At 68.4% G+C, this 56,480-nt stretch carries 52 protein-coding genes and 2 pseudogenes (1 of these 54 running past the window's edge); 28 read left to right on the top strand and 26 right to left on the bottom strand.

Features of this window, described 5'->3' with window-relative positions; translation table 11 throughout:
* On the top strand, window positions 1-906 hold the 3' portion of the coding sequence (gene sucC / locus ACNJ7E_RS20260) for an ADP-forming succinate--CoA ligase subunit beta (RefSeq protein WP_005238541.1). 264 nt of this gene lie to the left of the window's left edge; the window shows 906 of its 1,170 coding nt (coding positions 265-1,170); its start codon lies off the left edge, out of view; the stop codon is at window positions 904-906.
* Window positions 907-921: 15 nt separating this feature from the next.
* Window positions 922-1,824 (top strand): succinate--CoA ligase subunit alpha, encoded by a 903-nt coding sequence (sucD, locus tag ACNJ7E_RS20255; RefSeq protein ID WP_005238543.1) that lies wholly within the window; start codon window positions 922-924, stop codon window positions 1,822-1,824.
* Window positions 1,825-1,884: 60 nt separating this feature from the next.
* Here the strand turns inward: sucD and ACNJ7E_RS20250 are convergent, their stop codons facing one another.
* On the bottom strand, window positions 1,885-2,511 hold the full coding sequence (locus ACNJ7E_RS20250; protein WP_280784117.1) for an IMPACT family protein: 627 nt from the start codon (window positions 2,509-2,511) through the stop codon (window positions 1,885-1,887).
* Window positions 2,512-2,637: 126 nt separating this feature from the next.
* Here ACNJ7E_RS20250 and ACNJ7E_RS20245 point away from each other — a divergent pair, with 126 nt between their 5' ends.
* From ACNJ7E_RS20245 to purH, 4 genes are all read left to right on the top strand, one after another.
* On the top strand, window positions 2,638-3,711 hold the full coding sequence (locus tag ACNJ7E_RS20245) for a DUF5336 domain-containing protein (RefSeq protein ID WP_418340828.1): 1,074 nt from the start codon (window positions 2,638-2,640) through the stop codon (window positions 3,709-3,711).
* A gap of 112 nt (window positions 3,712-3,823) precedes the next feature.
* Window positions 3,824-5,347 (top strand): cell division protein PerM, encoded by a 1,524-nt coding sequence (locus ACNJ7E_RS20240; protein ID WP_418340861.1) that lies wholly within the window; start codon window positions 3,824-3,826, stop codon window positions 5,345-5,347.
* 68 nt (window positions 5,348-5,415) lie between these two features.
* Complete coding sequence (gene purN / locus ACNJ7E_RS20235; RefSeq protein ID WP_280784114.1) at window positions 5,416-6,081, top strand: phosphoribosylglycinamide formyltransferase; 666 nt, start codon at window positions 5,416-5,418, stop codon at window positions 6,079-6,081.
* Window positions 6,074-7,630 (top strand): bifunctional phosphoribosylaminoimidazolecarboxamide formyltransferase/IMP cyclohydrolase, encoded by a 1,557-nt coding sequence (gene purH / locus ACNJ7E_RS20230; RefSeq protein ID WP_280784113.1) that lies wholly within the window; start codon window positions 6,074-6,076, stop codon window positions 7,628-7,630. The genes purN and purH overlap by 8 nt, the downstream gene beginning before the upstream one ends.
* Window positions 7,631-7,685: 55 nt before the next feature.
* Here the strand turns inward: purH and ACNJ7E_RS20225 are convergent, their stop codons facing one another.
* Window positions 7,686-7,919: a hypothetical protein gene (locus ACNJ7E_RS20225; RefSeq protein ID WP_005238564.1), complete on the bottom strand. Its 234-nt coding sequence runs from the start codon at window positions 7,917-7,919 to the stop codon at window positions 7,686-7,688.
* Between the two features lie 402 nt (window positions 7,920-8,321).
* On the opposite strand from ACNJ7E_RS20225, the gene ACNJ7E_RS20220 reads away from it, so the two are divergent.
* Both ACNJ7E_RS20220 and ACNJ7E_RS20215 read left to right on the top strand, forming a co-directional pair.
* On the top strand, window positions 8,322-9,188 hold the full coding sequence (locus ACNJ7E_RS20220) for a DUF559 domain-containing protein (RefSeq protein WP_418340827.1): 867 nt from the start codon (window positions 8,322-8,324) through the stop codon (window positions 9,186-9,188).
* Between the two features lie 204 nt (window positions 9,189-9,392).
* A complete protein-coding gene (locus ACNJ7E_RS20215; protein WP_418340826.1) occupies window positions 9,393-10,484 on the top strand; it encodes an N-acetylmuramoyl-L-alanine amidase in 1,092 nt (363 codons plus the stop codon).
* Here ACNJ7E_RS20215 and ACNJ7E_RS20210 read toward each other — a convergent pair whose 3' ends face one another.
* Window positions 10,485-11,450: an alpha/beta hydrolase gene (locus tag ACNJ7E_RS20210; RefSeq protein WP_418340825.1), complete on the bottom strand. Its 966-nt coding sequence runs from the start codon at window positions 11,448-11,450 to the stop codon at window positions 10,485-10,487.
* A 17-nt stretch (window positions 11,451-11,467) separates the two neighbouring features.
* Entirely contained in the window at window positions 11,468-12,040 is a 573-nt protein-coding gene (locus ACNJ7E_RS20205) for a DUF4126 domain-containing protein (RefSeq protein ID WP_418340824.1), read from the bottom strand.
* A gap of 164 nt (window positions 12,041-12,204) precedes the next feature.
* On the opposite strand from ACNJ7E_RS20205, the gene ACNJ7E_RS20200 reads away from it, so the two are divergent.
* Window positions 12,205-12,516 carry a hypothetical protein gene (locus tag ACNJ7E_RS20200; protein ID WP_280784108.1) on the top strand — a complete coding sequence of 104 codons (312 nt, stop codon included), beginning with the start codon at window positions 12,205-12,207 and terminating at the stop codon, window positions 12,514-12,516.
* An 8-nt stretch (window positions 12,517-12,524) separates the two neighbouring features.
* Here the strand turns inward: ACNJ7E_RS20200 and ACNJ7E_RS20195 are convergent, their stop codons facing one another.
* Window positions 12,525-13,169, bottom strand: a complete 645-nt coding sequence (locus ACNJ7E_RS20195; RefSeq protein WP_280784107.1) for a winged helix-turn-helix transcriptional regulator — start codon at window positions 13,167-13,169, stop codon at window positions 12,525-12,527.
* Window positions 13,170-13,305: 136 nt separating this feature from the next.
* Here ACNJ7E_RS20195 and ACNJ7E_RS20190 point away from each other — a divergent pair, with 136 nt between their 5' ends.
* From ACNJ7E_RS20190 to ACNJ7E_RS20175, 4 genes are all read left to right on the top strand, one after another.
* Entirely contained in the window at window positions 13,306-13,719 is a 414-nt protein-coding gene (locus ACNJ7E_RS20190) for a VOC family protein (protein ID WP_418340823.1), read from the top strand.
* Window positions 13,716-14,132 (top strand): DoxX family protein, encoded by a 417-nt coding sequence (locus ACNJ7E_RS20185; protein ID WP_280784105.1) that lies wholly within the window; start codon window positions 13,716-13,718, stop codon window positions 14,130-14,132. Before ACNJ7E_RS20190 ends, ACNJ7E_RS20185 begins: the two co-directional genes overlap by 4 nt.
* A 63-nt stretch (window positions 14,133-14,195) precedes the next feature.
* A complete protein-coding gene (locus tag ACNJ7E_RS20180; RefSeq protein WP_005238585.1) occupies window positions 14,196-15,581 on the top strand; it encodes an ATP-binding protein in 1,386 nt (461 codons plus the stop codon).
* Window positions 15,581-17,554 (top strand): vWA domain-containing protein, encoded by a 1,974-nt coding sequence (locus ACNJ7E_RS20175; protein ID WP_418340822.1) that lies wholly within the window; start codon window positions 15,581-15,583, stop codon window positions 17,552-17,554. Before ACNJ7E_RS20180 ends, ACNJ7E_RS20175 begins: the two co-directional genes overlap by 1 nt.
* A gap of 50 nt (window positions 17,555-17,604) precedes the next feature.
* Here the strand turns inward: ACNJ7E_RS20175 and ACNJ7E_RS20170 are convergent, their stop codons facing one another.
* Together ACNJ7E_RS20170 and ACNJ7E_RS20165 are read right to left on the bottom strand one after the other, a co-directional pair.
* Window positions 17,605-18,627: an agmatine deiminase family protein gene (locus tag ACNJ7E_RS20170; RefSeq protein WP_280784101.1), complete on the bottom strand. Its 1,023-nt coding sequence runs from the start codon at window positions 18,625-18,627 to the stop codon at window positions 17,605-17,607.
* The gene (locus ACNJ7E_RS20165) at window positions 18,627-19,607 is read right to left on the bottom strand and encodes a nitrilase-related carbon-nitrogen hydrolase (RefSeq protein ID WP_280784100.1); all 981 of its coding nucleotides are present in this window, start codon (window positions 19,605-19,607) and stop codon (window positions 18,627-18,629) included. The genes ACNJ7E_RS20170 and ACNJ7E_RS20165 overlap by 1 nt, the downstream gene beginning before the upstream one ends.
* Before the next feature lie 162 nt (window positions 19,608-19,769).
* On the opposite strand from ACNJ7E_RS20165, the gene ACNJ7E_RS20160 reads away from it, so the two are divergent.
* Window positions 19,770-20,381, top strand: a complete 612-nt coding sequence (locus ACNJ7E_RS20160; RefSeq protein ID WP_005238594.1) for a TetR/AcrR family transcriptional regulator — start codon at window positions 19,770-19,772, stop codon at window positions 20,379-20,381.
* Here ACNJ7E_RS20160 and ACNJ7E_RS20155 read toward each other — a convergent pair.
* From ACNJ7E_RS20155 to ACNJ7E_RS20120, 8 genes are all read right to left on the bottom strand, one after another.
* The gene (locus ACNJ7E_RS20155) at window positions 20,341-21,921 is read right to left on the bottom strand and encodes an APC family permease (protein WP_280784099.1); all 1,581 of its coding nucleotides are present in this window, start codon (window positions 21,919-21,921) and stop codon (window positions 20,341-20,343) included. The two genes, ACNJ7E_RS20160 and ACNJ7E_RS20155, sit on opposite strands and share 41 nt — an antisense overlap.
* A 55-nt stretch (window positions 21,922-21,976) precedes the next feature.
* Complete coding sequence (locus tag ACNJ7E_RS20150; RefSeq protein WP_280784098.1) at window positions 21,977-22,867, bottom strand: universal stress protein; 891 nt, start codon at window positions 22,865-22,867, stop codon at window positions 21,977-21,979.
* Window positions 22,868-22,901: 34 nt separating this feature from the next.
* Complete coding sequence (locus ACNJ7E_RS20145; protein WP_005249484.1) at window positions 22,902-24,356, bottom strand: NAD-dependent succinate-semialdehyde dehydrogenase; 1,455 nt, start codon at window positions 24,354-24,356, stop codon at window positions 22,902-22,904.
* Window positions 24,349-26,310, bottom strand: coding sequence for a primary-amine oxidase (locus ACNJ7E_RS20140; protein WP_418340821.1), 1,962 nt, complete (start codon window positions 26,308-26,310; stop codon window positions 24,349-24,351). Before ACNJ7E_RS20140 ends, ACNJ7E_RS20145 begins: the two co-directional genes overlap by 8 nt.
* Before the next feature lie 81 nt (window positions 26,311-26,391).
* Window positions 26,392-27,732: a 4-aminobutyrate--2-oxoglutarate transaminase gene (gene gabT, locus ACNJ7E_RS20135; RefSeq protein ID WP_418340820.1), complete on the bottom strand. Its 1,341-nt coding sequence runs from the start codon at window positions 27,730-27,732 to the stop codon at window positions 26,392-26,394.
* 51 nt (window positions 27,733-27,783) lie between these two features.
* Window positions 27,784-29,214, bottom strand: a complete 1,431-nt coding sequence (locus ACNJ7E_RS20130; RefSeq protein WP_011597753.1) for a gamma-aminobutyraldehyde dehydrogenase — start codon at window positions 29,212-29,214, stop codon at window positions 27,784-27,786.
* A 192-nt stretch (window positions 29,215-29,406) separates the two neighbouring features.
* Window positions 29,407-31,080, bottom strand: a complete 1,674-nt coding sequence (locus ACNJ7E_RS20125; RefSeq protein WP_418340819.1) for an amidohydrolase — start codon at window positions 31,078-31,080, stop codon at window positions 29,407-29,409.
* A complete protein-coding gene (locus tag ACNJ7E_RS20120; protein ID WP_418340818.1) occupies window positions 31,080-32,510 on the bottom strand; it encodes an APC family permease in 1,431 nt (476 codons plus the stop codon). The genes ACNJ7E_RS20125 and ACNJ7E_RS20120 overlap by 1 nt, the downstream gene beginning before the upstream one ends.
* 102 nt (window positions 32,511-32,612) lie before the next feature.
* Between ACNJ7E_RS20120 and ACNJ7E_RS20115 the strand changes: the two genes are divergently transcribed.
* A complete protein-coding gene (locus ACNJ7E_RS20115; RefSeq protein ID WP_418340817.1) occupies window positions 32,613-33,236 on the top strand; it encodes a TetR/AcrR family transcriptional regulator in 624 nt (207 codons plus the stop codon).
* 9 nt (window positions 33,237-33,245) lie between these two features.
* On the opposite strand, the gene ACNJ7E_RS20110 is transcribed toward ACNJ7E_RS20115, so the two are convergent.
* Together ACNJ7E_RS20110 and ACNJ7E_RS20105 are read right to left on the bottom strand one after the other, a co-directional pair.
* Window positions 33,246-34,895 (bottom strand): amidohydrolase, encoded by a 1,650-nt coding sequence (locus ACNJ7E_RS20110; RefSeq protein ID WP_418340816.1) that lies wholly within the window; start codon window positions 34,893-34,895, stop codon window positions 33,246-33,248.
* Window positions 34,896-34,912: 17 nt separating this feature from the next.
* A complete protein-coding gene (locus tag ACNJ7E_RS20105) occupies window positions 34,913-36,151 on the bottom strand; it encodes an MFS transporter (RefSeq protein WP_418340815.1) in 1,239 nt (412 codons plus the stop codon).
* Between the two features lie 287 nt (window positions 36,152-36,438).
* On the opposite strand from ACNJ7E_RS20105, the gene ACNJ7E_RS20100 reads away from it, so the two are divergent.
* Window positions 36,439-37,965 carry a PucR family transcriptional regulator gene (locus ACNJ7E_RS20100; RefSeq protein WP_283354735.1) on the top strand — a complete coding sequence of 509 codons (1,527 nt, stop codon included), beginning with the start codon at window positions 36,439-36,441 and terminating at the stop codon, window positions 37,963-37,965.
* 24 nt (window positions 37,966-37,989) lie between these two features.
* Here ACNJ7E_RS20100 and ACNJ7E_RS20095 read toward each other — a convergent pair whose 3' ends face one another.
* The 5 genes from ACNJ7E_RS20095 to ACNJ7E_RS20075 form a co-directional block, all read right to left on the bottom strand.
* Complete coding sequence (locus ACNJ7E_RS20095) at window positions 37,990-39,351, bottom strand: flavin monoamine oxidase family protein (RefSeq protein WP_418340814.1); 1,362 nt, start codon at window positions 39,349-39,351, stop codon at window positions 37,990-37,992.
* Between the two features lie 51 nt (window positions 39,352-39,402).
* Window positions 39,403-42,585: an NAD-glutamate dehydrogenase domain-containing protein gene (locus tag ACNJ7E_RS20090; protein WP_418340813.1), complete on the bottom strand. Its 3,183-nt coding sequence runs from the start codon at window positions 42,583-42,585 to the stop codon at window positions 39,403-39,405.
* A 149-nt stretch (window positions 42,586-42,734) separates the two neighbouring features.
* On the bottom strand, window positions 42,735-43,898 hold the full coding sequence (locus ACNJ7E_RS20085) for an MFS transporter (RefSeq protein ID WP_418340860.1): 1,164 nt from the start codon (window positions 43,896-43,898) through the stop codon (window positions 42,735-42,737).
* A 1-nt stretch (window position 43,899) separates the two neighbouring features.
* Entirely contained in the window at window positions 43,900-44,364 is a 465-nt protein-coding gene (locus tag ACNJ7E_RS20080; protein WP_418340812.1) for a hypothetical protein, read from the bottom strand.
* Between the two features lie 14 nt (window positions 44,365-44,378).
* Window positions 44,379-45,308, bottom strand: coding sequence for an AEC family transporter (locus ACNJ7E_RS20075; protein WP_280784085.1), 930 nt, complete (start codon window positions 45,306-45,308; stop codon window positions 44,379-44,381).
* Window positions 45,309-45,449: 141 nt separating this feature from the next.
* On the opposite strand from ACNJ7E_RS20075, the gene ACNJ7E_RS20070 reads away from it, so the two are divergent.
* From ACNJ7E_RS20070 to ACNJ7E_RS20060, 3 genes are all read left to right on the top strand, one after another.
* Complete coding sequence (locus tag ACNJ7E_RS20070; RefSeq protein WP_418340811.1) at window positions 45,450-46,502, top strand: serine hydrolase domain-containing protein; 1,053 nt, start codon at window positions 45,450-45,452, stop codon at window positions 46,500-46,502.
* A gap of 80 nt (window positions 46,503-46,582) precedes the next feature.
* Entirely contained in the window at window positions 46,583-46,972 is a 390-nt protein-coding gene (locus ACNJ7E_RS20065) for a DUF6153 family protein (protein ID WP_280784083.1), read from the top strand.
* 70 nt (window positions 46,973-47,042) lie between these two features.
* Window positions 47,043-47,639: a DUF305 domain-containing protein gene (locus ACNJ7E_RS20060; protein ID WP_317568178.1), complete on the top strand. Its 597-nt coding sequence runs from the start codon at window positions 47,043-47,045 to the stop codon at window positions 47,637-47,639.
* A gap of 61 nt (window positions 47,640-47,700) precedes the next feature.
* Here the strand turns inward: ACNJ7E_RS20060 and rpsR are convergent, their stop codons facing one another.
* From rpsR to rpmB, 4 genes are read right to left on the bottom strand one after another with little or no spacing between them, the layout of a single operon-like run.
* Window positions 47,701-47,955 carry a 30S ribosomal protein S18 gene (gene rpsR / locus ACNJ7E_RS20055; protein ID WP_005238639.1) on the bottom strand — a complete coding sequence of 85 codons (255 nt, stop codon included), beginning with the start codon at window positions 47,953-47,955 and terminating at the stop codon, window positions 47,701-47,703.
* A 9-nt stretch (window positions 47,956-47,964) separates the two neighbouring features.
* A complete protein-coding gene (rpsN, locus tag ACNJ7E_RS20050) occupies window positions 47,965-48,270 on the bottom strand; it encodes a 30S ribosomal protein S14 (protein ID WP_005259913.1) in 306 nt (101 codons plus the stop codon).
* Window positions 48,271-48,282: 12 nt separating this feature from the next.
* Complete coding sequence (gene rpmG, locus ACNJ7E_RS20045; protein WP_005238642.1) at window positions 48,283-48,450, bottom strand: 50S ribosomal protein L33; 168 nt, start codon at window positions 48,448-48,450, stop codon at window positions 48,283-48,285.
* Window positions 48,450-48,686, bottom strand: a complete 237-nt coding sequence (gene rpmB / locus ACNJ7E_RS20040) for a 50S ribosomal protein L28 (RefSeq protein WP_280784081.1) — start codon at window positions 48,684-48,686, stop codon at window positions 48,450-48,452. Before rpmB ends, rpmG begins: the two co-directional genes overlap by 1 nt.
* A gap of 126 nt (window positions 48,687-48,812) precedes the next feature.
* On the opposite strand from rpmB, the gene mrf reads away from it, so the two are divergent.
* The 9 genes and pseudogenes from mrf to ACNJ7E_RS19995 form a co-directional block, all read left to right on the top strand.
* A complete protein-coding gene (mrf, locus tag ACNJ7E_RS20035; RefSeq protein WP_280784080.1) occupies window positions 48,813-50,051 on the top strand; it encodes a ribosome hibernation factor-recruiting GTPase MRF in 1,239 nt (412 codons plus the stop codon).
* On the top strand, window positions 50,048-50,302 hold the full coding sequence (locus ACNJ7E_RS20030) for a type B 50S ribosomal protein L31 (RefSeq protein ID WP_418340810.1): 255 nt from the start codon (window positions 50,048-50,050) through the stop codon (window positions 50,300-50,302). The genes mrf and ACNJ7E_RS20030 overlap by 4 nt, the downstream gene beginning before the upstream one ends.
* Window positions 50,303-50,341: 39 nt before the next feature.
* Window positions 50,342-50,458: pseudogene (locus ACNJ7E_RS20025) on the top strand (50S ribosomal protein L32); the annotation flags it as partial.
* A 24-nt stretch (window positions 50,459-50,482) separates the two neighbouring features.
* The gene (locus ACNJ7E_RS20020; RefSeq protein ID WP_005238652.1) at window positions 50,483-51,091 is read left to right on the top strand and encodes a trimeric intracellular cation channel family protein; all 609 of its coding nucleotides are present in this window, start codon (window positions 50,483-50,485) and stop codon (window positions 51,089-51,091) included.
* 68 nt (window positions 51,092-51,159) lie between these two features.
* Complete coding sequence (locus tag ACNJ7E_RS20015) at window positions 51,160-51,846, top strand: response regulator transcription factor (RefSeq protein WP_005238656.1); 687 nt, start codon at window positions 51,160-51,162, stop codon at window positions 51,844-51,846.
* Window positions 51,846-53,321, top strand: a complete 1,476-nt coding sequence (locus ACNJ7E_RS20010; protein ID WP_280784078.1) for a HAMP domain-containing sensor histidine kinase — start codon at window positions 51,846-51,848, stop codon at window positions 53,319-53,321. Before ACNJ7E_RS20015 ends, ACNJ7E_RS20010 begins: the two co-directional genes overlap by 1 nt.
* A 124-nt stretch (window positions 53,322-53,445) precedes the next feature.
* Window positions 53,446-54,930 carry a S1C family serine protease gene (locus ACNJ7E_RS20005; protein WP_418340809.1) on the top strand — a complete coding sequence of 495 codons (1,485 nt, stop codon included), beginning with the start codon at window positions 53,446-53,448 and terminating at the stop codon, window positions 54,928-54,930.
* On the top strand, window positions 54,930-55,490 hold the full coding sequence (locus tag ACNJ7E_RS20000; RefSeq protein WP_005567398.1) for a MogA/MoaB family molybdenum cofactor biosynthesis protein: 561 nt from the start codon (window positions 54,930-54,932) through the stop codon (window positions 55,488-55,490). The genes ACNJ7E_RS20005 and ACNJ7E_RS20000 overlap by 1 nt, the downstream gene beginning before the upstream one ends.
* 799 nt (window positions 55,491-56,289) lie before the next feature.
* Window positions 56,290-56,480: pseudogene (locus ACNJ7E_RS19995) on the top strand (MspA family porin); the annotation flags it as partial.

Genomic DNA, 56,480 nt, shown 5'->3' with positions numbered 1-56,480 from the left:
CTGGTCGCAGAGGCGAGTGACATCGCCGAGGAGTACTACATCTCCTTCCTGCTCGACCGCACCAACCGCACCTACCTGGCCATGTGCTCGGTCGAGGGTGGCGTCGAGATCGAGGTCACCGCCGAGGAGAACCCCGACGCTCTCGCGAAGATCCCCGTGGACGCCGTCAAGGGTGTCGACCTCGCGTTCGCGCGCAGCATCGCCGAGGCAGGAAAGCTGCCCGCCGAGGTGCTCGACGCAGCGGCCGTGACGATCCAGAAGCTGTGGGAGGTCTTCATCAACGAAGACGCTCTCCTCGTCGAGGTCAACCCGCTCGTCCGCACGCCGGACGACCAGATCCTCGCGCTCGACGGCAAGGTCACGCTCGACGAGAACGCTGCGTTCCGTCAGCCCGGCCACGAGGCGTTCGAGGACAAGGACGCCACGGACCCGCTCGAGCTCAAGGCCAAGGAAAACGACCTCAACTACGTCAAGCTCGACGGTGAGGTCGGCATCATCGGTAACGGCGCCGGCCTGGTCATGTCGACCCTGGACGTCGTCGCCTACGCCGGTGAGAAGCACGGTGGCGTGAAGCCGGCCAACTTCCTCGACATCGGTGGCGGCGCCTCCGCAGAGGTCATGGCGAACGGCCTGGACGTCATCCTCAACGACGCGCAGGTCAAGAGCGTGTTCGTGAACGTTTTCGGTGGCATCACCGCGTGTGACGCGGTCGCCAACGGCATCGTCGGCGCCCTGAAGACGCTCGGTGACGAGGCCAACAAGCCGCTGGTCGTCCGCCTGGACGGCAACAACGTCGAAGAGGGTCGTCGTATCCTCGCCGAGGCCGCCCACCCGCTGGTCACGGTCGTCGGAACCATGGACGAGGCTGCCGACAAGGCTGCCGAGCTGGCCTTCGCCGCAAAGTAAAGGGACTCAAAAAACATGGCTATCTTCCTGACCAAGGACTCCAAGGTCATCGTCCAGGGCATCACCGGCGGCGAGGGCACCAAGCACACCGCGCTGATGCTCAAGGCCGGCACCCAGGTCGTCGGCGGTGTCAACGCCCGTAAGGCCGGCACCACCGTCACCCACGACGGCGGCGTCGAGCTGCCCGTCTTCGGCACCGTCGCCGAGGCCATCGAGAAGACCGGCGCGGACGTCTCCATTGCGTTCGTCCCCCCGGCATTCGCCAAGGACGCCATCGTCGAGGCCATCGACGCGGAGATCCCGCTGCTTGTGGTCATCACCGAGGGCATCCCGGTGCAGGACTCGGCGTACGCCTGGGCGTACAACGTGTCCAAGGGCAACAAGACCCGCATCATCGGACCGAACTGCCCCGGCATCATCACCCCCGGCGAGTCGCTGGTCGGCATCACCCCGGCCAACATCGCGGGCACCGGCCCGATCGGTCTCGTGTCCAAGTCCGGCACGCTGACCTACCAGATGATGTTCGAGCTGCGTGACTTCGGCTTCTCCACCGCCATCGGCATCGGCGGCGACCCGGTTATCGGCACCACCCACATCGACGCCATCGAGGCGTTCGAGAAGGACCCCGAGACCAAGGTCATCGTGATGATCGGTGAGATCGGTGGCGACGCCGAGGAGCGTGCCGCCGACTACATCAAGGCGAACGTCACGAAGCCGGTCGTCGGCTACGTCGCGGGCTTCACCGCTCCCGAGGGCAAGACCATGGGCCACGCAGGCGCCATCGTCTCCGGTTCCTCGGGCACCGCGCAGGCCAAGAAGGACGCCCTCGAGGCTGCCGGCGTGAAGGTCGGCAAGACGCCGTCCGAGACCGCTGCGCTCGCTCGCGAGATCCTGCAGAGCCTGACCGTCCAGGCCTAGGCGCTCCGCGCCCGTGCGCCTTTTTGGTAGCTCCCGCTACCAAAAAGGCGCACGGGCCGTTCAGGCATCGACCCACATCTCCCCGGCCGGATCGAGTGTCCCCGTCCCCGACGTGACGGCAGCGACCAGATCGGCCAGTTCCGCCGAGTCCCTCGCCGCGAGGGTGAGGACCGCGGATTCCCCGTAAGTCGTGTCCACCACGACGACGCCCCGCCCACGCAACTCCGACTCGACGCGTCCCGCCTCGGCGTGGCCGACGGCGAGGGTGTGCAGGTGGCGCAGTTCCCTTCGCACGAGCGGTGCGGCATCGACTGCCGTGGCCACCGCGCCCGAGTAGGCGCGCACCAGTCCGCCCGCCCCCAGCTTGATTCCCCCGAAATACCGTGTCACGACCACCGTGACGTCGACGAGATCACGGGCCTTGAGTACCTGCAGCATCGGTATGCCCGCGGTGCCACCGGGTTCGCCGTCGTCGCTCGCACGCTCGACCCGGTCGCTGGGCCCGTTTCCGATGATGTACGCCGAACAGTGATGTCGCGCATCGGGATACGCGCGCCGCTGATCCTGGACGAAAGCCTGCGCCGCCTCTGCGTCCTCGACGCGCCGCAGGGCGGCGATGAAACGTGAGTGCTTCACCTCCGTCTCGAGGGTGAGATCGGCGGTGCGAGGGGCGAGGGTGTACGGCACCGGACCATTGTCTCCTGCGCTGTTCCCGCCGCTGCGTGCCGCGAGTGACGGCAGTGACCGACGGGTATACGTAGGCTAGCGTCGGAAGAGCGCACGCAGACGACCACTTGTCGACTAGGAGAAGTCATGACGTTCACGCCCGGAGGACCGAGTTACGGTCCGCCCGCGCAACCGACTGCAGGGGGAGAACCGAAAGGCCTGGGCTTCTTCCTTCTGATCGGTGTCGCAGTTCTCGGTGTCCTCAACCTGCTGCTCGGGTTCGCCCCGTACGCCACCTTGGCGCGAGAGTCCGTGAACTCGTTCGAAGCGAACACGGACGGGCTCGGCCTGCTGTTCCTCGGTGGTCTTCTCGCGGCGGTCTCGCTCCTTCCGAAGCAGTCCTATGCGGGCGCGGCAGCGGCGGCCTCCGTCGCCGGCTGGGTAGTCGCGTTGTTCGTGTACCTCAATGTCGACGCGGATTCCGGTTGGGGCGCAATCCTGATACTCGTTCTCGGCTTCATCCAGTCGGCCGTGGCCGTCGCGGCCACCCTGTTCGACATCGGACTCCTCAAGCAGCCGGCACCCAAGCCGTCCGCAGCCGCGGGCTTCGGTCAGCCCGGTCAGGCGCCGCAGGGTTACGGCCAGGGCGCCCCGCAGGGCTACGGGCAGGGCAGCCCGCAGCAGTCGTACGGACAGCCGCCGCAGGGCTACGGCCAGAGCGCGCCGCAGGGTTACGGGCAGCAGAGCCAGTCGCAGCCCGGCTACGGGCAGCAGAACCAACCCGGTGGTTACGGCCAGCAGGGCTACGGCCAGCAGGGTCAGCCCTCGCAGGGCCAACCCGGCTACGGCCAGGGCTACGGGCAGCCCCAGCAGCCCGGTTACGGCGCCGGTGCGGGTGCCGGGTCTGCGTCGTACGACGCCCCGACCACCGCCTACCAGCAGCCGCAGTACCAGGGGTACTCGCAGCCGTCGAGCCCGTCGCAATCCACCGGAACGCCCAGCTCGCAATACCCGGCCGGGACCAGCTACGGTTCCGCGCAGCACGCGGCGCCTGCGTACGGCTCGCAGTCTGAGTCGTCCCCCGTCGAGCGCACGCTGGAGTACGGCGAGCAGCCGCCCACCGAGGCGAAGCCGGCCGAATCGGCGGACAAGCCCGAATCGGAGGGCTACAGCGCGCCGACCCAGGCGTTCGACACGCGTGCCGACAGGGACGACAAGTAGCGGCCCAACCAGCAAGGTGGCCTCTGACCGAACGTGGTCGGAGGCCACTTCTGTGCGGCGCGCCTGACCGCTGTCGCGGCGTCGGAGTGCCACTCTCGAGGGGATGAGTTCTTTGGTTGATCGTGCGCAGCGCGTCGCACAGGGTGCGCGACGGCGAGCCGTCGGTGACGAGGAGCGGCAAGTCCCGCGACAGCGACCCGTGCCCGACGCAGACGAGATGCGGGCGCTGCTCGCGGTCGCGTTCCGGCCGGCGGGCGTCACCGTCGTCCTGCTGTCCGCACTCATCGTCGTCACGCTGGTGGCGGCGAACAGCGATCTCACGGGAACGTTCGGTGCCATCGCGGCGTCGTGGCTGGCGATCCACCAGGTGCCGTTGACGATCGACGGCACGTCACTCGGAGTCCTCCCGTTGATCCCGACTGCGGGGATGGTGTGGGTGGTCGCCCGTGGATGCGCCGGCGTGGTGCACCCGGCGTCCTCGCGGCGGCATGCTCTGCAGGTGATCGGCGCTGCGGTGGCCGGACCGCTGGTCGTGACGGCCATCAGCCTCGCTGTCATCGCGGACGCGTCGGCGGTCATCCCGTTGTCTTCGCCGAACGCGCTCGCCGCGTTCGGATGGGTGCTGTTCGTGCACCTGCTCGCGTCGGCGATCGGTGTGACGGTCGTGATGTGGCCGACGCTGGGTGCGCAGGTTCCGTCGTGGGTCCGGGACGCGGTACGGCCGGGACTGCGCGCGTTGGCGGCGATTCTCGGTGCCGGCGCGGTCATGGTCACGATCTCGCTGCTGATGGAGTGGTCGACGGTCGGCTCGCTGCTCGAACGCGGCGACGGCGTCGTCGGAATGCTCGGACTGACGATCCTGTCGGTGCTGTACCTGCCGAACGTCGTGGTGGGTGCCGCGGCCGCGGTGATGGGCGGGACTGCGCAGATCGGGGACGTCTCGGTCAGCGTGTTCGGGAACGTCGGTGGTTCACTGCCGCCCTTGCCGCTGCTCGGCGCCGTCCCAGACGGGGTGTCGGGTGGCGCGTGGCCTGCGTTGCTGGTGATTCCCCTGCTGATCGGTGTGATGCTCGGACGCGACTGCGGACGCCGCGTCGCCGGGCAGGAAGCGCTGTTCACCGTGCTGACCGCCGCCGCGGGGGTGGGCGCGGTGACGGCGGTACTCGGCCTCGTGTCCGGCGGCAGGCTCGGCGCATTCGGAACGGTCGAGCTGAACTGGTGGGCGTTCGGGCTGCTCACGTTCGCGTGGCTCGGGCTCGCGGGCGCGGTGACGGCGGTGGTCGTGGCCTGGCATCGGAGCCGGGGCGCCGTGGACGAGGACGACGCCGACACCGAGGACGAGGAGCCGCACCTTCCCGGCGCGGAGGAGGTTCCGGCGATCGCCGCCCCGATCACCGAGGAGCCGGTGGTCGCCGAAGACGTCGCGCCGAGTCGGGTGATCGAAGCCGAACTCGTCGACGACACCGAAGCGCCGGCAGCGCCGGTTGCACCGCAGGACACCGACTCCGACGCCGAGGTCGTGGTGGATGTCGAGGTCGAGGAAGACCCGGCGACGGAGGAACCCGAGGGGTCCGGAGACGCCGGCGAGAGCCCGGAAGCCGACCTGCCCCGAGGGCCCGCAACCCCCAGCGACTAGGCTCTTGGTCGGTCGACGATGCGACCGCCCCCATTTTCGCCCGTCGTTCGATTCACCCGGCCTTTCGATTGTTCAGGAGTAGAGCGCTGACTTCCTCGCGTGACCACCTGAGGCCCACGACCGGTTCGCCGGCGCGGATCGTCGTACTCGCCTCCGGTGCGGGAACCCTCCTGAGGTCGCTGATCGACGCAACACACACGGACGGGTATCCCGCCGAGATCGTCGCCGTCGGCGTCGACCGCGACTGTGACGCGACCACCCACGCGAACGCGGCGGACATTCCCCACTTCCGGGTGAGCCTGCGCGACCACGCAGACCGTGCCGCCTGGGACCTCGCGCTGACCGAGGCCGTCGCGTCGCACCAGCCGTCGCTCGTCGTGTCGGCGGGGTTCATGAAGATCCTCGGCCCCGCCTTCCTGGACCGTTTCGGCGGTCGCATCATCAACACGCATCCCGCGTTGCTGCCCGCATTCCCCGGCGCGCACGCGGTCCCCGATGCGCTGGCCTACGGCGTGAAGGTGTCGGGATCGACCGTCCACCTCGTGGACGCGGGTGTCGACACCGGCCCGATCCTGGCGCAGGAACCCGTGCCGGTGCTCGACGGCGACGACGAGTCGACCCTGCACGAGCGCATCAAGACTGTGGAGCGACGGTTGTTGGCGGACGTCATCGCCGCTGTCGCCACCCGTGGAGTTGTTTCCGATGGACGAAAGGCCGTGATCCCCAGTGAGTGAACGCAAGGCAGTACGCCGAGCGCTCGTCAGCGTCTACGACAAGACCGGTCTGGTCGAACTGGCTACGGGCCTGCACAAGGCAGGCGTCGAGCTGGTGTCGACAGGGTCGACCGCAGCGAAGATCGCCGACGCCGGCATCCCGGTCACCCCCGTCGAGGCGCTGACGGGCTTCCCCGAATGCCTCGAGGGCCGGGTCAAGACGCTGCATCCGCGGGTGCACGCCGGCGTCCTCGCCGACACCCGGAAGCCGGAGCACCTCGCGCAGCTCGAGGAACTCGGCATCGAGGCGTTCCAGCTGGTGGTCGTGAACCTGTATCCGTTCACGCAGACCGTCGCATCGGGGGCGACCCCCGACGAGTGCGTCGAGCAGATCGACATCGGCGGGCCGTCCATGGTGCGTGCCGCCGCGAAGAACCACCCGTCCGTCGCGGTCGTGGTGGATCCCGCCCGCTACGACGACGTGCTCACCGCGGTCGCCGACGGCGGTTTCACGCTGCCCGAGCGCACCGCGCTCGCCGCGCAGGCGTTCCAGCACACCGCGTCGTACGACGTCGCGGTCGCCAGCTGGATGACGTCCACACTGGTTGAACCGGGTGACTCGCAGTTCCCCGAGTGGGCAGGCGCCACCTGGGACCGCTCGGCGGTCCTGCGGTACGGCGAGAACCCGCACCAGGCGGCCGCCCTCTACGTGAACCCCGCCGCCCCGGCCGGTCTGGCCCAGGCGGAGCAGTTGCACGGCAAGGAAATGTCGTACAACAACTACACCGACGGTGACGCCGCCTGGCGTGCGGCGTTCGACTTCAGCGAACCGGCTGTCGCGATCATCAAGCACGCGAACCCGTGTGGCATCGCGGTCGGAGCCGACATCGCCGAGGCGCACCGCAAGGCGCACGCCTGCGACCCGGTCAGCGCGTACGGCGGAGTCATCGCCGCGAACCGCGAGATCACCGTCGAGATGGCCGAGCAGGTCGCCGAGATCTTCACCGAGGTGATCATCGCCCCCTCCTATGCGGACGGTGCGCTCGGAGTCTTGCAGCGCAAGAAGAACATTCGCGTCCTCCTTGCCCAGGCACCCACTGCGACGGGAATCGAACTGCGTCCCGTGTCCGGGGGAGCGCTCCTCCAGGAGCGCGACGTGCTCGACGCCGAGGGTGACGACCCCGCCAACTGGACGCTGGCCGTCGGCGACGCCGCCGACGAACAGACCCTGAAGGATCTCGAGTTCGCATGGCGCGCGTGCCGTTCGGTGAAATCCAACGCGATCCTGCTCGCCTCCGACGGTGCGTCGGTCGGCGTCGGCATGGGCCAGGTCAACCGCGTCGACTCCGCGCACCTCGCGGTGCAGCGGGCCGGTGACCGGGTGGTCGGGTCGGTGGGCGCGTCGGACGCGTTCTTCCCGTTCCCCGACGGACTGCAGGTGCTCGCGAACGCCGGCGTCAAGGCAGTCGTGCAGCCGGGTGGTTCCGTCCGCGACAACGAGGTGATCGATGCGGCCAAGGAGGCCGGCATCACCATGTACCTGACGGGTGCGCGGCACTTCGCGCACTAGCGTTCGGCAACTCTCGAACGGGTCTCGGCATCATGCCGGGGCCCGTTCTGCGTCGTCAGGCGGCTGCGGCCCCGTGTGCTCGGCCCGTGCCCTGGAGTTCGCGAGGCGAACCGGTGATGACCACGCGGGCGGCGCCGCGGCTGCGGACCTCGCTGATCAGCTCACCCAGACCGGCCTCGTGGGCGGCATCGCAGTGCGACAGGTCGAGGGTGACGGCGTAACCGGTGAGGTCGTCCGGCAGATCGAGATACGGGGGAGAAGTGGACAGTTGGTTGATACGAAGTTTCATGGGGTGCTCCTGAAAGTGAAAGGTAAAAGAAAAGGCACCCGAGGGGTTTGCCCTGGGTGCCCGAGAATGACTTGGTTGAGTCTCAACATTCTCGGGGTGCGCCGAACTTGGTGATGTGCTTGTCGGCGAAGCAGCGACGCCATGCGGGTACGGACGCGAAGAGCGCGTGAAGCTGCATCATGGCCGTACCTTTCTGCGTGTCGTTGCTGGTTGGTAGATGACCGTACATCACCGGTTGAGGGTTTGCACTTCCATTATCCAGCGGCTGCGCAGAAATACAGGGTTGTACTCGATGTTTACCCACAGTTCTGCGGAGTGACGCTTCTGTGGATGGCGACGTGCGTTATCCACAGACCCGGAATTCGCGACGTATGTCGAGTGCCGGACTGTCAGGGTTCGACGATGGGGGAATTCCAGCAACCGTTCCGAGGATCCGAAGCGCTGCGGGACGGGCAGCTCACGCGGCACGGTTTACGTACCTACCGGCGCCTGCACCGGGACGTGTACGTGCACAGAAGTGCCGAACTGACAGCGCTCTCACGTGCACGTGCCGCCTGGTTGTGGGCCGACGGCGAAGCGGTACTCGCGGGCTTCTCCGCGGCCGCCGTACACGGAACCCGGTGGATCGGCGTAGGCGAGTCGGCGACGCTCATCCGGCGAGGCAGCCGCCGATCCGTCGACGGCATCGAGGTGCGCGCGGATGCCCTCCTGCCGGACGAAGTGTGTCGCGTGGGCGAGATGCTCGTCACCACTCCGGCGCGGACAGCCTTCGACCTGGGCCGGTGGCTGCCCGTTGATCGCGCCGTCGAGGTCCTCGACTCCCTCTGCCACGACACCGGACTGCGCCCGGCGGAGATTTCCTCGGTGGCCGGACGGCATCGGGGCGAACGTGGACTCGCGTCGCTGCGTGACGTCGTGTCGCTCGTGGATCCCGGTGCCGAATCCCCACCGGCGACCCGCACTCGCCTCGTCCTGATCCGTGGAGGGCTGCCCGCACCGGAGACTCAGATACCGGTCGAGGATCGCCGCGGCCGCGTCTTCGCCCGTGCGGACCTGGGCTGGAGGAGGTGGAAGGTGCTCGTCGAGTACGACGGCGAACATCACTGGTCGGACGAACGTCAGCGCACGTGGGACGTCGAGCGGATGGAACGGCTCGCCGAGCTCGGGTGGGTGGTGGTGCGGGTGAACGCGGAGCAGTTGCGTCGGCGGCCGCAGGTGATCGTCGCGCGAGTGCGGGACCGAGTGCGGCAGGCGGGTGCTCCGGTGTGAGTGCGCAGAACCGCAGGCCTCCTCTCGGCGTTTGCCGGCGGAACTGCGCATTCGGTCCCACACTTTGGTCACAGGTTGCTTTCGATACGGCCTCGAGCTGCCCGCACGCACGGTGCAGCTGATTCACTCGGGGCTGATGTGACTCGAGTGGCACCTGTGGAAGGAGAGTGGCGCCCGGACTGCGACGGTGCGCCCATCCCCGTTATGAACCGATTTGCGATCAAGGCCGGTCTCGGCGCCTGCGTCCTGGGTGCGTCCGTGCTCATCCCTGCCCAGGTTTCGGCGGAACCCGCGGCGACGGCGACCGGCACCGAACTGTCCGGGATGACGGTGTTCCTCGACCCGGGACATCAGGGTTCCAGCGAGGGCCACGACCTCGCGCAGCAGGTGAACGACGGCCGAGGCAATACCAAGGACTGCCAGACGAGCGGCATGACGTCGCTCGGCGGGGTGCCCGAGCACACCATCAACTGGAACGTCTCCCAGCTGGTGAAGAGCAGCCTCGAGAGTCTCGGCGCGAAGGTCGTCCTGAGTCGGCAGGACGACACCGGCTGGGGCGGATGCGTCGACGAAAGAGCGCGTGCGGCAAGCGAATCGAATGCCGACGTCGCGGTGAGCATTCACGCGGACTCGACGGCGCAGGGCGAGGACGCGAGCAAGCACGGGTTCCACATGATCATCCCGTCGCTGCCCATCCCCGACGAGAAGGCGGACGCGGCGCAGTCCGGCGGCGGGCTCGAGGCGTCGACGATGATGCGCGACGCCTACAAGTCCGACGGATTCGTTCCCGCCAACTACGCAGGCGTGAACGACGGCCTCCAGACCCGCGCCGATGTGGCCGGACCGGCGCTGACTCAGATTCCGCTGGTGTTCGTCGAGATGGGCAACGGATCCAACAAGGAGGACTCCGCCCAGCTGGAGAGCACTGACGGCCAGTTGAAGCACGCGATCACCATCACGACGGGCGTCGTCACCTACCTGCTGACGGGGTCGGAGGCGGCGCCGGCCGAGGAGCTGGCCGCAGCGCCGGCGGCGACCACGGCACCGGAGGCAGGCGAGGACAGCGCGTCGTCGACCACCACCACGACGCCGAAGGCGACCACCCCGAAGGCGGCACCGAAGTCGACGGCACCGGAGTCTGCGGAGTTCTCCGAGTTGATGGAGATGCTGGCGCCGCTGCTCGAGGTCGAGGGCCTCGACGGGCTCGAGGATCTCGTCAACGACAAGAACCTGGGGCTCGTGTCCGATCTGGCGAGCACACTGATGGCCGTGATCACCGGGGCTGGCGGGAACTGATCACAGAGTAGCGATCCACCTGCTGAACGGTTCGGTGAACTCCGCCGAGTAGGGGAGCGGTTCCACGTAATCCGGTCCGGTGGACGGACGGTCGCCGACGTCCTTGAGGACGTGATTGGCGTTCGTCATCCGAACCGGTGTCAGCGCGGTGTGCGCGAGCGCGTCGTTCAGGCCGTCGACGTCCGCGGGCTGTACCTGGATGTCCTTGGCGGAGCAACTGGTGAGGACGGGGAACCCGGCGGGCAGCCGGCCGGCCAGCGCGCGGGGGTCGAGGGCGTCCTCCTCCGCGAGGGCCTTCGCGTTGGCATGGACCAGCCCGGCGTTCTGCAACGGTTCCGGAAGGTCGTCGGGGATCGTGCCCGACGTGCGCAGGGATTCGATGGTGTCCGCGAGCGCGAGCCGGAGTTCGTCGGCCAGTTCCACCGGCAGCTGGCCGGTGCCGACGACGGCGTCGAGCTGGCCGTGGATCTGCGTGGTGAGCAGGTCGAGGAGCCGGACACTCAGCGGTTCGAGCAGTCCGACGGCGCGCACCCGCGACTCGTCTTCCGCGGTGGCGAGCGCGAGGGCGACGAGTCCGCCGTCGCTGTGACCGATGACGATCAGCTTCGATGGGTCGACCCCGGGTTGGGCGGCCAGGAAGTCGAGGCCCGCGGACGCGGCGTCGACGAAGGTGGTGAATCCGAGACCCCCGACTTCTTCCACCTCGTAAGGGCCGAGGGCGGTCTCGCCGCTGCCGATCTTGTCGTAGCGCAGGCTGGGGATTCCGTGCTGTTCGAGCACGTCGGCGAGGTGGCGGAGCGTTCCGATGTCACCGGGGAGCAGGGCGCTGTCGCCGTTGCGGTCGGTGGGGCCGCTGCCGGCGAGCAGCAGCGCGGCGGGCGCCGACCCCTTCGCGTGGTCGGGGGTGCGCAGGCTGCCGTAGTACGTGACGGCACCGCTGTCGAACGTGATCTCGGTGTCAGGCATGGGGACTGTCTACCAGTTCACGTCGCGCGCAGTCGCCGCACCCGCTGCACCCCTCGCCACGCGAACCACAGCAGGAACGCGAGTAGCGGGATGACGAGCAGCGGAAGCAGCAGGGCGATCAGGGATGTGACGAACGAGACCACGTCTTCGATCACCGACACCACGGGATTGGCGAGTCCGCCGGTGGAGGCCGTGCTCACCGCCCGGGTCCCGGTCTGCGCGGTGCTGAACGCCAGAGCGGTGGGCGCGCCGATGACGATTCCGGCGATCGCGGCGGTCGACGGGTCCACGTCCGCGAAGGCCGCCCAGGTCGCGATGACACCCGCCACGGGACCGGTGACGTTGCCGATCACGGACAGCACGTTGTCGACGAACGGGATCAGATCGGCGGTCAGTTCCACCACTGTCGCGATCGACAGCGCCACCAGTGCCCCGGTCGAACCGAGCCACTGCATCGACTCGTTCAGGGTGATCCCGAGCACCTCGAAGTGCACCGCGGCGCTGAGCATCAGCAACGGCAGGAACGTGCGCAGTCCCGACGCGGCGGCGAGGCCGAGGCCGAGCAGTCCGGGCAGAACCCAGGTCTCCATGCACGGAGTGTAGAAGCTCGGCGATCACGGCAGGCGGGCATCGCGGCCGAGATCTCAGAGAAGCATCACAGAACTCACACAATCGGCGATTAGCGTCTGCATCACCAGTTGTTCCAACGGATTACGTCCGAGAACAGCCCCCGATTCCAGGAAGGTGCCGCACCATGAACGTCGTACAGCTGACCACCGGTGATGTCGTCGCCGCCATGTTCTCCCTCGACTTCGTCGACGGCGGATTCCGCCCGGAGGCCGTCGAGCGGATTCACCGGGGAGCGATCGACGAGTGGGTGTCCGCGCTCACCGGGTCGGGTCTGTTCTCGAACCGCGCGGTCGCGGACGTGGTCCGGGCCTGGCGCCACGATCCGCGGGTCCTGCTCGATTCCCTTCTGGCGGAGGCAGATCCGGTGACACTCGAGCGCTACCGCTGCGCCTGGTGCGAGTTGGACGCCGCGTCCGCGTACGGTGCCGCCGCGTAGGCGGACCCTCAGGGGATGCTGAAGACGTCGGCGAACGTGGCGAGCAGCGCCGGGTCGCCGGTGACGGACACGCTGCCGAGAGCGATGGCGTCCTCCGGGGTGATCTCGCGCGCCATTAGTGCCTTCACCGCTGGCCCGGTCTCGATCACGAGGTCGGGCCGCTCGGCTGCGCCCTCCACGACCTCGAGTGCGCCGCGGTCGATGCGGGCGGACAGCACGATCGGCCCGAGCCGCAATTCGTAGGTGAGGGTGACGTCCCGTGCGGCGTCGGGGTGGAACGTCGATCGCAGCGCCATCACCATCGAGTCGACGGTCACGGCATCGTCCGGGTCGGGTTCGCCGAGAGTGCGGGCGCCCCACCGGCCCAGCGACTTCACGGCGTCCTCCAGGGCGTTGCCGTAGTCGGTCAGTTCGTAGACCACCGCGTTCGACGGCCGGGGCAGCGCGCGGCGAGCGATCACGTCGGCGTCTTCGAGTTCCTTCAGGCGCGCCGACAGGATGTTGGACGGGATGCCCGGCAAACCCTGCTTGAGATCCGTATATCGCCTGGGTCCGACCAGGAGATCTCGGACGATGAGCAGTGCCCAGCGTTGTCCCACGATGTCCAGGGCATGCGCGAGTCCGCAGTACTGCCCATAAGCCTGCCGTGCCATGGTTTCAACTATAGACCGAAGTTGCCTATTGACATCATTAGGTTTCTTTTTGCAACATTGGTACGTGATCTGCTCCACAAGGTCGCACGGTTCGTCACCCGAAAACACTCGGCTCCACCGACGGAAAGAGAATTCGATGTCGACCATGATCTTCGTGAACCTCCCCGTGAAGGACCTCGGCAAGTCGACGGCCTTCTACGAGGCGCTCGGCTACCGGAAGAACCCCCAGTTCTCGGACGAGAACGCGTCGTCGATCGTCGTCAGCGAGCAGATCCACGTCATGCTCCTGACGGAGAAGTTCTTCTCCACCTTCACCAAGAAGGCCGTCGCGGACGCCACCACGACCACCGAATCCATCATCTGCATCTCCGCGGACAGCCGGGAGGCCGTCGACGCGCTGGCCGACAAGGCGCTCGCGTCGGGCGGATCCTTCTCCAACGATCCGATGGACGAGGGATTCATGTACGGCCGCAGCTTCCAGGACCCGGACGGTCACCTCTGGGAGGTCGTGTGGATGGATGTCGATGCAGCGCAGGGGCAGGAGTCGTGAGCACCGCGACCACACCCGTGACGGCGGAGTCGGGATCCGCGCGCACGGTGGGCTGGGTCCTCAGCGGACTCGTCGGCGCCTTCCTCCTGTTCGACGCGGTCGGCAAGCTCCTGAAGATCGGACCGGTGGAGGACTCGGCCGCCGAACTGGGACTGCCGATGCACATCATCGTGCCGATCGGAGTGGTGCTGCTCCTCTGCACGGTGCTCTATCTGGTGCCGCGGACCGCCCCGCTCGGTGCGGTGCTGCTGACCGGCTATCTCGGTGGGGCGGTGCTCACCAACTGGCGCGTCGAGAAGCCGTTGTTCAGCACGGTGCTGTTCGCGGTGTACGTCGGAATCGCGGTCTGGGCGGGTCTGTACCTGCGCGACCGCAAGGTCCGCGAACTGCTCCCGCTGCGCCGCGAGGACTGACCCGGGCGGATCGGCGCGCGTTAACCGCGTGCCGATTCGCTCGAACCCTCGTAGCGTGGAGTGGTGACGTCATCGGAACACAGACCTTCCACCGTCGGCGAGCTCCGCGAGTCGGGCCACATTCAACGCACCGTCAAGGAAGAGATCCGCGAGAATCTGCTCGCGGCCCTACGCGACGGTCGTGATCCGTGGCCCGGCATCGTCGGTTTCGAGGAGACGGTGGAACCACAGCTCGAACGGGCTCTCATCGCCGGTCACGACGTGGTATTGCTCGGCGAACGTGGTCAGGGCAAGACCCGCCTCCTCCGCACCCTCAATCTGCTCCTCGACGAATGGACCCCGGTGATCGCCGGTTCCGAACTCGGGGAGCATCCCTATGAGCCCATCACCCCGGCGTCGATCCGCCGGGCGCAGGAACTGGGCGACAGCCTCCCCGTCGCATGGCGGCACCGCAGCGAGCGGTATTCGGAGAAACTCGCGACCCCCGACACGTCGGTGGCGGACCTCGTCGGCGACGTGGATCCGGTCAAGGTGGCGGAGGGCCGGAGTCTCGGGGACCCGGAAACCATTCACTTCGGGCTGGTTCCCCGCGCGCACCGGGGCATCGTCGCCATCAACGAACTGCCCGACCTCGCCGAACGCATCCAGGTGTCGCTGCTCAACGTCATGGAGGAACGCGACATCCAGGTCCGCGGGTACACCCTCCGGCTCCCGCTGGACGTCCTGATGGTGGCCAGCGCGAACCCGGAGGACTACACGAACCGCGGTCGCATCATCACCCCGCTGAAGGACCGGTTCGGTGCCGAGATCCGCACGCACTACCCGACCCGGCTCGACGACGAGGTCGCGGTCATCCTGCAGGAAGCGCATCTCACCGCGGAGGTGCCCGAGTACCTCCTCGAGATCCTGGCCCGGTTCACCCGTCTGCTCCGCGAGTCGACGTCGGTCGATCAGCGGTCGGGTGTGTCCGCCCGCTTCGCGGTGGCAGGCGCCGAAACCGTCAGTGCCGCCGCGGTGCATCGCGGCGCCGTGCTCGGTGAAGCCGACCCGGTCGCGCGGCCGGTCGACCTCGAGACCGTCGTCGACGTCCTGCGGGGCAAGGTGGAATTCGAATCCGGTGAGGAAGGGCGCGAAATCGAGGTCCTCGAGCACCTGCTCCGGCGGGCGACGGCCGACACCGTCCGCACCCGGCTGGGCGGCATCGACCTGGCGGAACTCGTGGACGCGGTCGAACAGGGCGACCCGGTGGTGACCGGTGAACGGATCACGGCGAAGGCGCTGCTGAACGAGCTGCCCGAACTCGAGGTCCTCGACGAGCTGGCCGAGCGTCTGGGCGCGGAGTCCGACGGTGAGCGGGCCGCGGCCGCCGAGTTCGCCCTCGAAGGGCTGTACCTGGCGCGGCGGATCTCGAAGAACCCGGACATCAACGGGCAGACGGTGTATTCGTAATGTCCCGCAAGGCGGAGCGCGGACCGCACAACGCGCGGTACGGGCCGTACGAGGGCGGTGATCCGCTGGCGCCGCCGGTGGACCTGCGCGAGGCCCTGGCCGCGATCGGCGACGACGTGTTCGCGGGCACGTCGCCGCGGCAGGCGCTGCGCGAGATGCTCCGGCGCGGCAACAAGGACATGCGCGGCCTGGACGAGCTTGCGGCCGAGGCCAATCGGCGTCGCCGTGAGCTGCTGAAGCGGAACAACCTGAACGGCACACTCGAGGAGGTCCGGGAACTCCTCGACCGCGCGGTGCTCGAGGAACGCAAGACGCTGGCCCGCGCGCTCGACGACGACGCCCGCTTCTCGGAGATGCGCCTCGAGGAACTGTCGTCGTCCACCGCGCAGGCCGTGCAGGAACTCGCCGACTACGACTGGCGCAGTTCGGAAGCACGCGAGGACTACGAGAAGATCCGGGACCTCCTGGGCCGCGAAATGCTGGACCAGCGGTTCGCCGGCATGAAACAGGCCCTCGAGGGTGCCACGGAAGAGGACCGCGAACGCATCCGCGAGATGCTCGCCGACCTCAACGACCTGCTGGACAAGCACTCCCGTGGCGAGGACACGCAGGAACAGTTCGACGAGTTCATGGACAAGCACGGGGAGTACTTCCCCGAGAACCCGCAGAACGTCGAGGAACTGCTCGACTCACTGGCGCAGCGGGCGGCGGCGGCGCAGCGCCTGCGGAACTCGCTGTCGCAGGAGCAGCGCGACGAACTGGATGCGCTGGCGCAGCAGGCGTTCGGCGATCCGTCGCTGATCGGACAGCTGGACCGCCTCGACCAGCATCTGCAGGCCGCGCGCCCCGGCGAGGACTGGCAGGGCGCGCAGCGGTTCCGCGGCGACGACGGCATGGGCCTGGGCGAGGGCACCGGGGCGTTGCAGGACATCGCGGAACTCGAGTCGCTCGCCGAGCAACTGTCGCAGCAGTACGCGGGCGCACAACTCGACGACATCGACGCGGACGCTCTGGCCCGGCAACTCGGCGACGAGGCGGCGGCCGATGCCCAGACCCTCGCCGAACTCGAGAAGGCCCTGCGCGATCAGGGCTTCTTCGACCGCGGGGCGGACGGCCAGTGGCGGCTGTCGCCCAAGGCGATGCGGCAACTCGGCCAGACCGCTCTGCGGGACGTGGCGCAGCAACTGTCTTCGCGTGGCGGGCAACGGGAGACGCGCCGCGCCGGGGCGATGGGGGAGCCGACCGGCGCGTCCCGCGAATGGGCGTTCGGCGACACCGAGCCGTGGGACGTCACGCGCACGATCACCAACGCCGTGCTGCGGGCGGCGTCCGATCCGGTCGAGCGCGGTCGCGTCCCCGTCCGGTTGTCCGTGGCGGACGTCGAGGTGATGGAGACCGAACAGCGGTCGCAGGCGGCGGTCGCGCTGCTCGTCGACACGTCGTTCTCGATGGTGATGGAGGGCCGGTGGGTGCCGATGAAACGCACCGCCCTCGCCCTGAACCACTTGGTGAGCACCCGATTCCGCAGCGACGAACTGCAACTCATCTCGTTCGGCAGGCACGCGCAGGTGCTGACGCCCTCGGAACTGGCCGGCCTGGACGGCGCCTGGGACCAGGGCACCAACCTGCACCACGCGCTGCTGCTGGCGGCCCGGCATCTGCGCCGGCACCCCAACGCCCAGCCGGTGGTCCTGATCGTCACCGACGGTGAGCCGACGGCCCACCTCGAGCCGGACGGTTTCGCCTACTTCGACTACCCGCCGAGCGCCCGGACCCTCGGTCTGACGGTCCGGGAACTCGACACCCTCGCCCGGCTCGGTGCCCACGTCACGTTCTTCCGGCTCGGTGAGGATCCCGGCCTCGCGCGGGTGGTGGACCGGATGGCCGAGCGGGTCGGCGGACGCGTCGTGGCGCCCGGGCTGGACGGTCTCGGCGCCGCCGTCGTCAGCGACTACATGCGTCGCAGGCGCTAGCCCGTGAGTACTTGTTAACCGCGGGCGGTTAACAAGTACTCACGGGTGCGTCAGCGCACGGCGGGCTGATGCTGGGTGATGCAGTGGATTCCGCCGCCGCGCGCGAAGAGCGGGCGGGCGTCGACCGTCACGACCGTGCGGCCGGGGTAGGCGGCCGACAGGATCGCGACCGCTTCCTCGTCCGCGGGATCGTCGAAGCTGCACGCGATGATGCCGCCGTTGACGACGAAATGGTTGATGTAGCTGTAGTCGACGAAACCCTCCTCGTCGCGCAGGACTGTCGGCGCGGGGACGGTGATGATCTCCCACGACTCACCGCGGGCGTCGGTGGTCTGCTTCAGCACGTCGATGACGGCCTTGCTGACCTCGAAGTCGGGGTGTTCGGGGTTGCGCTGGTCGTGCACCAGGACGACGCCCGGTGACGGGATGGCGGCGACGATGTCGACGTGCCCGCGCGTGCCGTACGTGTCCTGGTCCCGGGTCAGTCCGCGCGGCAGCCAGATGACCTTCGTGGCACCGATCGTCCGGGCGAGCTCGGCCTCGATGTCGGCTTTCGACAGTTCGGGGTTGCGGCCGGGGTCGAGTTGCACGGTCTCGGTCACCAGCACGGTGCCGAGGCCGTCGACCTGGATGCCGCCGCCCTCGTTGACGATGGGCGAGTCGACGAGTTCCGCCGCGGACCGCTCGACGACCAGTGCGCCGATCTTCGAGTCCTTGTCCCACTGGGCCCAGTCCTGGCCGCCCCAGCCGTTGAAGATCCAGTCGACGCCGCCGAGGCGTCCGTCCTCGGACAGCACGAACGTGGGTCCGATGTCGCGCATCCAGGCGTCGTTCAGCGGCGCCTCGACGATGTCGATGTCGGCGGACAGGTATTCCTTGGCTGCGGACACCTGTCCGGGGTCGACGACGACGGTGACGGGCTCGAACCGGGCCACGGCGTGCGCCACCTCGGCCCACGTGGTGCGGGCCTCGTGGTGTTCCTCGGCGGTGTCGCCCAGGGAGTAGCCCTCACTGGGGTAGGCCATCCAGGTGCGTTCGTGCAGTTCGCCTTCCGCGGGCATGCGCCAGGTCATCAGGCCCTCCCGAACGGGGAGGCGTGATCGACCGGCTCGGTGAGGACGCCGTACGTGTCGGGGCGGCGGGTGGCCAGGAACGGGAACAGGGCCAGCCAGTCCTCGCGCTGCTGGAGGTCGAGGTCGGCGACCAGGACCGCGGATTCGTCGCGCGGGGCCTGCGCGAGGATCCGGCCATAGGGGTCGGAGATGAACGACGAGCCGTAGAACGTGATGAGGCCTTCGCTGCCGTGGCGATTGGGCACCACCATGAAGGTGCCGTTCGCGATGCCGTTGCCGACGATCACCTGCTGCCACAGCGGCTGGGTGTCGAACTGCGGGTGGTCGGGCTCCGAGCCGATCGCGGTGGGGTATACCAGGATCTCGGCGCCGCCGAGCGAGTACGCGCGGGCGACCTCGGGGAACCACTCGTCCCAGCACGTCGGCAGTCCGAGCTTCGCCCCGCCGAGTGCCTCGGCGGTGTGGACGGGGTACGGATCGGTTGCGGGACCGCCGCGGAAGTAGGTGTCCTCGTAGTAGCCGGCGGTGACGGGGATGTGCAGCTTGCGGGTGCGCGCGAGCAGTTCACCGGAGGGGGCGACGAGGATGGCCGTGTTGAACCCGAGTCCGTCCTCGTATTGCACGCCGTCCTCGGTGTCGTTCCGCTCGTACAGCGAGGCGTGGACGAGGACGCCGTGTTCGGCGGCGGCCTTGGCGGCGAACGTGAACGTGGGGCCGGTGAGGAGGTCCTCGGCGGTACGTCCCGGGTTGTCGCCACCCGGCGTCGACGCGGGGTAGCGGCTCAGTGTGAGTTCGGGGAGGAACACCACGCGCGCCCCGAGTTTCGCTGCCGCGGCGATGCCCTCGTCGAGTTCGGCCCGCAGATCCTGATCGTTCTCGTGCCAGCGGTGCTGGACGAGACCGACACGGAGCGGGGTGCGTCCCGTCTCGCGCGTCCTCGACAGGGACTCGGGAGGGGTGAGGGCGGTAATCGTCAACATTGTGTTTCCTCGGATGTTCGGTTCGGCGAGCGCCTAAAACGAATTGGATTCGTTAAGTATGGTGGGTGAATGCTCGGCGATCAAGGGGTGGGGCGTGACGAATTCGATTCCTTCGGTATCCACCCTGGTCGCCGGTGACACACACCGACCAGGAGGGCACCCATGCCACGGCCATCACAGCGACTGCTGTCGCCGGAGATCATCACCGAAGCTGCCATGCGCATGGTGGACCTCACCGGTGACTTCACGATGCCGGGTCTCGCCGAACGGCTGAAGGTGCGGCCCTCCTCGCTGTACAACCACGTGTCCGGGAGGGCGGAGATCATCGAACTGATGCGTGCCCGCATGATGGCGGGCATCGTGGTGGCGGACCCCGACGGCAAGTGGAGCGAGACGGTGGCCGGCCTGGCGCGCGAGTATCGGCGCAATTACGCCGAGCATCCTCGGCTGATTCCTCTGTTCACCGCGCACACAGTGCAGTCCGGTGTGGCGTTCGGGCTGTACAACGCGCTGGCGCAGGCATTCTCGGACGGCGGCTTCACGCCCGAGGAGATTCTGCACGCCATCACGACGGTCGACAGCTTCGTGCTGGGGTCGGCGCTGGACCTCGCCGCACCCGAAGTGGTCTGGGCGACGGCGCCGGAGGCGAACGAGGCCATGCTGGCAGCCCTCGCCACGTCCGGGCCGAACCCCGGACGGGCGGATGCAGCATTCGAGTTCGGGCTGCGGACGCTTATCGCGGGCTTGGTGGCGCAGGCTCCGATCGAGCCGTGAGATCGCCCTCGTCCCGCAACGCGGACGTGTCGCGGTTGAGGGTCTCGCCGCGGAAAAAGGCGGGGCTGCGGAAGCGCATGACCATCATCAGCACGGCGCCGAGCAGGAGGATGCCGAAGCCGAGGAAGAAGACGAGGCCGATTCCGCCGATGGACGCACCGCTCGCGTTCTCCGGGTCCATGCTCTCGTCGATCGAGATAACGAACACGGCGAACAGCATCAGCCCGCCGAGCAGGGGGAACGCGAACCGGAAGACGGCGTTGCGCACGCTCGTGAACAACCGGCCCCGGAAGTACCAGACGCAGGCGAACGCGGTGATGCCGTAGTACCAGCAGATCATGATGCCCAGCGCGGCGATCGTGTCGAGCAGCGTGCGCTCGGACAGGAACGTGACGACGGTGTAGAAGACCGCGGTCACCACACCGGCGACGACGGTCGCGTAGGACGGCACCAGGAATCGCGGCGACACCTCGGCGAGCTTCTTCGGGAACGCGCCGTAGGCGCCCATGGCCAGCATCGTGCGCGCGGCGGGCAGGAACGTGGTCTGCAGGCTCGCGACCGAGGAGACGAACACGGCGAGGAACAGCAGCATGCCGCCCCAGTTGCCGAGAACCGGATCGGCGAGGGCGCCGAAGATGTTCTCGGAGTTGTCCGGGTTGCCGAGGCCGAGACCGTCCTCGCCGACGCCCGCATACATCATCGCCGCGACCGACACGAGCAGGTAGGTCAGCAGGATCGTCGCGACGCACAGCAGTCCGGCGCGACCGGGGGTCTTCTTCGGGTTCTTCGACTCCTCGCCCAGTGTCAGGCAGGTGTCCCAGCCCCAGAACGCGAAAATCGAACCCGTCAGGCCGATCACGAACGCACCGAGGGCCAGTCCCGTGAACGGGTTGAACCAGCTCAGGTCGAACGAGAGCCCGGCGGGGGCGGACCCGTTGCCGACGTGAACCAGTGCCACCACCGCGAAGGCGATGAGCAGCACCATCTGGAAGCCGACGAGCGCGACCTGCAGGCGCTCGCTGGTGGTGATGCCGCGGCTGGCGATCCAGGTGGCCAGGGCGATGAACACGAGCGTCGTCCCGACGTTCACGAATTTGTTGCCGGGGAGGTCGGCGATGCTCGGGGCGTCGAACAGTTTCGCGATGAACAGATAGAAGAACTGGACCGCGATGGCCGCGAGGTTCGAGAGGACGATGATCGTGGCGATCACCATGCCCCAGCCGCACATCCAGCCGACGTACGGACCGAACGCCTTGGTCGACCAGGTGAACGACGCACCGCAGTCGGGTGATTCGGAGTTGAGCTCACGGTAGGCGTACGCCGTGAGGAACATGGGAATGAAGCCGGCGATGAAGATGGCGGGCATCTTCAACCCGACCGCCGCGACGATCAGTCCGATGCTGGCCGTCAGCGTGTAACCCGGTGCCACGGAGGAGATCCCGAGGATCGCCCCGGAGAAGGTCCCGACCGCGCCGGTGGCCAGCCCCTTGGCGCTCACGGCGCCGTCGGCCGACGGCGGTGCGCCTTCGCTGTTCGTCATGTCTGAACCTCCGGTCGGGAACGAGCGTGGATCCGGGGCGGGTGTCGCGGACGGTTTACTCACTGTTGGGGAACTCCTGCTTGGGGACGACCACCATGGGCACCGGCAGGACGCGGAGCATCTTGGCCGCGGTGGATCCCAGGAACAGTCGATGAGGTTGGGCGAGCCGGCTGGAGCCGACCATGACGAGGTCGCCGTCCTGCCAGTCGAGTGTGCGGACCGCCGATTCCACGGAGGATCCGTCGGCGATCGTGACGGACACGGGAAAGTCTTCGGGAAGAGCGGATTTCGCTGCTTCGAGGGTGCTCTGCGCGTGGGCGACGGCCCGGTCGCGGATGTCGTCGGGGGTGTCCCGGTGATCGCGGAGGTCGTTCTGCGGGTCGAGTGCGACGAGGGAGACGAGGCGGAGCGGGGTCTGCATCCGCTCGCACGTCCGCACCGCCGTCCGCAGCAGCACGTCGGCCCCGGTCCGGGTCCCGAGCGCGCAGGTGACCTCGCGGATCTTTTTCGCGGAGGAGTGCCGCGCCCCGCGGGGTGCGAGGGCCAGCGGAACGTGCGCCGAGTGCAGCAGTTCCGTCGACACGGAGCCGACGGAGTGCCGCCCCAGCAGGCCGTCCCCGGCGGCGCCGACGACGATCGCCTGCGCCCCCAGCCGGGACACCTCGTCGATGAGACCCTGCGCGAACGATTCGTGGAAGCTCAGGTGGACGTCCACGTCGATGTCGCTCGGCACCGACGACTTCGCCTCGTCCAGCCAGCGCTGGGCACGGGAGGCGAGGATGTCGTCGTAGCCGGTTTCTGCCGGAACTCTCGCCGGGACCGTGCGGTCCGGCGGGAGCACCATGCAGATGTCGAGCTGTGCGCCGAGACTGCGGGCGAGCTGCGCCCCGAGGGCAAGACCGTCCTCCCCGCTGGGGGTGGCGAGATATCCAACGACCAAACGCATGGTGACGGTTCCGATCTGTCTCGGGGCGGGTGGTTTACGCGAAGCCGACGTACTTGGTCTCGAGGTACTCCTCGATGCCTTCGGTGCCGCCTTCGCTGCCGAGTCCGGACTGCTTGACTCCACCGAACGGCGCGGCGACGTCGGAGATCACTCCGCGGTTGACGCCGACCATGCCGCTCTCGAGCTTGTCGGCGACGCGGAACGCACGGTCGACGTTCTGTGTGTAGATGTACGCGGCGAGACCGTATTCGGTGTCGTTGGCGGCGGCGACGCCCTCGGCCTCGGTGTCGAAACCGGTGATCGCGGCGACGGGTCCGAAGATCTCCTCGCGGACGATGCGCGCGTTCGCGGGCACCTCGTCGAGGACGGTGGGCTCGAAGAAGTAGCCGGGACCGTCGACGGACTTGCCGCCGGTGCGGACCCGGGCGCCCGCGGCGACGGCGTCGTCGACGAGGGACGCCACGTTGCGGCGCTGCTTCTCGTTGACGAGGGGGCCGACGTTGGTGCCGTCTTCGCTGCCCGGTCCGACGGTGAGTGCGGCGATCCGGTCGGTGAGCTTGGTGGTGAATTCCTCGCGCACGGAGTTGGCCACGATCAGGCGGTTGGCGGCGGTGCAGGCCTCGCCGCCGTTGCGCATCTTCGCGGCCATCGCGCCCTCGACCGCGGCGTCGATGTCGGCGTCGTCGAAGACCACGAACGGGGCGTTGCCGCCGAGTTCCATCGAGGTGCGCAGAACCTGCTGGGCGGACTGCTCGATGAGGATCTTGCCGACCCGGGTGGATCCGGTGAACGTCACCTTCCGCAGCCGCGGATCCGCGAGCAGTGGTTCGGTGACGGCGGCGGCGTTCGACGCGGGCAGCACCGACAGAACACCGGCGGGCAGGCCTGCCTCGGCGAAGATCTCGGCGAGCAGCAGCATGGTGAGCGGGGTGTCCTCGGCGGGCTTGACGATGATCGTGCAGCCGGCGGCGAGCGCGGGGCCGATCTTGCGGGTGCCCATCGCGAGGGGGAAGTTCCACGGCGTGACGGCCAGGGTGGGTCCGACCGGGACCTTGGTGACCATGATCCGTCCGCTGCCCGACGGTGACGTGGTGTAGCGGCCCTGGATGCGGACGGCTTCCTCGCTGAACCAGCGCAGGAACTCGGCGCCGTAGTTCACCTCGCCGCGGCTTTCCGGCAGTGCCTTGCCCATCTCCATCGTCATCAGCAGCGCGAGGTCGTCGGTGCGCTCGATGACCTTCTCCCACGCCGAGCGCAGGATGATCGACCGCTGCCGCGGCGCGGTCGCCGCCCATTCCTCCTGGACCGCCGCGGCGGAGTCCAGTGCGCGCATCGCGTCCTTGCCGCCGGCATCGGCGACGTCGGCGATGAGGGTTCCGGTGGCCGGGTCGTAGACCGGGAACGTGCCGCCGTCGATCGGGTCGGTCTGGGCGCCGTCGATCCACAGACCGGTGGGCAGGGTGGCGCGGAGCCGTTCGAAATCAGTCATCGGAGTCCTCGTGGTGGGAATGGTGGTGATCGCACGCCTCCGGGGTGGGGGCGACGTCGAGGGCGGGGTTGCGGTCGAAGAATCCGGCCGGCTTCAGCCAGAAGGACACGGTGTCCGCAGGCATGATCGGCCAGTCCTCCGGCCGGGGAATGTGGTGGATACCGAACGTGTACCAGAGCACCACGTCGGTGTTCTCGATCGGGCGGTTTGCCTCGGTCCAGGCGGGAAGTCCGTGATCGACCTTGCTCTGGTTCACGAATTCCCCAGCAGGCCAGCGCTCGTCGGGTGAGTTGGGTGTCACCCAGACGGTGTGGCCGATCGCACCGGTGCGCTGGAAGATCGGCGACGCCGGGTCGAACATCGACGGTATCGCGCCGCCGGGAACGAGCTTGTAGGCGGGGGCGGTGCCGAGCCCGGTGGTCGTGTTGTCGTTGACCACCTTCCACGCCCGCTGGCTCTGCCAGTCGAAGTCCTGGCGGCCTTCGTGTTCGGTGCGCAGCGGCGTGTTCTTCTGGCGCAGCGCCAGACCCAGAGGGTTGTCCGGGCCCATCGGCACCACCTCGGTCTCGGTCGCGTACACCGTGTTCTCGGTGCCGTCCACGTCGAGATCGAGGCGGGCGACCAGGAAGTGCTGGTGGAACGGCGCGTACGTGCGGTTGTCGACGAGCGTCCCGCTGGGGTGCTCCCCGCCTTCGGGGAAGTGGCTGACCACCATGATCCCGGTGGCGCGGACCTCGCACTCGATGTTGCCGTCCTGGTAGAACCGCCAGTACACGAGATATTCGTAGTTCGCGACCGTCACGTGTGTCGACACCGTCAGCCGCCGCATGCGGCGCACCTCGGCGCCCGCGTCGTGGTCGACGTGCTTCCAGAGGACGGCGTTGTCCTCCTCGTGGATACAGATCGCGTTCTCGATCGTGTACGGCACACCGTGGCTGTCGTGGAGGACGGCGTCGAGGTACCGGATCTCACCGAGGCAGTCGCAGCCCAGGGTCAGCGACGTGGTCATGAACCCGATGCCCCACTCGCCGATGTCGAAGGCGGTGCGGCGGTAGTGATCGGTGCTGGTGTCGCGATACGGCACCGCCATCTCCGCGAACGACATCCGGTTCGCGATCGAGCGCACCCGGCCGTTGTCGTTGTACGTCACCGCGTGCAGGGTCATGCCCTCGCGGTAGTTGAACCCCACCCGCAGCGACCAGTTCTGCCACTCGAGCTTGTTGCCCTCGAGCGTGAACGACGGTCCCTCCGGCTGGACGATGTCCAACGGTGTCAACGGCGGCCGGGTGCTCGCGTCGCGGATCCGTTCCGGGATGTGCCGGGGCACGTACTCGCCCATGACCTCGGGACGTTCGACGCTGAACGTGTCCTCGATCTCGAGCAGTTCCATCTTGTTGACGTCGATCACGCAGTGGAAACCGTTGACCGGGCCCGCATACGGGTTGGCGCCCTCGGCCGCCCGCACCCAGGTGTCCGACCAGCCGAGCCGGCGTCCCTTGTACTTTTCCGGGGTCACCGCGTCGCCGTACGTCCACACGTCCATGAACACCAGGCTCATGTCGGTGATCCCGCGCTTCGCGAGCGCCGCGATCACGTCCGGGTGCCCGCGGAGGAAGGCGTCCGCCTCTTCCCATTCGTCCACGGTGAAATTCGCCTGGACGTCCGGGATGTGCTCCCAGGAGACCACGTTGTCTTCCGTGAGCGAGACGAGCGCCTTGTAGGTGTCTCCGCTGCTGCGGTCGAAGCACACGACGACGGCCCGGCGGTCCGGGACGGCGCCCAACGTGTCGAACGCCGACACCTCGGCCTTGGCCGGCTCGGCCAGTTCGATCGACGCGAACCGCCAGCCGTCCCCGACCCCGTGTTCCCGGGCGAGGACGGCCGCCGCCTTCGCGAATTCGTCCGCCCCCAACGGGTCCAGAGGATGGAACGTGCCGGTGGTCGTCCGGGTCATGGTGTCTCCTCTGGTCGTGGGGTGGGCACTTCGTGCTCGTGCGCCTTTTCGGTAGCGGTGACTACCGAAAAGGCGCACGGGTCAGACGAGCGAGCGCACGATCTGCTCGATGACGGTCAGGGCGTCGTCGAGCAGGTCGTCGCTGATCACCAGCGGCGGAAGCAGTCGGATGACGTTTCCGTAGGTACCGCACGTCAGCAGAATGACACCTTGTTCGAGCGCATGTGCGGCAATCGCCTTCGTCAGTTCGGCGTCCGGCTCGTCGGTGCCGGGCTTGACGAACTCCATCGCGAGCATCGCGCCGCGTCCACGCACGTCACCGATGACGCCGACGTCGGCGGCCAGGGCCTTCAGCCGCGGCAGGGCCAGGTCGCCGATGTGCTGTGCGCGAGCGGGCAGGTCGAACTTCCGCATGCTGTCGATCGCGGCGAGTGCGGCGGCACACGCGACGGGGTTGCCGCCGTACGTGCCACCCAGACCGCCGGGGTGCACCTTGTCGAGGAGTTCGGCGCGGCCCGTGATCGCGGACAGCGGCATGCCGCCCGCCATGCCCTTGGCCATCGTGATGATGTCCGGGACGATCTCCTCGTGCTCGCAGGCGAACCAGGCGCCGGTGCGGGAGAACCCGGTCTGCACCTCGTCGGCGATGAACACGACGCCGTTGGCGCGGGCCCAGTTCACCAGGGTGGGAAGGAATCCCTCGGCGGGAACGATGAATCCGCCCTCGCCCTGGATCGGTTCGATGATGATCGCCGCGAGTGAATCGGCGCCGATCTGCTTCTCCATCTGGCTGATGGCGCGCTGGGCGGCCTGCTCGCCGGTCAGTCCGTCCTGGTCCCGGTAGGGGTAGGACATGGGGAGCCGGTACACCTCGGGCGCGAACGGACCGAAGTGAGCCTTGTAGGGCATCGACTTGGCGGTGAGGGCCATCGTCAGGTTCGTCCGACCGTGGTAGGCGTGATCGAACGCGACGACGGCGTCGCGGCCGGTGGCGAGGCGAGCGACCTTGATCGCGTTCTCCACCGCCTCCGCGCCCGAGTTGAACAGGACGGTGCGCTTCTCGTGGTCGCCCGGGGTGAGGGCGGCGAGCTCCTCCGCCACGCGGACATAGCCCTCGTACGGGGTGACCATGAAACAGGTGTGGGTGAAGTGCCCGACCTGCTCCCGGACCGCCTCGACGACAGCCGGATCGGACGCGCCCACGCTGGTGACCGCGATTCCCGAGCCGAGGTCGATCAGGGAGTTGCCGTCGACGTCGACGACCACACCACCGTCGGCATCCGCTGCGTACACGGGGACGCTGGAGCCGACGCCCGCGGCCACGGTGGCGCGGCGGCGTGCGGTGAGGGCCGCCGACTTCGGGCCGGGGAGCTCGGTGACCAGGGCGCGCTTCTGCGGCAGCCGGTACTGGATGTCGTTCATGATGGTGCAGTCCTCAGGGTCGTGACGTGGATGGGTAGGGGGTGGGCGACGTCAGTCGTTGGAGCTCATGACGTGCTTGATGCGGGTGTAGTCCTCGACGCCGTAGCCGGAGAGGTCCTTGCCGTAGCCGGAGTACTTGAATCCGCCGTGCGGCATCTCGGCGACGAGCGGGATGTGGCAGTTGATCCAGACGGCACCGAAATCGAGTGCGGCCGAGAGCCGTTGCGTGACGCCGTGATCGTTGGTCCACACACTCGACGCCAGACCGTACCGGACGTCGTTGGCGAGGGTGACGGCCTCCTTCTCGTCGGAGAAGCTCTGCACGGTGAGGATGGGACCGAACGTCTCCTCCTGCACGATGTCGTCGCGCTGGTCGACGCCGGTGATCACGGTGGGTTCGAAGAAGAATCCCTGCTCTCCCGAACGCTTTCCGCCGGTGACGATCTTGGCCGAGGTGGGGAGCGCGGCGATCTTGGAACTGACCGCGTTGAAGTGGTTGACGTTGTTGAGCGGACCGTAGAACGTGTCCGGGTCGTCCGGCAGGCCGGGCTTGAGCGTCTCGGCCTTGCGTACGAGTGCGTCGACGAGCTGGTCGTGGATGGACTCGTGGACGAGGACGCGGGTGGCGGCGGTGCAGTCCTGGCCGCCGTTGAAGAAGGCGGCCTCGGCGATGCCGCTCGCGGTCTTCTCGATGTCGACGTCACCGAAGACGATGGCGGGGGCCTTGCCGCCCAGTTCGAGGTGGGCGCGCTTGAGCTGGCGTGCGGCGGAGACCGCGACGGCGATACCGGCGCGAACGGATCCGGTGATCGACACCAGTCCGAGGGCCGGGTTCTCCACGAGGGTGGCGCCGGTCTCACCGTTGCCGAGGACGACGTTGAAGACGCCGTCCGGCAGGATCCCCTTGGTCAGCCGGGCCAGGACGAGCGTGCTGTTCGGGGTGGTGTCGCTGGGCTTGAGCACGATCGTGTTGCCTGCCGCGAGCGCGGGGCCGATCTTCCACAGCGCCATCATGAACGGGTAGTTCCACGGGGTGACCTGACCGACGACACCGATCGGCTCGCGGCGCACGTAGGACGTGAAGCCGTCCATGTACTCGCCGGCGGCCTTGCCTTCGAGCATCCGGGCCGCACCCGCGAAGAAGCGGAGCTGATCGGCGCCCACCTTGATCTCTTCGTCGGCGATGACCTGCTTGGGCTGCCCGGTGTTGCGGCACTCCGCCTCGACGAGTTCGTCGCTGTGCGCCTCGATCGCGTCGGCGAGCTTCAGCAACGCGGTCTGGCGCACGCTCGGGGTGGTCTTGCCCCACGAGACGAAGGCCCGCTCGGCTGCCTCGACGGCGGCGTCCACGTCGGCCTTGGTGGAGACGGGCGCACGCCCGACGACGCTCTCGTCCACGGGGTTGATCAAGTCCAGCGTCTCTGTCGCGGATGAGGCGACGAACTCACCGTTGATGTAGTTCTCGAGTACGTCGATCGACATTCGTACCGGTTCCTCTCGTGGGGTCGAAACTCGTGGGTCGAAACTCGTGGTTCGGAATGGACCGTCGGTCGAACAGTCCGACCGGGGTCCGGAGTTGTCTGAAAACAAGTGTGCGCTGCCTCACAAGCGAGGGGCAGCTGACAAAATGGTGAAAGACGCGCCCCCCGCCGCGCCGAGTTGTCCAATCCGGCGTCACCCGTGCGAGCAGGTGTGGCCGGCCGCGCCGGAGCCGGCGAACGGCACGTCCGCAACGGCGCGCGCGGAGGCGGCGTCGTGCACGATCGCGCCGCCGACGAGGGTGAGGTCGGCCCGCTGGTCCAGCAGCTGCCCGGGCTCGAGCGTGTAGAGGTCCGCCGACCAGACGACCAGGTCGGCGCGGGCACCCGGACGAATCACTCCGAGCTCGTCCTCGGCGTGCCACGCCCACGCGCCGCCGCGTGCGTACGCCCGCAACGCCGAATCCAGGTCCATCCGTTCGCGCGGAGTCCAGTCGGTCCGGCCGTCCAGGCCCGAGCGGGTGAGGGCGGAGTACAGGCCGACGAGCGGATCCATCTCCCCGACCTGCCAGTCGCTGGAGAACGCCAGCGCCGCCCCCGACTCGGCGAGCGAGCGGAACCGCCACGCCCGGTCCCACCGGTCCTCGCCGACGTTCTCCATCCACGTTCCCGCGACGAGGTCCGGCGAGCAGTGCCGCGGCTGCATCGCCGCGACCACGCCGAGCTTCCGGAACCGGGGAAGGTCCTCGGGGTGGAGGCATTCGACGTGGACGATGCCGTGCCGCCGGTCGGCCGTCCCGTTCACGCGGCCGGCGTGCTCGATCGAGTCGAGCGCCAGCCGAATACCCCAGTCGCCGGTCGCGTGGGTGTGTGTCTGGAAGCCGAGGCGGTCGAGTTCGGTGAGCATCGCGGTGAACTCCTGCGGCGGCAGGCTGGGCGCGCCGCGGTGCCCCGGCCGGTTCGCGTAGTCGGACAGCATGGCCGCGGTATGCGGCTCGATCACGTCGTCGGCGTACAGCTTCACCGGTCCGAGCCGGAGCATGTCGTCGACGGGTGCGCCGTCGACGGCCTCCCGCAGGTCCCGGCGGAACGCGGCGTCGGCGCCGACCGGGTGGAACAGGGCGGTGATCACCCGCGAGTTCATCCGTCCCTCGGCGCGGGCCCGGTACATCAGATCGAGTTCGGCCAGCGGTACCTGAGGTTCGACGACGGTGGTGATGCCGCTCGCGGTCGCCATCTCCAGACTGGACGTGATGCGCCGAAAGCGGCGGTCGGGGGAGTACATCGGGATGTCGCGTTGCAGACCGGCCAGACCGGCCCGCGTCATCGCGCTGGTGTAGAAGTCCGTGACCCAGCCGGTGGGGACACCGTCATCATCGAATTCCGGCCGCCCCCAGGGAATGTGGGTGCCGCGGTCGATTCCGAGGACCCGCAGCGCGGCGTCGTTCAGCCACACCGAGTGCTGGTCGTAGGTGGTGATGAAGACCGGACGGTCCGTGAGGCCGCGCAGGTCGGCGGCGTTCGGGCGGCGCCCGGTCACCACGGAGTAGACGGCGTTCTCGGCGCAGATCCAGTCGAGGTCGGGGCGGGCGGCCGCGTGCGCGCCGATCCGTCGCCGGACCTCGGTGAGGTCGGGTGCGCCTTCGAGGCTCACGGCGTCGGGATCGAATCCGAGGAGCAGGTGGTTGTGGCTGTCGATGATGCCGGGGGTGAGCAACCGGCCGTGCAGGTCGATGGTGCGCCGGGCGGCGGGGGCGTCCTCGGTGGTCCCGACGTACCTGATGTGGCCGTCCGCGATGCCGACGGCCTCGGCCCGGCCGGTGGTGTCGAACGTTCGCACGATGCCGTTGGTCAGAAGCAGGTCGAGCATCAGCAGTTCTCCTCGGGGGCGGCGTTCAGCAACAGCAGGTGGGTGTTCTTGCGTGGTCGCAGGTACAGGGCGAAGTAGACGAAGCCGGCGGTGACGAGTCCGAGGGAGATGCCGAGGCTGAGCCACTGCTCCGGGTCGAGCAGTGTGACGACGAAGACGAGGCCGAGCGCGGCGATGCAGATTCCCGGGGCCAGCGGCCACAACGGCATGCGGTAGCCGGTTCGGGTGGTGCCGCCGCGGCGGTGGTTGATCGCGGCCAGCGCGATGAACAGGTACGTGAACGTCAGGGTCGACCCGGTGGCGGTGAGCAGGACGTCCAGCGGGACGAAGCACGCGGCGAACGCGATGGCGCCCATCACGACGGTGGCGAGGACGGGGACGCGGCCCTTGGTGCTGACGGTCTGCAGCGGCGCGGAGACGGTCTCCGGGAGAGCGCGATCCCGAGCGGCGGCGTAGAGAAGCCTGCCTGCCTGCAGCGTGATCGCGATGATCGCGTTGATCACGGCGAGGGCGATCGAGAGCAGGACCACCATGGCGACGGCGTGACCGGCGCGTTCGGTGAGGAATGCCTCGACGGGAAGGCTGGAGCCGAAGAGTTCGGTCTGCGAGCGGGCGCCCACCAGGATCGCGATGAGCGGGACGAGTTCGGTGGCGACGGTGATGACGGCGCTCCAGATCACTGCCTTCGCGATCGAGCGGGCGGCGTTTTTGGTCTCCTCGGCGAAGTAGACGGCGCCGCCGTACCCGTTGTACGCGAAGATCCCCTGGGTGACGGCCAGCATCAGTCCGGAGATCGCCAGTGGTGCGAGGTTGCCGGTGCTCGGATCGAGAACCTCCGGGCTGAGGAGGCTGGTCAGTGGCCGTTCCATGTGGACGAAACCGAGGACGGTGAGCAGAGCCAGCGCCGCCATCTCGACGCCCAGGAAGACCCCGGTGAGCCACGCGTTGGTGCGGATGTCGAAACATGCGGTCACGGTGGTGATCACGACCACGACGAGCGCGGTCTGCTGCGGGGACAGGCCGTGGATCGCGACGCCCAGGTAGTCGGCGACCCCGAGGGCGAAGACGGCGATGATCAGCGGCAGGGAGATGAGACTGATGAAGAACGTGGCGACGCCGAAGGCCGGTCCGAGTGCCCGCGACACGAGCGAGTAGTCGCCGCCGGCAACGGGATACGCGGAGGCGAGTTCGGCGTAGCAGAAGGCGATGAGAATGCTCACGATGCCGGCGATGAGGAATGCCCAGAACACGCCGGTGCCGAACAGGGCGAGCGCCGAGCCGCCGAGGATGAAGACGCTCGACGCCGGCGAGATCGACGACAGGGTGATCAGGATGTTTCCGCCGACGCCGATGCTCCGGGAGAGCGAAGCCTCGTAGGTGCCGGGTGCGGCGGGGGGAGTGGCGGTGGGTGGCCGGGCGGTCTGGTCCATGAGCTGTCCGTTCGGGGAGGAAGAGGGGCGAAATAGTTTTTTGACGGTTCCGTCAAACAACTGGGCCGAGTGTCACAGATCACGTCGGCTAGTGTCAACGGCATGGCGCGACCGAACACTCAGAAACAGCGGCGTTCCGAGCTCATCGAGGCGACACTCCAGGCGGGATCCGCGCACGGGCTCAGGTCGCTGTCCCTGACCGATGTCGCGAAACGCGCGGGCCTGACGCGCGGCGCGCTGCTCTACTATTTCGACGATCTGGATTCGCTTCTCGTCGAGGCCCACCGGGCGGGCACCGAGCGCTATTGCGACCTGCGCGACGAGGCGGTGGCCGCGCAGTCGTCGTACGCCGCCAAGCTGCGGGCGGCCATCGACTCCGGGCTGCCGAGCGGTCCCGACGACACCCTGATGCGGCTGCTGTACGAATTCGATTTCATGACAGGCACTTCGGCGCTGCACGACGAACTGGTCCAGAAGATGTATCTGCGGCAGCTCGCGACGTACCGCGCCATCCTCGGCGACGGGCACGCGGCGGGGGAGTTCGCCGTGCGCGGCGACATCGACCAGGCGGCAATGAATCTGGTGGCCCTCGAAGACGCGTACGGGCTGCACATCGTCGGGGGAAACAGTCTCATCACCGTCGAGACCGCGCGCACGGCGATGCTGGGGTTCTGTGAACAGATCGGCTGCGGCGTCACGGAAGACGCCGCAGCCGAACGGGACTGACCGGGTCGGCTACCCCGGGTGGCTGCCTGCCACCTCCGCCTCGTGGCGCACCGAGCCGGCCACCACGGTCAGCTGCACCCGCGCGGTGAGCAGGGAATCGGCGCCCGCGGTGAACGGATCCCCGTCGAGGACCACGAAGTCGGCGGCCTTGCCCGCCACCAGTTGACCGGTGAGATCGTCCCAGCGGCACGAGTAGGCGGCGTCGCGGGTGGCGTGCGCGAGCGCGTCCGCCATCGGCAGTGCGTACTCGGGCAGGTTCGGTGCGAGCGCCGGATCGATCGCGGACTTGCGCGTCGTCGCGATGTACATGTTGGGCAGCGGGGGATGCGGCGCCGTGGGGGCGTCGGACCCCAGCGCGAGGACGGCGCCCGCGGCGGTCATCTCGGGCCACGGGAACGCCCGCTCGACCCGATGGTCGCCCAGCATCGCCCGCCAATTGTCCTGGATCGCCGGATCGGCATGGACCGGCTGCATCGACGCGACGACGCCGAGGCGCGCAAGCCGCTGCACGTTGTCCTTCGTGATCGTCTCCAGGTGCTCCATCCGGTGCCGGCGCGGGCGAATCCCGTTGGCGGCGATCGCCTGTTCGAGCGCGGCAAGCGCGATCTCCGACGCCTCGTCGCCGATCGCGTGCAGGGCCACCTGGAGGCCGGCGGCATCCGCCGCGACGACCACCGGTGCCAGCGAGGCGAGATCCCAGATCGGTTCGGCGTTCGTGCCGTCCGAGTACGGTTCCTTCATCGCCGCGGTGCAGCTGTCGATGACGCCGTCGATGATGATCTTGATCCCGGCCATCCGCAGCCACGGACCCTGCAGTCGTCTCTGGTGCTCCACCGCCTCGTGCACCTGGCGGACGTTCTCCTCGTCTGAATCGGTTCGTTCGATCAGCCAGTGCCCGGCCACCCGGAGCGGCAGCGTGTCGCCGCCGGCGGCCAGTGTGCGTTCGAGCGCCTCGAGCTCGTCCGCGCCGAGCGCCATGTCGACCGCCCCGGTGACGCCGTCCGTCAGATACTGCTCGAAGGCTGCCGCGAGGGCGACGTCCCGCTCGGTGTCGCTGACCAGCTTCGCGAGGGCGGGCCACACGATCTGGGTCACCGCCGTCTCGTAGAGCATGCCGGTGGCCTCGCCGGTGACGGGATCGCGCTCGATCCGGCCGCCGATCGGGTCGGGGGTGTCCGCGTCGATGCCGAGTTCGCGGAGCGCGGCCGTGTTCACCCACGCCGAGTGCACATCGTTGGAATCGAGGTACACGGGACGGTCGGCCTCGGCGGCGTCGATCATCTGCCGCGTCGGCGGGTGCCCGGCGAGTGCCGAAAACAGCCAGCTGCGTCCCAGGAGCCGGGGTGCGTCCGGGTTCTCGGCGGCGAACCGTCGGATGCGGTCCTGGATGTCGTTCAGATCGGCGGCGCTCTGCAGGTCCACCTTCTGGAGGGCCTGGCCCATCATCAGCAGGTGGGTGTGGGCGTCGATGAAGCCGGGCAGGACGAAGGCACCGCCGAGTTCGACGACGCGGGCGTCGCCGGACAGCGTGTCGGCGGTCGCGGTGTCGCCGACGTAGGTGAGGCGATCGCCCTCGACGATCATCGACTCGGCCCAGGCGGGTTCGGCGGCGGTGAAGATCCGGCCGCCGCGGTAGTGGGTCGCCGTGTCGGTGTTCATGGTGTTCTCTCTTTCCGTCAGACGACGACCGAAGTGGTGTACCGGGCAGTGGGATCCTGTCCGGGTGACGCGGACGCGCGCTCGGTGCGCGTCGACAGGCGAGCGATCGACACGATCGGCACGAGCAGGACGAGGCTGATTCCCGCGAGGACGAAGCCGAACGCGACGTAGCCGACTGCGCCGGTCACGAGGGTGCCGAAGAGCGGGGCGAACGCGGACCCCACCAGATACGTTCCGAGGAGCGGGGCGGACCAGCGGCCGGACGAGTCCAGCGCGGCCGCGATGGCGACGACGTAGATGAAGGCCGCGGCGTACACCGTGTTCCAGGCGATGATGAGCGCCAGATACGTCGTCGAATCGGTGGCCAGGCACGAGCCCAGTTTGAGGGCGGCGCCGAGCACGAGGAGCACGGCGGTGGGGACGGTGCGTCCGAGGCGTGACCCGAGCGCGGTCAGGACGAGGGCGGCGCCGATGCCGCCCGCGGTGGAGAGGCTGAGGGCCAGGCCCATCTGCTGTTCCGTCAGGGCGGCGTGTTCGGCGCCCATGATGCCGGACACCGCCCACAGCGAGTCCTCGCCGATCGCCCAGATCGCGAAGAGCACGAGCAGGGTGGAGCCGGCGACGGCCAGTTTCTTCTCGGTGACGCCCTCGGGCAACGGGGTCGCCGTGTGCGCGGTGCTCGCCGAGTCGTCCTCGACGGCGGGGGCGGACGGCAACCAGGTGATCGTGAACACCGTCGCCAGCGCCAGCACCGCGACGATCCCGAAGGCATTGGTCATGTGCAGGCCGAGGATCGGGATCAGTGCCAGTATCCCGGTGACCGCGGTGCGGTTGACGAGCCCGTTGATCCCGGACACCCGGTTCGGATTGTTCAGCGCGGCCAGGGCCGCCCCGCCGACCGCGACCGCGCCGCCGGCACCGATCCCGCCGACGATGATCGCGACACACGCGATCGGGGCCGAGTGGACGGTGGCGGCGACGGCGAATCCCGCAGCCATCACGACGAGGCTGACGCGGCCGAGCAGGTGGCGCGAGCGGCCCGCCGCCCACCGGGTGGTCGCGAGGCAGACGAGCGCGGTGGCCAGCAGGGAGCCGGTGAGGACGGCGCCGGCGACGGTCTGGGTGATGCCGAGATCGTCCACCATCGCGATGATCATGAGCGGGATCAGATTGGCCGTGATGTAGCCGACGACGAAGACGCTGAACGTGGCGATACCGCGGCCGAGTGTCAGTGGGACGCGGACGGCGGCGGTCACGTGGGGTTCCTGGGGTGGGTCAACGACAACTCCGTGTCTCGGGTGGCGCCCGCGTGAGACGTGGGTCACTTAGCGAATGGGATTCGTTAAGTATGCGGAGAGCGCGTTCTCTACGCAAGGGGTCAAACGAACTCAATTCGTTAATGTGGGGTTTCGGCGTTGCCCGAGGGTCGACGTCTGACACAATGGAGTAGTCGTCCGTGCTCCGCTGGCCAACTTGTCCAGCGCTATCCCGATCCCGACCGGTCAGGGTGGCACGGACCCGACCGCAATGCGCAGGAGCCGACATGACCGTTCCCGTTCGCTGGATGTTGTCCCAGCCGGACCTGGCTCTCGAGCTGAAGGGTGGTGCCGCCGGCCTCGGCAACGAGATCACGTTCGCCCACACCACCGAACTTCAAGATCCCTTCCGGTGGCTCTCCGGCGGAGAACTGCTCCTCACCACCGGCATCCGGCTTCCGCTGACCGCCGCCGACCGGGCCCGATACCTGCGCGGCCTCGGTGACGCCGGGGTGGCGGCGGTCGGGTTCGGCACCGGTCTCTCGCATCCGGAGGTCCCCGAGGACCTGGTGGCCGTCGCCGACGAGATCGGGCTGCCGCTGCTCGAGGTGCCGTTGCCGACACCGTTCGCGGCCGTGGTCAAGAGGGTCATGAACCGACTCGCGGAGCAGGAGTACGAGGCGGTGCTGCGCGCGTCCCGGGCCCAACCGCGGATGACCCGCGCCGTCATCCAGGGCGGCACCGGCGCCACCGTCCGCGAGCTGGCCGTCGCCACGTCGGCCACAGTCCTGCTCCTCGACCTGTCCGGCCGGGTGCTGGAGTCTCATCCGGCGCAGCCCGCGGAGGATGTGATCGGGGAACTGCGGGAAGTGCTGGAGGCGGGCACCGGCGGGGCGTCGAGCAGCGTGTCGCTGGCACGGTCGGGTGCGTCGATCACCGTTCAGCAGATCAGCGTCGGCAGCACACCGCACGGACACCTCGCCGTGATCAGCCCCACCGCGCTCAGCCACGTCGACCAGATCCTGCTCGGTCACGCGAACTCGTTGCTCGCCTTGGATTTCGAGAAGCCGGTGCGGCTCCGGACCGCACAGAACCGGCTCAACTCGCACGCCCTCGGCCTGCTGCTCACCGAGGACCGCGACCTCGCGCCCGCCTGGTCGCAGATCCGGCATGCCGCGGACGCGGACGGGATGGTCCGCGGACTCACGGTCGTAGCCGAGACGCCGGCGCTCGCGGAACGGGTGGAGTCGGCGGTCGCGGTCGCCATGAACAAGGCCGGACGGCAACTTTTCTCGCGCCGTCACGACACGCGGGTCACGGTTCTGCTGCGGGGAACCGACGACGTGGACTTCGCGCGGGCGATGCTGCGCGGGCTGTCCGGGCCGGCGCGGAAGGCGATCCGTGCGGGGCTGAGCGGGAAGCGGGAGGTCGCCGGTCTGGTGGCGGCCATCGAACAGTCCCAGCTCGCCGCGTCGGCCGCCGAGGCGGGGGCCGAGCCGTTGGAGTTCGCGGCGCTGACCGGTAGCGCGCTACTCGCCTTCAGTTCGACGCGGGAGGTGCTGAACTCCCTGGCGGACACGATGATCGCGCCGATCGACGACTACGACCGCACCAACGGCACGGAACTGCTGGGATCGCTGCGGGCGTTCCTCGAGGCGAACGGGCACTGGGAGTCGGCGGCCGCGGCGATGGGCGTGCACCGGCACACCCTGCGCAGCCGCATGGCGCGCATCGAGTCGTTGATCGACTGCCGGCTGGACGTGGCGCGGGTGCGCGCCGAACTGCTGCTCGCGATCATCGCCCGGCAGTCGTGACTGCCGGGCGATGATCGGACGGGACTACTTTCCGAGGCGGGCGACGATGTCCGCGGCGGTGCGCTGACCCATCCGCACGGCGCCGTCCACGTGCTGGTAGCCCTCGGCGGCGATGTCCGAGCAGGAGAAGTGGAACGGTCCGACCGGCGTCCGCGTGTCCTTCCCGTACCGGTGCAGGCCACCGAGGTCGAAGCTCGCGGCGTACGCGCCCCGGGTCCATTCCTCGGAGCCCCAGTCGGACTCGTAGTAGACGACCGGCTCGGCGGCCTTCGGTCCGAGGTAGCGGGCGAGCGAACCGAGGATGGTGGCGCGACGCTCCTCCTCGCTCAGTTCGAACATCGCGTCGGCCTTCTCGTCCGACACGAACGCGACGAGGGTTCCCCGGCTGTCCTCGTGGTTGGTGTTGTCGTACACCTCCTGGACGACCTCGGACGCGCCGAATCCGGTGCCTGCGAGGCCGTCCTCACGCCAGAACGGGGTCTCGTACACGGCGTGCACCTTGATGACGAGTCCCAGCGACTGGTGCTGGTGCATCTGGTGCTGGCGGCGCGGCAGCGGCGGGTCGTAGGAGATGCGGGAGTACAGGTTCGGCGGGACGGCGAGCACGACGCGGGCCGCCTCCACACGAATGTCCCCGTCCGCCAGCACGACTGCGCCGTCCTCGCTCCACTGGACGGTGCGCACCGGCGCGTTCAGGAAGACGTCGTCGCCGAGGGCGGCGGCCATCCGGATCGACACCTGCTGCATGCCGCCGATGACGCGCTTGTCGAGGATGAAGTCCTCGTCCACCAGGTGCGAGAACGATCCGGCGGACGCGGCCATCAGCACCGCCTGCAGCGCCGAGAACGAGTGAGCGGGCTTGGTCAGCATGCCGCCTGCGATGAACAGGCCGATGTTGTCGCGGGCCTCGGCGTCGTCGGACTGCTCGATCAGCCAGTGCTTGAACGAGATCGTGTCCAGTTCGCGGGCCAGCGGGTGCGCCCAGGGCTCCTCGGCGCCGACCTGCGCGGCGAGGTCGTCGAGGATCTGGATCAGCCGGTCCATCTCCTTGCGGGTCGTCTCGTCGACGGGGAAGGATTCGCCGGTGTAGCGGGTGCGTTCGCCGGCGGCGGAGATGTAGACGGATTCACCCTCGCGGTACCGGTCGAACGTCTCGAGTCCGAGTTCGTCGAGCAGGGAGATGAGCGTCGTCTGGTCGGGGGAGACCCACTGGCCGCCGATCTCCAGCATCGCGCCGTCGATGGTGTCGGTCCAGGTCCGACCTCCGACGCGGTCGCGCGCCTCCAGGACCGCGACGGACAGCCCCGCCTTGCGCAGCGCGGTGGCTGCGGCCAGGCCGGACGGGCCGGCGCCGACGATGGCGACATCACGTTGGAGAGTAGGCACTTTCGAGCTCCTTTGGTTGAAGTGCTGACGGATTCGTGAAATGTGGTTCGGTTAGCAGCGGGTGAGCGCGAGCGACAGTTCGGCGTCGATGACGCAGATGCTCGAGTTGTCCACGCGGTCGTGGCTCCGCAGCTCGCCGAGCATCTGGGCCAGGCGGTCCGCGGCGGTGGTGTGTTCGGTCAGCCAGTCGGCGACGGCGTCGGCGGCGGACGTCGCGGGCGAGGCGTCGCGCAACACCAGTCCGATCAGGCCGTGCCAGTGCTCCTGCAGGTTGTCGACGAGGACGGCACCCGCCATCGCCTCCCAGTAGGCGGTCCCGGTCTCGCCGACGGAGAACCGTTCCGACAGCCAGTCGAGGCCCACCACGCGGCCGAATTCGCGGTATGTCTCGGCGACCTGGGTGATCGGCAGGTCGAGCGACTGCGCGGTGGTCTCCAGGGCGAAGCCCTGCGCCAGGATTCGCAGCGTGCCCAGGTCCTGGGCGGGCGCACCGGTGAGGCGCGGCAGTGCGGCGGCGAGTTCCTGGACCGGCTTCGCGAACCGCTCGATCAGCTGCTGCGCGTCCGTGCCGGCGGTGCGATGCCGCAGCAGCCACGACGTGGTGCGTTCGATCAGGTCCTGGATGCCGAAGTGCAGGTTCAGCCGGGTCCGGTGGGATGCGCCGGGGAGGGTGAGGACCTCGTTCCACAGGCGGTCGATGTCGAACACCTGCCGCACCACCGCGTACGCGACGGTGATCTCGGGGGTGCCGACGCCGAGCCGCTCCTCGAGGCGGTGGATCAGGCCGGGTCCGACACGGTCGATCATGTCGCCGGCCACGATGACGGCCACGATCTCCCTGGCGAGCCGGTGACCGCTGATCTGCTGGGGGACGCGTTCGCGGATGGATGCCGGGAAGTAGTCGGCGAGAACACCGTCGAACACGGCGTCGTCGAGCACGGGGGAGGCGAGCAGTTCGGTGACGACGAGGTTCTTCGACTGTGCGAGCAGAACCGCGATCTCCGGCCGGACCAGTCCCTGGCCCGCGCGGTGCCGGGCGGACAGTTCCGCCGCCGATGGCAGCACCTCCGCGGCCCGGCTGATCCCGGCGTCGCGCTCGAGGTTCTCGATCAGCCGCTCGTGGCGTCCGAGCAGGAACGGTGCGTGGACCTCGGCGAGGCTGATGGCGAGGGTCTGGGAGGCGGCGTCGGCGAGCACCGATTCACCGATCTCGTCCTGGACGCGGGCGAGCAGCGTGTTCCGTTCCGCCGCGGGCAGTTCGCCCGCCGCCACGGCCGCGTCCAGCGCGACCTTCAGGTTCACTTCCCGATCCGACGTGGCGACGCCGGTGGCGTTGTCGATGAAGTCGGCGTTGATCCGGCCGCCGTTCAGCGCGTACTCGATGCGGGCGCGCTGCGTGAGGCCGAGGTTGCCGCCCTCGCCGATGACCGCGGCGCGCACGTCGCTCGCCTCCACCCGGACGGCGTCGTTGGCCGGGTCGGCGGCGTCGGCGTGTCCCTCGGTGGAAGCCTTGACGTACGTGCCGATTCCGCCGTTCCACAGCAGATCCACGTCCGCGGTCAGCAGCGCCTTCACCACCTCGTGCGGGGGGAGTTCGGTGGCGGTGACGCCGAGGCGTTCCCGCACCTGCGGCGACAGCGGGATCTTCTTCGCCGTCCGCGGCCACACGCCGCCGCCCGCCGAAACGAGGCTCCGGTCGTAGTCGTCCCAGCTGCTGCCGGGCACGGACGCGAGGCGCTCGCGCTCCCGGTAGGACGCCTCGGAATCCGGTTCGGGATCGAGGAAGATGTGCCGGTGATCGAACGCGCCGACCAACCGGATGGCGCGGCTGAGCAGCATGCCGTTGCCGAACACGTCGCCGGACATGTCGCCGATGCCGACCACCGTGAACGCGTCGGTGTCGACGTTCTTGCCCATCTCGGCGAAATGCCTGCGGACGGAAACCCATCCGCCGCGCGCCGTGATGCCCATCGCCTTGTGGTCGTAGCCGGCGGAGCCGCCGGACGCGAACGCGTCGCCGAGCCAGAAGCCGCGACGCGTCGCGATGCTGTTGGCCAGGTCGGAGAACCGGGCCGTGCCCTTGTCGGCGGCCACCACCAGGTACGGGTCGGCGTCGTCGTAGATCACCGTGTCGCGGGGGTGGACGACCTCGCCGTCGACGATGTCGTCGGTGACGTCGAGCAGTCCGTCGATGAAACTCGTGTACGCCGCCCGGACCGCGTCGGGCGTCGTCTCGGTGCGCACCACGAACGCGCCCTTCGCGCCCATCGGAACGATCAGCGAGTTCTTCACGTGCTGTGTCTTCATCAGACCCAGAACCTCGGTGCGGAAGTCGTCCTTGCGGTCCGACCACCGCAGTCCGCCGCGCGAGACCGGACCGCTGCGAACGTGGCTGCCCTCGACGATCGGCGAATGCACGAAGATCTCGCGGTACGGGGTCACGGCCGCGGACAGCGACAACAGCGACGGGTCGATCTTGAACGCGGCGGGGGCGACGCTGATCGTGCGGTCGTATTGGAACCAGTTGGTGCGCAGCACCGCTGACGTGAACGACAGCAGGCCGCGGAGCAGACGGTCCTCGTCCAGCGTCGCGGTGCGGTCGATCGCGTCGAGCAGCACGCGCTCCGCGTCCGCGACGGCGCTGTCGCGGTCGGGGCCGGTGACGGCGGGATCGAAACGGGCGGTGAACAGGTCGCGGAATCCGTGCACGAAATCGCTGTGCCGCAACAGGATCGCCACGATGTTGGGTTCCGACAGGCCCAGCCCCACCTGGCGGAGGTAGCGGCAGGCGGCCCGGACCAGGACGGCGTCCGTCCACGTCAGGTTCGCCGCGGCGACGAGCCGGGTGAATCCGTCGACCTCCAGATGTCCGGCGGCCGCAGCCTCGAACGCGTCGGACAGCAGGCCCGGAGTTTCGGTGTCCCAGGCGAAGTCGCCGGTGCTGAAGTCGAACCGGTGGACGAGTGGGCTGCCGGGCTCGCCCGCGGGCAGCTGTTCGTGGGACGCGACCCGCAACCCGAGGTCCGCGAACAGTGCGACCAACTCGGCGAGCAACGGGGTGCCCTGCGGCCAGACCATGACGGCGGCCGGCTCGGGCAGTGCATCCGCGGTGTCGACGAATCGCAGCCGCGGAGTAGTTCCTCCGGACGCCAGGACCGCGCTCGACACGGCGGCCTCGTCCTGGCGTGGACGGGGTGTGTCGGTCGTGCTCGGAATGACACCGGTATAGCTCATCGTGTGGCTCCTGACCCCTGATCTGGCAAACGCGTGACTTGGGAACCAGTGTGTCGAGAAGAGACGCACGCCACATCCGACGAAGTGGAGCGTCGTGTGGCGACGGACGCGACGTTTCGGAGCTGTGAGTACTTGTTAACCGCGGGCGGTTAACAAGTACTCACGGCTCGCCAGGTGGAGACCGCTGCGGTGCCGAGCAGTCCGCCGGTGATCACGAAGATCGACGACGTGCCCGCGACCCCCGCCGCGGCGCCTGCGGCCAGCGGAATCAGTACCTGCCCGAGCCGGTTGCCGGTCAAGCGCAGCGACAACGCGGCGGCCCTGTTGGCGGCGGTGACGAGCCCGGCCACCCAGGTCATCGTCAGTGGTTGACCGATGCCCCAGAAGAATCCGGCCACGACGAGGAGGAGGGCCATCCAGACCGGGTCGGGCACGAACGGCAGCAGGGCGGTGGGCAGCGCCGAGCACAGCGTGGCGGAGATCAGCAGCTTCTGCCGCGACACCCGGGTGAGCAGCCACGGCAGGAACGCGCGCGACACTATCGACGCCGCGGTCCGCGCGGTCAGCAACAACGACACCAGCAGAACGCTGAAACCGAACTCGTGCCCGAGGACGGGGAGGTACGCGACGACGACGTCGACCGACGCCAGCACGATCAGACTGCTGAACACGGCCGGCCGCATCCCGGTCGTCGAGATCATGCTGAACACGGACTGCCGGTCGCCGGGCGACGGCGGATCCGCTGCTTGCGGGCGTTCGCGTATCGGCCAGGCGAACGGGACCGCGGCCAGCGACACCACACCCATCACCGTCAGCGCCAGAGTTGTTTCGACGACGCCGCCGTCCGAGCTTCCCGCCGCGATCAGCCCGACGAGCGGGACACCGACCGCCTGGCCGATCGAGACTCCGAGCGTCAATCCGGCGAAACCCCGGTCCAGCTCACCGGGCGGGGAGAGCAGCGTGATGAACCCCTGCGCGGCGACGGTCACGAGGATCTGTCCGAACCCCAGGATCACGTTGCCGATCGCGAGGACGATCAGGTCGCCGCTCATGGCGATCACCAGAACACCCAGCGATGTCAGCACCACGCCGGTCCGCAGGACCGCGGCGGCGTGCCGACGGTCGACGGCGCGTCCGATCCGGACCGCGACGAGCAGCGGTGCCAGCGAGAACAGGGCGGTGACGATGCCGATCGTGACGGCGTCGCCGCCGAGCGCGAGGACGCGGTAGGAGACGAGAACGCGGACAGCGTGATAGACGGCCTGGAGGAGAGCAGTGGCAACGCAGACGTTGAGGAACCAGTGCTTCACCAGGTCATCCGTTGATCACCTGGCGATCGCCGAGCGGCGCCTGCAACGGGACTTCGAGGGTGCCGAACACGGCGACGAGAATGCACATCTTGTCGGCGGCCTCCGGGAGGGTGCCGGTGCGCAGCGAGATCGTGACGGTGGTGTCGGTCTCGGTGACGGTCGCGTCGGCGCCGTAGCACTCCGGGGTTCCGGTGACGAAGTGGATCGCCACTTTGTTGCCGTCCGCGCGGGACCACGACTCGAACGGCGTCGGATTCGCCCGGACGATGTCGGGGCGCGACTCGAAGACGGTGCCGAACTCGTCGCCGGGCACTTCGGAGGGAATCGGCATCCCCGACGACGGGTTGGTCGGGCTGGGATCCACTGCGGACGCGATCTCCGGGGGAATAGTCGGTTCGTCGGTGCTCGAACCGGACCCGCATCCGGCGAGGGCGAGGCAGGCCAGCACTGCGAGGGCGATTACGCGCATATGCCACGGTAACCTCATCCCGCGAGCAAGCCGGAGACCAGCGCAATCCCCGGAATCGCGGCCAAAGTGGTGACGAAAGCCGTGTCTCGCGCCAGCACCGTTCCGACCCCGTACCGGCTGGCGTAGACGAAGACGTTCTGTGCCGTCGGCAGCGTCGCCACCACGACGATGGCGAAAAGTTCGTGGCCTTCGAGCCCTAGCAGATAGCGCGCCATCAGGTAAGCCAGCACCGGTTGCACCACGATCTTGAGCACCGACGCCAGCGCGACGTCGCGTCGCGGGCTCGTCCCCTTCTCCAGTACCCGCACCCCGTACAGCGAGATGCCGAACGCGAGCAGCGCACCCGGCACCGACGCGCCACCCATGAGCCGGAACGGCTGCATCAGGGCTTCCGGAGGTGTCCAGCCGAGGAGCGCGATCAGCAGTCCCGCGGCACCCGCCACGACGATCGGGTTCTGGAACGGCGCGGTGATCGTGTCGAGTCGCGACGCGCCGCGTCGGAGCGTGGTGACGTCGAGGATGGTCAGGGCGATGGGGGAGTACGCGATGATCTGGAACAGCAGCAGCGGCGCCACGAACGACGCGTCCCCCAGCACGAACACGGCGATGGGTATGCCGAGATTCGCGGAGTTCACGTAGGACGCCGACAGTGCGCCGATCGTCAGTTCCGGAAGGGACCTGCGTAGCCACACTCTCGCAATGACCATGTACAGTGCGCCGACCGTCAATGCCGTGACAGCCGCGACGGCCAGTGTGGGCGAGAAGATCACGGAGAGGTCGGACGATGCGAGCGAATCGAACAGCAGCGCCGGTGTGGCGACGAAGAACACCAGCCTGCCCAGGACGGTTTCGCCCTCCGCACCCAGCGTCCCGCGACGGCCGAGCAGGTAGCCGATCGCAATGATCACGAATATGACGGTGAATCCCGCAACAACTCCCGACACGCTGCGGGGCACCTCCTCGACAGGTAAGCCTCCTGTCGGCAAACCTTCCGAAGTCTAGTGCTCGGCGTTCGGGTGGGTCACAATAGCCTCCGGTCGGGGAGATCGTCTGTGCGCGCGTTCCGCCGCGCTCGAGGAGTCGCAATGCTGCGTCGAACGACCGTCCTCTGTGCGCTGTTCTGCGCGTGGACCCTCGCCTGGGGTGCCGCTCCCGTGGCGTCGGCGCTGGCCCCGCCGTCGAGTGGGGATCCGCACCTGATCGCGCTCGCCGGGCAGGTGCTCGGGCGCAGCTATCGCGAGAACGCGAGCGTCGCGTACATCGACGCGTCCGGTACCCGGTTCGCGAATTTCGGGGCCACCGAGGTCACCGACTTCGAGATCGGTTCCGTCACCAAGACGTTCACCGCGGAACTGTTCGTCGACGCCGTCGCCCGGGGTGAGGTGCGCGAGAACACGAAGGTCGGAGATGTGCTGCCGTTGCAGGGCGCACCGGTCGGCGACGTGACGCTGCTCGAGCTGGCGTCCCACACGTCCGGGCTGGCGCAGTTCCCGATGAGCACCGACACCGTGGTGGCCGTCGGGCGCTGGGTGGTCGCGTCCAACCCGTTCACCTACGACCGGGACACCCTGCTGCAGCAACTGCAGTCGGCGCCGCTCACGACCCGCGGCACGTACTCGTACTCAACCGTCGGCTTCGCGCTGCTCGGCCAGGCGCTGGCCGCGGCCGCACACACCGACTACCCGTCGCTGCTCCGCGAGCGCATGCTCGTCCCCCTCGGGCTGTCGCAGTCGTGGATGCCGCTCACCGCCGCCGACCTGCCTCCGAATGTCACCCGCGGATTCGACGTCTTGCACAGGTCGCAGGACCCGTGGCCGCTGGACGCCTACGCCCCGGCCGGCGGATTGCGGTCCACCGCGTACGACATGTCGAGGTACGTCCGGGCGCTCCTCGACGGGACGGTCCCCGGCGCCGCGGCCATGGACCCGCGGTGGATCGGCGACAACTACCGCGCGCTGACGTGGTCGATCGTCCCGTTCGAAGGTCGCGAGTACACGCTGCACGGTGGCGCGACCGGTGGTTTCCAGTGCACCGTCGTGCTCGACCGCGAGAACGACCGCGGGCTCGTCATCCTCACCGACACCATCGGCGGTCTGGAGCAGCAGGGTCTGGAGATCCTCGCCCACACCCCGATGTGAGTGTTTTCGCGTCCCGGGGCACACATTGTCACTCACGTGCCTGGGTACCCCCGCTGGGTATGTCCGGTTACAGTGGTCGTGTGGAGACGGGAACCGGGCGGACGCGCACAGTCGTGGCGCGTGCCGCGCTGCTGATCGCCGTCGCTGCCGGGGTGCTCCTCATGCACAGTCTGATCGCGCCGACCGCGATCGCCGCGGCGCACGAGCAGTCCTCGGTCACCGAATCTCACGCCGAAGACCCCCACGGTTGCGGCGGGGACGGTTGCGAGCAACCCCATCTCACCGGACATCAGTGTGCCGGCGTGATCGTGGCGATCGCCGCGCTGACGTCGGTGATGTTGCTGTGGTGGCACTCCGTGGATCCCGCCGCGCGACGGTCGCGGGTGAGCGCCGACCGTGTGCAGTCGGGGCGCGGACCACCACCGTGGACGGTGCTTTCGTTGGCGGAACTCTCGATTCTGCGGGTGTGACAGGGAGCCCGGGGCGTGTGCCCCGGCGGATCCGACTGTCATTTCCCGAATCGATCTCGAGGAGTTCCTCATGCGTACCAGCACCATCACTGCCCTGATCGCCGCCGCGGCAGGCGCGGCTCTCGTCCTGGCCGGCTGCGGCACCGACTCGCCAGGCACGTCGTCGACGCCCGGCGCCTCGACGTCCGCCGTCGAATCGCAGGCACAGTTCAACGACGCCGACGTCGTGTTCCTGGAAGGGATGTACCCGCATCACGCGCAGGCGGTGGAGATGGCCGACATGGTCGCCGGCCACACCGACAATGCCGACGTGGTCGCGCTCGCCGCCGCGATCAAGGCGGCGCAGCAACCGGAGATGGACCGGATGACCACCTGGCTCCAGCAGTGGGGACAACCGGTTTCGACGGCCGACATGTCCGGCATGCACGACATGGACCACGGCGACGGAATGATGTCGGCCGATCAGATGGACGCCCTGACGGCACTGTCCGGCACCGAGTTCGACCGGCGATGGCTGACCATGATGATCGAGCACCACGAGGGCGCGATCGACATGGCGGACACCGAACTGGTCGACGGTGAGAACCCGGAGGTCAGGCAGATGGCCTCCGACATCGTGACCGCCCAGCAGAAGGAGATCGCCGACATGCGGGCCGCGCTCGGCTGACCGGAATGACGAAAGGCCGCGTAATCCGAGGATTACGCGGCCTTTTCGGTGCTTACGTGAGTTACCGGCTCGTGAAGGGCAGCAGAGCCATCTCGCGAGCGTTCTTGACGGCGACGGCAACCTGACGCTGCTGCTGCGGGGTCAGGCCCGTGACCCGGCGGCTACGGATCTTGCCGCGGTCCGAGATGAACGTGCGGAGAAGGTTGATGTCCTTGTAATCGACGTACTCGATCTTGGCCGCGAACAACGGGTTCTTCTTGGGCTTGCGGCCCTCGACGGGACGCGGCTTCTTCGACGGTGCTCTCTTGACTGCCATCTGCTTCCTTTACCAGCTCGACTTGTGGACGCCTGGCAGCTCCCCGCGGTGCGCCATCTCGCGAACACGCACGCGAGAGAGCCCGAACTTCCTCAGGTGGCCGCGCGGACGTCCATCCGCAGCGTCTCGATTGCGCAATCGTACCGGACTCGCGTCGCGGGGTAGACGCTGCAGTGCCGCCCGGGCCTCCGCGCGCTCGTCTTCGCTGCTCGACGGACGGCGGATGGTCTCCTTCAGCTCTGCGCGGCGCTCGGCCCAGCGTGCCACGACGATCTTGCGTTGCTCGTTCTTCGCGATCTTCGACTTCTTCGCCATGTGGGGTATCTTCTACTTCTCTTCTCGGAAATCGACGTGCTTCCGCACGACCGGGTCGTACTTCTTCATCACGAGACGATCGGGGTCGTTGCGACGGTTCTTGCGGGTCACGTACGTGTACCCGGTGCCTGCCGTCGACTTCAGCTTCACGATCGGGCGGATCTCGTTGCGGGCGGCCATCAGATCGTTCCTCCGCGGGCGCGGATCCGGGCGACGACGGCCTCGATGCCGTCACGGTCGATGGTCTTGATGCCCTTGGCGGAGAGCGTGAGGGTGACTCGCCTGCCCTCACTGGGCAGGGCATATGTCTTCTTCTGGATGTTCGGATCCCAGCGCCGGTTGGTGCGCTTGTGGGAGTGCGACACGGACTTGCCGAATCCTGGCTGGCGTCCGGTCACCTGGCAGTGCGCCGACATGGGCGTTCCTCTCTGTCCTCTCGTGAAACCGCCCCGAGAGGGTGATGACAATCATTTTCGACAACGACGAGTTTCCAATGTAGCGTTCCGTCCACGTAATGACAATCGTTATCGAAAGGGTGCTCCGTGAGTGAGATACTCGACGGCCGGACGCCGCTGATCCTGGTTTCCGGGTGGAACGGCCCCACCGAGGACGCGGCGCGGTCGCTGCTCCGCGAAGGCACCGTCGTCGTGCATCACGACCTCGACCTCGTCCACGAAGGCGTCGTGCGCCGGACCGTCACCACGCTGGAGTCGGGGGCGCCGCGCGAGCGCCTCGGCATCCTCGAACTGGCGCACGGCTGCATCTCCTGCACGCTGCGCGTGGACCTTCTCCCGCTGCTCCGCCGCCTGCACACCCGCAGTTCGGTGCAGCGCATCGTGCTGCACCTCGACCGCCGGCTCGAACCCGAGGCCGTGTGCTGGGCGGTCGAGCACGTGGCGGTGTCCGGCGTGATCGGGCAGATCGACGGTCCGGCCTCGCGGGACGTGCGCGTCGACGGCGTTATCACCTGCCTCGATGCCGGATCGTGGCTGGCCGACGCCACCGGCGACGACGCACTGGACGACGACCGCACCGTCGCACAGGTCGCAGTCGGGCAGGTGGACTTCGCCGACGCCCTGGTGGTGTCGGGCAATGCAGGCGACGGCTGGCAGCAGGCCCGGCTCCACGCCGTCCTGGCCCGGCTCGCACCGGACGCCCCGATCGTCTGGGACGGGGACGCGCCCGACGTCGAGCGCCTGCTCCTCGACATCCCGGCCGGCGCGCGGCGCGGTGAGCTGTCCCACGCCCACTCACCACTGCTGCGCGGGCAACCGCCGCTGTCCCACGACTGCGGCGTCATGCTCGTCGAGTTCACCGCCACCCGGCCGTTCCACCCGGAACGGCTGCACGAGGCCGTCGACGTGCTCCTCGACGGAGTCGTCACGTCTCGCGGCCGCGTGTGGGTCGCGACGCAGCCGGACGAGGCGCTGTGGCTCGAGTCGGCCGGTGGGGGACTGCGGGTGGCCAGTGCCGACCGCTGGCTGGCCGCGATGACCCCGGACGAACAGGAACAGGTCCCGACTGCACGCCGCGCGATGGCCGCGCTGTGCTGGGACGAGCGCTTCGGCGACCGGCACACGTCGATGGTGGTGCTGGTGCATGCGGCCGACCCCACCGAGATCGACCGCACGTTGCAGTGGGCGCTCGTCACCGACGACGAACTCGCGGACGAGGCGGCCTGGCAGTTGTGGCCCGACCCGTTCGGGCAGTTCCACGAAGACCCCTGCGAGAGCAGCGAATCACCCTACGCAGAACCCGAATCGAGAGAGGGACACGAATGAAGCCCCACATCCACCCCGACTACCACCCCGTGGTGTTCCAGGACGCGAGCACCGGAACGACGTTCCTCACGCGGTCGACGGTGACCAGCGACCGCACCGCCCTGTGGTCGGACGGCAACACCTATCCGCTGGTGGTCGTGGACGTGACGAGCGAGTCGCACCCGTTCTGGACCGGCGCGCAGCGCGTGATGGACACCGCGGGCCGCGTCGAGAAGTTCGAACGCCGCTACGGAGTGCGCAAGCGCCCGTGAGTACTTATTAACCACCTGCGGTTAATAAGTACTCACGGGTGGAAGGCCCAGGCGCCTGACCTCGTCGAGGTGACGGTGGGCGGTGCGACGCATCGCGTGCCGCGCCGGCTGGTGAAGGCCGTGAAGCTGGGATTGGTGGACCCGGCCGGGAAGTGACGCTCCTCGTGCGAACCTTGGCGGGTGCTGCTGTACATCCTGGAACTGGTGGGCATCGCGGTGTTCGCGGCCTCGGGCGCCCTGGTGGGGGTGACGAAGCGCCTCGACATCTTCGGTGTGTGCGTGGTCGGTGTCTTCACCGCTCTCGGTGGCGGCATCGTCCGCGACGTCCTGCTGGGCATCCATCCGCCGACGTCGCTGGGTAGCTGGCCGAACCTCGGCACGTCGTTCGGCATGTCGTTGCTGGTGTTCTTCCTGCATTCGACTGTCGGGCGACTCCGCCGGGAGATCCTGGTGCTCGACGCTCTGGGCATGGGCCTGTTCGCGAGCACGGGCGCGGTGATCGCGCTCGACCACGGGGCGAGTCCGCTCGCGTCGTGTCTCATCGGCGGGACGGCGGCGATCGGCGGCGGGATCTTGCGCGACGTGCTGGTGAACGAGGTCCCGTTGCTGCTGCAGCGGGACTTCTACGCGGTGCCGGCGCTGCTCGGGTCGGCGTTGGTGGTCGTGGTGAGCGAGTGGGGTTCGGGCACCGACGTCGCGCTGGTGGTAGGCACGGTGTTCGCGTCGGCGCTGCGGGTGCTGGCGCTGTGGCGGAACTGGGGTCTGCCGGGTCCGCGGGTCCTCGAGTGACCGCCGCCAGGGCACTTCGATGATCCCTTCTCAGACATATCTCAGTTGATCGGGCCAAACTGTCGGGTATGCGCATTTTGGTGGTCGACGACGATCGCGCCGTGAGGGAGTCCTTACGGCGGTCTCTCAGCTTCAACGGATACTCGGTGGAACTGGCCGTCGACGGTATCGATGCTCTCGAGAAGGTGGCGAACGCGCGCCCCGACGCGCTCGTGCTCGATGTGATGATGCCGCGCCTGGACGGTCTCGAGGTGTGCCGTCGGCTGCGGAGTACCGGCGACGACCTGCCGATTCTCGTCCTCACGGCGCGCGACTCCGTGTCGGAACGGGTGTCGGGACTGGACGCCGGAGCCGACGACTACCTGCCCAAACCCTTCGCCCTGGAGGAGTTGCTGGCCCGGCTGCGCGCACTGCTGCGCCGCGCCGCGCCGGAGCCGGGCATCGACTCGGAGAAGATGACGTTCGAGGACCTCACGCTCGACCCGGTCACCCGCGAGGTGACGCGTGGCGAGCGGTCCATCAGCCTCACCCGCACCGAGTTCTCGCTCCTCGAGATGCTGATGGCCAACCCGCGCCGGGTGCTGACCCGCGGCCGCATCCTCGAGGAGGTGTGGGGTTACGACTTCCCGACGTCCGGCAACGCGCTGGAGGTCTACGTCGGGTATCTGCGTCGCAAGACGGAGGCGGACGGTGAGACCCGCCTGTTGCACACCGTCCGCGGAGTCGGCTACGTGCTGCGGGAGACTCCTCCGTGATGGCAGTTCCGTTCCACAAGACCGCCGACAAGTCGGGGGCGAAGCACGACTCGCACCACATTTCCCGGCACCCCACAGGCCCGATCCCGTTACCGCCCGAGATGCGGCCTCCGATGCCGTTGACGCGGTCGGTGTCGTTGCGGTGGCGGGTGACGCTGCTCGCCGCGTCCGTGGTGGCCATCGCGGTGGCCGTGATGGCGATCGCGGCGTACGCCGTGGTGTCGCGGGCTCTGTACGCGGATGTCGACAACCAGTTGCGCACCCGCGCGTCGGCGCTGATCGACAGCAATCTTGTGACGTTCGATCCGCGCTACATCGCGGGCGCGACGCTGTACACGACGGACATCAGTGTGGCGCTGATCTTCCCGGACCTCGACACGTACACACCCCCGGGGTCGAGTGTCCCCATCGGGGAACCCGAACTGGCCGTGGCCCGCGGCGAGCGCGACACGTCGTTGCGGACGGCGGACAATCAGCGGGTGCTGGCCGAGCGCACCCAGGACGGCAGCACGCTGGTGATCGCGCAGCGCCTGGCGCCGACGGGCGCCGTGCTCGACCGGCTCGCCTGGGTGCTGTTCATCGTCGGCGGGTGTGGAGTGGTCCTCGCGGCTGCCGCCGGAACGACGGTGGGGCGCACCGGTCTGCGTCCGATCGCCCGGCTCACCGCTGCCACGGAACGGGTGGCCCGGACCGACGACCTGACCCCCATGCCGGTGACGGGCAACGACGAACTCGCCCGGCTCACCGAGAGTTTCAACACGATGCTGAGGGCGCTCGCCGAATCGCGGGAGCGGCAGAGCAGGCTCGTCGCCGACGCCGGACACGAACTGCGGACGCCGCTCACGTCGCTGCGCACCAACATGGAGTTGCTGATCGCGTCGAGTCGTCCTGGCGCGCCGCATATTCCGGACGAGGACATGGCCGAACTGCGCACCGACGTGGTGGCGCAGATCGAGGAACTCTCGCAGCTGGTGGGCGACCTCGTGGATCTCGCCCGCGAGGACGCACCGGAAACCGTCTTCGAGAGAGTCGATCTCAGCGAAGTGGTGGAACGGAGCCTCGAGCGGGCACGCCGCCGGCGCAACGAGATCGACTTCACCGCCGTCACCGTTCCCTGGTTCGTCTACGGCGACCACGCGGGACTGTCGCGGGCGGTGCTCAACGTGCTCGACAACGCGGCCAAGTGGAGTCCCACCGGTGAGCAGGTGCGCGTGGCGATGAAGGCGGCAGGCGACGGACTTCTCGAGCTGACGGTCGACGACGCGGGCCCGGGCATTCCGGAGGAGGATCGGGAGCTGGTGTTCGACCGCTTCTACCGGTCGACGGCGTCGCGCTCGATGCCCGGCTCCGGGCTGGGTCTGGCGATCGTCAGGCAGGTGGTGGTCAAGCACGGCGGCACGATCGCCGTCGACGTCTCCGAACGGGGCGGTGCGCTCATCCGGATCGTCCTTCCCGGCGAACCCGAAGCGGAATAGTCTCAGGGTCTCGGCTAACTCCAAGGCCGGTCTCAGGACCTTCTCAGTCCCACCGGGCACTCTCGTACACAGAGACGGTGCGACCGCCCCTTTGCGGGCGGTCGCAGGAGATGGAAGTGATGCGATGACCGAAGATCGAAACAGTCACGACGGCAACAGCCGCGACAGTGCCGGTGGCGACCCGGGCGCGCGCCCCGATCAGCCTGCCCACCCGCAGACGACGCCGGGTCACCACCCGACCGAGCAGTTTCCGGCCACTCCGCAGCACCCCGCGGGCGGTCCGATGGGTCAGCAGGCCTACGGCGCCGGGTACCCCCAGGGCAATCCGTACGGTGCCCCGCACCAGCCCACACAGCAGTTCGGGCAGCCTCAGCACGGCGCTCCGGGACACCCGGGTGCCCAGCACACGGCCGGGCAGCAGGGGGCGCCTCAGGGCCCGTTCCCCGGCCTTCAGAGCCCAGGGCAGGCAGGGGAGGGGTCGACGGCGACCGCGACCAAGCGTCCCGCCCGCACCGCCATCGTGGTGGGCGCTGTGGCGCTCGCTCTCGTGAGCGGCGGCATCGGTGGCGTCGTGGGCTCCCTGGCAACCGAACGGAACGGCAGCGGCGCCGCGGTGACCAACTCCCTCGACGCCCCCAAGAACAACACCGCGACCCCGGCCGCGAACGCACCGGCGGGTTCGGTGCAGGCGGTCGCGAACAAGGTGGTCCCGAGCGTCGTCCAGATCGAGGTCGCGACGGCCGGCGGTTCCGGTGGAGAAGGATCCGGCATCGTCATCTCGTCCGACGGCATGATCCTCACCAACAATCACGTGGCAGGCGCGGCCGCCAAGGGCGGCAAGCTGACGGTCGCCTTCTCGGACGGCAGCACGGCGGACGCCAAGCTGGTCGGCGCCGACCCGGTGTCCGATCTCGCGGTCATCAAGGTGGACGGCAAGACCGACCTCACTCCGATCGAGCTGGGAACGTCCGGCAACGTGCAGGTCGGGCAGCAGGTCGTCGCGATCGGGTCGCCCCTCGGTTTGGCCGGCACCGTCACCGAGGGCATCATCTCGGCGCTCAATCGCCCGGTGTCCACCAGCGGTGAGTCCGGCAACCAGAACACCGTCATCGACGCCCTCCAGACGGACGCGGCGATCAACCCGGGCAACTCCGGCGGCGCCCTCGTCAACATGGACGGCCAGCTGATCGGCATCAACACCGCCATCGCGAGCATCGGCGGTTCCGGTGCGGGTGAGCAGAGCGGATCCATCGGACTCGGCTTCGCGATTCCGGTCGACCAGGCCCGGCGCATCGCGGATGAGCTGGTCAAGACAGGCAAGGCCACCCAGGCCGTCATCGGGATCCAGGTCCCGTCACAGGACGCCGCCAACGGTGCCACCGTCGTCGAGGTCACTGCGGGCAGCCCGGCGGAGAAGGCGGGAATTCCGAAGGGGTCGGTCATCACCAAGGTGGACGACCGTGTCATCACCAGTGGCGACGCACTCATCGCCGCCATCCGTTCACACGCACCGGGAGACAATGTGTCCATCACCTACACCGACGGGAACGGATCCAATACCAAGACCGTCGACGTCACGCTCGGAACCGCCGAACAGGGTGGCCGCTGATGAACACGGGGATTCTCGGGCAGGTCGAGTCCGTTCTGAACGGGGCCACTACGGTAGGGACCATGGACATCGAAGCCTCGCTGGCCGGCCGCGCGCTGGTGGTAATCGTCGACGACCGCACCGCTCACGGTGACGGCAAGGACTCCATCGGGCCTCTGGTGACAGAACTGCTGAACGAGGCCGGCTTCATCGTCGACGCCATCGTGGCGGTGGCGGCCGACGAGGTGGAGATCCGTAACGCACTCAACACCGCCGTCATCGGCGGCGTCGACCTCGTCGTCTCCGTCGGCGGCACCGGCGTGTCGCCGCGCGACGTCGCACCCGACGTCACCGCCGAGGTCCTCGACCGTGAGATTCCGGGAATCTCGGAGGCCCTCCGGTCTTCGGGTCTCGCCGCCGGTTCGCTCGACGCGGGCCTCTCCCGCGGGCTCGCCGGCGTGTCCGGCAGCACACTCGTGGTAAACCTCGCGTCCTCCCGCGCTGCGGTCCGGGACGGCATGGCCACGCTGACGCCGCTCGCGGCGCACGTGATTTCCGAATTGTCCGGTCTGGAAGGCTGAGACGATTTCTCGTTCCGACGAGCCGGACTCGCCCAGCGAGACCGACGAGCAGGCAGTTCCGAGCCGGGCCCCGATCGACAGGGCCCGGCTCGAACGCATCTTCGGGGACGTCTTCCCCGACACCACCGCGGACGAACGCGAACCCGGGGAAGGGCCCGCCGCCGCTGCCGGCGACGAATGGCTGCGCCGCCAGCGCCCCCCGCATCACGGGTAGTTATCTTTGAAACCCTCACCTTAAGCAAATCGTGATCTGCTGTCGTGGTCTGCGATCGTCGTGAGTTTTTGTGCTATGGCCCGGGTGGAATTGTCCTGGGCGAAGGGCCGCTCCCAGCATTCGTTCAGTCATCACATTTCGGTCAGAACAGACATCCTTCGAGCTCGTGAACCGAATGTAAACGTTACCGAACTTAACGTGAACGGCCAGTGAACCTGCTGGTCAAACGGTTGACGAGTGGTCGGAATTCTCTCGCAAATCCCACACGTTGGACACGTTTCCGGGTGTGGCATACATCACGATTCCGTTTCGGCAGGAATTAATTGCTTAGGCAACCACCTGCCGGTTACTGTCCTCGGCGAGTCAGTACTGGAGATGGAGGGCAGGGTCGATGTGCCGTTGCCCAGTCGGAACTCTGACGCTTCGTCAGTGATTTCGTCTTCAGCGCGGTTATCGAGCTGTGATCATCCGTAGTTCACTCTGCGGACATCACAGCTCTGGATACTGCGCTGGGCCCGACATGGACCACTCCTCAGTCTCGAAGGTCGTGACTGGGAACCAGCAGAATCCTGATGAGGGGAACGAATGAGCGAGAACCGAAAGACCGGCCTGCGCCGTGGAGCCCGCATTGCCGGCCTTGGTGCCGCTGCGGCTGTAGTCCTCGGCCTGATGTCCACGGGAGCGGCCAACGCCGACACCTTCGTGCCGCTGCCGGGTGGCGAAAAGGTCGTCAACGCGGGAAGCGTCACGGCCAAGATCGCCCGCAACGCGGAGAG

It is taken from the genome of Rhodococcus mengyinensis (assembly GCF_048381435.1).
GTDB classification, from domain to species: Bacteria; Actinomycetota; Actinomycetes; order Mycobacteriales; family Mycobacteriaceae; genus Rhodococcus_F; species Rhodococcus_F opacus_D.
This window is presented reverse-complemented; position numbering and strand designations above follow the sequence as displayed.

Coding starts and splice junctions, on each gene's coding strand:
- sucD (WP_005238543.1), top strand. CDS start 922: ATGGCTATCTTCCTGACCAAGGACTCCAAGGTCATCGTCCAGGGCATC.
- ACNJ7E_RS20245 (WP_418340828.1), top strand. CDS start 2,638: ATGACGTTCACGCCCGGAGGACCGAGTTACGGTCCGCCCGCGCAACCG.
- ACNJ7E_RS20225 (WP_005238564.1), bottom strand. CDS start 7,919: ATGAAACTTCGTATCAACCAACTGTCCACTTCTCCCCCGTATCTCGAT.
- ACNJ7E_RS20220 (WP_418340827.1), top strand. CDS start 8,322: ATGGGGGAATTCCAGCAACCGTTCCGAGGATCCGAAGCGCTGCGGGAC.
- ACNJ7E_RS20215 (WP_418340826.1), top strand. CDS start 9,393: ATGAACCGATTTGCGATCAAGGCCGGTCTCGGCGCCTGCGTCCTGGGT.
- ACNJ7E_RS20210 (WP_418340825.1), bottom strand. CDS start 11,450: ATGCCTGACACCGAGATCACGTTCGACAGCGGTGCCGTCACGTACTAC.
- ACNJ7E_RS20205 (WP_418340824.1), bottom strand. CDS start 12,040: ATGGAGACCTGGGTTCTGCCCGGACTGCTCGGCCTCGGCCTCGCCGCC.
- ACNJ7E_RS20200 (WP_280784108.1), top strand. CDS start 12,205: ATGAACGTCGTACAGCTGACCACCGGTGATGTCGTCGCCGCCATGTTC.
- ACNJ7E_RS20195 (WP_280784107.1), bottom strand. CDS start 13,169: ATGGCACGGCAGGCTTATGGGCAGTACTGCGGACTCGCGCATGCCCTG.
- ACNJ7E_RS20190 (WP_418340823.1), top strand. CDS start 13,306: ATGTCGACCATGATCTTCGTGAACCTCCCCGTGAAGGACCTCGGCAAG.
- ACNJ7E_RS20175 (WP_418340822.1), top strand. CDS start 15,581: ATGTCCCGCAAGGCGGAGCGCGGACCGCACAACGCGCGGTACGGGCCG.
- ACNJ7E_RS20170 (WP_280784101.1), bottom strand. CDS start 18,627: ATGACCTGGCGCATGCCCGCGGAAGGCGAACTGCACGAACGCACCTGG.
- ACNJ7E_RS20165 (WP_280784100.1), bottom strand. CDS start 19,607: ATGTTGACGATTACCGCCCTCACCCCTCCCGAGTCCCTGTCGAGGACG.
- ACNJ7E_RS20160 (WP_005238594.1), top strand. CDS start 19,770: ATGCCACGGCCATCACAGCGACTGCTGTCGCCGGAGATCATCACCGAA.
- ACNJ7E_RS20155 (WP_280784099.1), bottom strand. CDS start 21,921: ATGACGAACAGCGAAGGCGCACCGCCGTCGGCCGACGGCGCCGTGAGC.
- ACNJ7E_RS20150 (WP_280784098.1), bottom strand. CDS start 22,867: ATGCGTTTGGTCGTTGGATATCTCGCCACCCCCAGCGGGGAGGACGGT.
- ACNJ7E_RS20145 (WP_005249484.1), bottom strand. CDS start 24,356: ATGACTGATTTCGAACGGCTCCGCGCCACCCTGCCCACCGGTCTGTGG.
- ACNJ7E_RS20140 (WP_418340821.1), bottom strand. CDS start 26,310: ATGACCCGGACGACCACCGGCACGTTCCATCCTCTGGACCCGTTGGGG.
- gabT (WP_418340820.1), bottom strand. CDS start 27,732: ATGAACGACATCCAGTACCGGCTGCCGCAGAAGCGCGCCCTGGTCACC.
- ACNJ7E_RS20130 (WP_011597753.1), bottom strand. CDS start 29,214: ATGTCGATCGACGTACTCGAGAACTACATCAACGGTGAGTTCGTCGCC.
- ACNJ7E_RS20125 (WP_418340819.1), bottom strand. CDS start 31,080: ATGCTCGACCTGCTTCTGACCAACGGCATCGTGCGAACGTTCGACACC.
- ACNJ7E_RS20120 (WP_418340818.1), bottom strand. CDS start 32,510: ATGGACCAGACCGCCCGGCCACCCACCGCCACTCCCCCCGCCGCACCC.
- ACNJ7E_RS20115 (WP_418340817.1), top strand. CDS start 32,613: ATGGCGCGACCGAACACTCAGAAACAGCGGCGTTCCGAGCTCATCGAG.
- ACNJ7E_RS20110 (WP_418340816.1), bottom strand. CDS start 34,895: ATGAACACCGACACGGCGACCCACTACCGCGGCGGCCGGATCTTCACC.
- ACNJ7E_RS20100 (WP_283354735.1), top strand. CDS start 36,439: ATGACCGTTCCCGTTCGCTGGATGTTGTCCCAGCCGGACCTGGCTCTC.
- ACNJ7E_RS20090 (WP_418340813.1), bottom strand. CDS start 42,585: ATGAGCTATACCGGTGTCATTCCGAGCACGACCGACACACCCCGTCCA.
- ACNJ7E_RS20080 (WP_418340812.1), bottom strand. CDS start 44,364: ATGCGCGTAATCGCCCTCGCAGTGCTGGCCTGCCTCGCCCTCGCCGGA.
- ACNJ7E_RS20070 (WP_418340811.1), top strand. CDS start 45,450: ATGCTGCGTCGAACGACCGTCCTCTGTGCGCTGTTCTGCGCGTGGACC.
- ACNJ7E_RS20060 (WP_317568178.1), top strand. CDS start 47,043: ATGCGTACCAGCACCATCACTGCCCTGATCGCCGCCGCGGCAGGCGCG.
- rpsR (WP_005238639.1), bottom strand. CDS start 47,955: ATGGCAGTCAAGAGAGCACCGTCGAAGAAGCCGCGTCCCGTCGAGGGC.
- rpsN (WP_005259913.1), bottom strand. CDS start 48,270: ATGGCGAAGAAGTCGAAGATCGCGAAGAACGAGCAACGCAAGATCGTC.
- rpmG (WP_005238642.1), bottom strand. CDS start 48,450: ATGGCCGCCCGCAACGAGATCCGCCCGATCGTGAAGCTGAAGTCGACG.
- rpmB (WP_280784081.1), bottom strand. CDS start 48,686: ATGTCGGCGCACTGCCAGGTGACCGGACGCCAGCCAGGATTCGGCAAG.
- ACNJ7E_RS20030 (WP_418340810.1), top strand. CDS start 50,048: ATGAAGCCCCACATCCACCCCGACTACCACCCCGTGGTGTTCCAGGAC.
- ACNJ7E_RS20015 (WP_005238656.1), top strand. CDS start 51,160: ATGCGCATTTTGGTGGTCGACGACGATCGCGCCGTGAGGGAGTCCTTA.
- ACNJ7E_RS20010 (WP_280784078.1), top strand. CDS start 51,846: ATGGCAGTTCCGTTCCACAAGACCGCCGACAAGTCGGGGGCGAAGCAC.
- ACNJ7E_RS20005 (WP_418340809.1), top strand. CDS start 53,446: ATGACCGAAGATCGAAACAGTCACGACGGCAACAGCCGCGACAGTGCC.
- ACNJ7E_RS20000 (WP_005567398.1), top strand. CDS start 54,930: ATGAACACGGGGATTCTCGGGCAGGTCGAGTCCGTTCTGAACGGGGCC.